40 protein-coding genes, 1 tRNA gene and 1 pseudogene are annotated in these 45672 nt (G+C 67.7%); 22 read left to right on the forward strand and 20 right to left on the reverse strand.

Annotated elements, in window-relative coordinates; genetic code table 11:
- Window positions 1-170: 170 nt before the first annotated feature.
- Both L6Q96_18635 and L6Q96_18640 read right to left on the reverse strand, forming a co-directional pair.
- Window positions 171-1373 carry an NnrS family protein gene (locus L6Q96_18635; protein ID MCK6556571.1) on the reverse strand — a complete coding sequence of 401 codons (1203 nt, stop codon included), beginning with the start codon at window positions 1371-1373 and terminating at the stop codon, window positions 171-173.
- Window positions 1374-1412: 39 nt separating this feature from the next.
- Window positions 1413-3446 carry a molybdopterin-dependent oxidoreductase gene (locus L6Q96_18640; GenBank protein MCK6556572.1) on the reverse strand — a complete coding sequence of 678 codons (2034 nt, stop codon included), beginning with the start codon at window positions 3444-3446 and terminating at the stop codon, window positions 1413-1415.
- A 198-nt stretch (window positions 3447-3644) separates the two neighbouring features.
- On the opposite strand from L6Q96_18640, the gene L6Q96_18645 reads away from it, so the two are divergent.
- From L6Q96_18645 to L6Q96_18655, 3 genes are read left to right on the forward strand one after another with little or no spacing between them, the layout of a single operon-like run.
- Window positions 3645-4640: a BMP family protein gene (locus L6Q96_18645; GenBank protein ID MCK6556573.1), complete on the forward strand. Its 996-nt coding sequence runs from the start codon at window positions 3645-3647 to the stop codon at window positions 4638-4640.
- 13 nt (window positions 4641-4653) lie between these two features.
- Window positions 4654-6210 (forward strand): ABC transporter ATP-binding protein, encoded by a 1557-nt coding sequence (locus L6Q96_18650; GenBank protein MCK6556574.1) that lies wholly within the window; start codon window positions 4654-4656, stop codon window positions 6208-6210.
- Window positions 6211-6226: 16 nt separating this feature from the next.
- Window positions 6227-7276 (forward strand): ABC transporter permease, encoded by a 1050-nt coding sequence (locus tag L6Q96_18655; GenBank protein ID MCK6556575.1) that lies wholly within the window; start codon window positions 6227-6229, stop codon window positions 7274-7276.
- A 109-nt stretch (window positions 7277-7385) separates the two neighbouring features.
- On the opposite strand, the gene L6Q96_18660 is transcribed toward L6Q96_18655, so the two are convergent.
- Window positions 7386-7457, reverse strand: a tRNA-Gly gene (locus L6Q96_18660).
- A 444-nt stretch (window positions 7458-7901) separates the two neighbouring features.
- On the opposite strand from L6Q96_18660, the gene L6Q96_18665 reads away from it, so the two are divergent.
- From L6Q96_18665 to L6Q96_18675, 3 genes are all read left to right on the forward strand, one after another.
- On the forward strand, window positions 7902-9374 hold the full coding sequence (locus tag L6Q96_18665) for an FAD-binding oxidoreductase (protein ID MCK6556576.1): 1473 nt from the start codon (window positions 7902-7904) through the stop codon (window positions 9372-9374).
- A gap of 152 nt (window positions 9375-9526) precedes the next feature.
- On the forward strand, window positions 9527-10750 hold the full coding sequence (locus tag L6Q96_18670; GenBank protein ID MCK6556577.1) for a saccharopine dehydrogenase NADP-binding domain-containing protein: 1224 nt from the start codon (window positions 9527-9529) through the stop codon (window positions 10748-10750).
- Window positions 10751-10806: 56 nt separating this feature from the next.
- On the forward strand, window positions 10807-12366 hold the full coding sequence (locus L6Q96_18675) for an FGGY-family carbohydrate kinase (GenBank protein ID MCK6556578.1): 1560 nt from the start codon (window positions 10807-10809) through the stop codon (window positions 12364-12366).
- Between the two features lie 28 nt (window positions 12367-12394).
- Here L6Q96_18675 and L6Q96_18680 read toward each other — a convergent pair whose 3' ends face one another.
- Complete coding sequence (locus L6Q96_18680) at window positions 12395-13621, reverse strand: acyl-CoA dehydrogenase family protein (protein MCK6556579.1); 1227 nt, start codon at window positions 13619-13621, stop codon at window positions 12395-12397.
- A 325-nt stretch (window positions 13622-13946) separates the two neighbouring features.
- On the opposite strand from L6Q96_18680, the gene L6Q96_18685 reads away from it, so the two are divergent.
- The 4 genes from L6Q96_18685 (at window position 13947) to L6Q96_18700 (ending at window position 19060) form a co-directional block, all read left to right on the forward strand.
- The gene (locus tag L6Q96_18685) at window positions 13947-14204 is read left to right on the forward strand and encodes a hypothetical protein (GenBank protein MCK6556580.1); all 258 of its coding nucleotides are present in this window, start codon (window positions 13947-13949) and stop codon (window positions 14202-14204) included.
- A 224-nt stretch (window positions 14205-14428) separates the two neighbouring features.
- The gene (gene adhE, locus L6Q96_18690; protein ID MCK6556581.1) at window positions 14429-17071 is read left to right on the forward strand and encodes a bifunctional acetaldehyde-CoA/alcohol dehydrogenase; all 2643 of its coding nucleotides are present in this window, start codon (window positions 14429-14431) and stop codon (window positions 17069-17071) included.
- A gap of 23 nt (window positions 17072-17094) precedes the next feature.
- On the forward strand, window positions 17095-17409 hold the full coding sequence (locus L6Q96_18695; protein MCK6556582.1) for an STAS domain-containing protein: 315 nt from the start codon (window positions 17095-17097) through the stop codon (window positions 17407-17409).
- 118 nt (window positions 17410-17527) lie between these two features.
- Complete coding sequence (locus L6Q96_18700) at window positions 17528-19060, forward strand: wax ester/triacylglycerol synthase family O-acyltransferase (protein MCK6556583.1); 1533 nt, start codon at window positions 17528-17530, stop codon at window positions 19058-19060.
- 103 nt (window positions 19061-19163) lie between these two features.
- Here L6Q96_18700 and L6Q96_18705 read toward each other — a convergent pair whose 3' ends face one another.
- Window positions 19164-20768, reverse strand: coding sequence for an FAD-dependent thymidylate synthase (locus tag L6Q96_18705; GenBank protein ID MCK6556584.1), 1605 nt, complete (start codon window positions 20766-20768; stop codon window positions 19164-19166).
- A 109-nt stretch (window positions 20769-20877) separates the two neighbouring features.
- On the opposite strand from L6Q96_18705, the gene L6Q96_18710 reads away from it, so the two are divergent.
- The gene (locus L6Q96_18710; GenBank protein MCK6556585.1) at window positions 20878-21807 is read left to right on the forward strand and encodes a DMT family transporter; all 930 of its coding nucleotides are present in this window, start codon (window positions 20878-20880) and stop codon (window positions 21805-21807) included.
- A 46-nt stretch (window positions 21808-21853) separates the two neighbouring features.
- Here the strand turns inward: L6Q96_18710 and larE are convergent, their stop codons facing one another.
- Complete coding sequence (gene larE / locus L6Q96_18715; GenBank protein MCK6556586.1) at window positions 21854-22663, reverse strand: ATP-dependent sacrificial sulfur transferase LarE; 810 nt, start codon at window positions 22661-22663, stop codon at window positions 21854-21856.
- Complete coding sequence (cysK, locus tag L6Q96_18720; GenBank protein ID MCK6556587.1) at window positions 22664-23599, reverse strand: cysteine synthase A; 936 nt, start codon at window positions 23597-23599, stop codon at window positions 22664-22666.
- 68 nt (window positions 23600-23667) lie between these two features.
- Here cysK and L6Q96_18725 point away from each other — a divergent pair, with 68 nt between their 5' ends.
- On the forward strand, window positions 23668-24591 hold the full coding sequence (locus L6Q96_18725) for a hypothetical protein (protein MCK6556588.1): 924 nt from the start codon (window positions 23668-23670) through the stop codon (window positions 24589-24591).
- 39 nt (window positions 24592-24630) lie between these two features.
- Here L6Q96_18725 and L6Q96_18730 read toward each other — a convergent pair whose 3' ends face one another.
- From L6Q96_18730 to L6Q96_18745, 4 genes are all read right to left on the reverse strand, one after another.
- Entirely contained in the window at window positions 24631-25467 is an 837-nt protein-coding gene (locus L6Q96_18730; protein ID MCK6556589.1) for an SDR family oxidoreductase, read from the reverse strand.
- Between the two features lie 850 nt (window positions 25468-26317).
- Window positions 26318-26758 (reverse strand): hypothetical protein, encoded by a 441-nt coding sequence (locus L6Q96_18735; GenBank protein ID MCK6556590.1) that lies wholly within the window; start codon window positions 26756-26758, stop codon window positions 26318-26320.
- Between the two features lie 645 nt (window positions 26759-27403).
- Window positions 27404-28540: a DNA (cytosine-5-)-methyltransferase gene (gene dcm / locus L6Q96_18740; GenBank protein MCK6556591.1), complete on the reverse strand. Its 1137-nt coding sequence runs from the start codon at window positions 28538-28540 to the stop codon at window positions 27404-27406.
- 191 nt (window positions 28541-28731) lie between these two features.
- Window positions 28732-29943, reverse strand: coding sequence for a restriction endonuclease (locus L6Q96_18745; protein ID MCK6556592.1), 1212 nt, complete (start codon window positions 29941-29943; stop codon window positions 28732-28734).
- A 248-nt stretch (window positions 29944-30191) separates the two neighbouring features.
- Between L6Q96_18745 and L6Q96_18750 the strand changes: the two genes are divergently transcribed.
- The 3 genes from L6Q96_18750 (at window position 30192) to L6Q96_18760 (ending at window position 32207) form a co-directional block, all read left to right on the forward strand.
- On the forward strand, window positions 30192-30794 hold the full coding sequence (locus L6Q96_18750) for a DNA glycosylase (GenBank protein ID MCK6556593.1): 603 nt from the start codon (window positions 30192-30194) through the stop codon (window positions 30792-30794).
- Between the two features lie 284 nt (window positions 30795-31078).
- Window positions 31079-31345, forward strand: coding sequence for a hypothetical protein (locus L6Q96_18755; GenBank protein ID MCK6556594.1), 267 nt, complete (start codon window positions 31079-31081; stop codon window positions 31343-31345).
- Window positions 31346-31502: 157 nt separating this feature from the next.
- The gene (locus tag L6Q96_18760; protein ID MCK6556595.1) at window positions 31503-32207 is read left to right on the forward strand and encodes a hypothetical protein; all 705 of its coding nucleotides are present in this window, start codon (window positions 31503-31505) and stop codon (window positions 32205-32207) included.
- A 502-nt stretch (window positions 32208-32709) separates the two neighbouring features.
- On the opposite strand, the gene L6Q96_18765 is transcribed toward L6Q96_18760, so the two are convergent.
- Window positions 32710-32937, reverse strand: coding sequence for a hypothetical protein (locus tag L6Q96_18765; protein ID MCK6556596.1), 228 nt, complete (start codon window positions 32935-32937; stop codon window positions 32710-32712).
- A gap of 240 nt (window positions 32938-33177) precedes the next feature.
- Here L6Q96_18765 and L6Q96_18770 point away from each other — a divergent pair, with 240 nt between their 5' ends.
- Complete coding sequence (locus tag L6Q96_18770) at window positions 33178-33399, forward strand: hypothetical protein (GenBank protein MCK6556597.1); 222 nt, start codon at window positions 33178-33180, stop codon at window positions 33397-33399.
- A 728-nt stretch (window positions 33400-34127) separates the two neighbouring features.
- Here L6Q96_18770 and L6Q96_18775 read toward each other — a convergent pair.
- Complete coding sequence (locus L6Q96_18775; GenBank protein MCK6556598.1) at window positions 34128-34295, reverse strand: hypothetical protein; 168 nt, start codon at window positions 34293-34295, stop codon at window positions 34128-34130.
- Here L6Q96_18775 and L6Q96_18780 point away from each other — a divergent pair.
- Window positions 34279-35010, forward strand: a pseudogene (locus tag L6Q96_18780) (DDE-type integrase/transposase/recombinase). The gene L6Q96_18775 and the pseudogene L6Q96_18780 overlap by 17 nt on opposite strands.
- A 330-nt stretch (window positions 35011-35340) precedes the next feature.
- On the opposite strand, the gene scmC reads toward L6Q96_18780, so the two are convergent.
- From scmC to L6Q96_18805, 5 genes are all read right to left on the reverse strand, one after another.
- Window positions 35341-37053: a SynChlorMet cassette protein ScmC gene (scmC, locus tag L6Q96_18785; GenBank protein MCK6556599.1), complete on the reverse strand. Its 1713-nt coding sequence runs from the start codon at window positions 37051-37053 to the stop codon at window positions 35341-35343.
- Complete coding sequence (locus tag L6Q96_18790; protein ID MCK6556600.1) at window positions 36954-38156, reverse strand: radical SAM protein; 1203 nt, start codon at window positions 38154-38156, stop codon at window positions 36954-36956. The genes scmC and L6Q96_18790 overlap by 100 nt, the downstream gene beginning before the upstream one ends.
- A 448-nt stretch (window positions 38157-38604) precedes the next feature.
- The gene (locus L6Q96_18795; protein ID MCK6556601.1) at window positions 38605-39663 is read right to left on the reverse strand and encodes a radical SAM protein; all 1059 of its coding nucleotides are present in this window, start codon (window positions 39661-39663) and stop codon (window positions 38605-38607) included.
- A gap of 100 nt (window positions 39664-39763) precedes the next feature.
- Window positions 39764-39946, reverse strand: a complete 183-nt coding sequence (locus L6Q96_18800; GenBank protein MCK6556602.1) for a PqqD family protein — start codon at window positions 39944-39946, stop codon at window positions 39764-39766.
- Between the two features lie 116 nt (window positions 39947-40062).
- On the reverse strand, window positions 40063-40434 hold the full coding sequence (locus L6Q96_18805) for a PqqD family peptide modification chaperone (GenBank protein MCK6556603.1): 372 nt from the start codon (window positions 40432-40434) through the stop codon (window positions 40063-40065).
- Window positions 40435-40683: 249 nt separating this feature from the next.
- Between L6Q96_18805 and L6Q96_18810 the strand changes: the two genes are divergently transcribed.
- The 3 genes from L6Q96_18810 (at window position 40684) to L6Q96_18820 (ending at window position 43116) form a co-directional block, all read left to right on the forward strand.
- Window positions 40684-41952 carry a nucleotidyltransferase family protein gene (locus L6Q96_18810; protein MCK6556604.1) on the forward strand — a complete coding sequence of 423 codons (1269 nt, stop codon included), beginning with the start codon at window positions 40684-40686 and terminating at the stop codon, window positions 41950-41952.
- 485 nt (window positions 41953-42437) lie between these two features.
- Window positions 42438-42725: a ribbon-helix-helix domain-containing protein gene (locus L6Q96_18815; protein ID MCK6556605.1), complete on the forward strand. Its 288-nt coding sequence runs from the start codon at window positions 42438-42440 to the stop codon at window positions 42723-42725.
- Window positions 42694-43116: a PIN domain-containing protein gene (locus tag L6Q96_18820; GenBank protein ID MCK6556606.1), complete on the forward strand. Its 423-nt coding sequence runs from the start codon at window positions 42694-42696 to the stop codon at window positions 43114-43116. The genes L6Q96_18815 and L6Q96_18820 overlap by 32 nt, the downstream gene beginning before the upstream one ends.
- A 120-nt stretch (window positions 43117-43236) precedes the next feature.
- On the opposite strand, the gene L6Q96_18825 is transcribed toward L6Q96_18820, so the two are convergent.
- Both L6Q96_18825 and L6Q96_18830 read right to left on the reverse strand, forming a co-directional pair.
- A complete protein-coding gene (locus L6Q96_18825) occupies window positions 43237-43668 on the reverse strand; it encodes a PIN domain-containing protein (protein MCK6556607.1) in 432 nt (143 codons plus the stop codon).
- Window positions 43656-43931 (reverse strand): type II toxin-antitoxin system Phd/YefM family antitoxin, encoded by a 276-nt coding sequence (locus L6Q96_18830; protein MCK6556608.1) that lies wholly within the window; start codon window positions 43929-43931, stop codon window positions 43656-43658. The genes L6Q96_18825 and L6Q96_18830 overlap by 13 nt, the downstream gene beginning before the upstream one ends.
- Window positions 43932-44846: 915 nt before the next feature.
- Here L6Q96_18830 and L6Q96_18835 point away from each other — a divergent pair.
- On the forward strand, window positions 44847-45080 hold the full coding sequence (locus L6Q96_18835) for a type II toxin-antitoxin system prevent-host-death family antitoxin (protein ID MCK6556609.1): 234 nt from the start codon (window positions 44847-44849) through the stop codon (window positions 45078-45080).
- Window positions 45077-45454, forward strand: coding sequence for a type II toxin-antitoxin system VapC family toxin (locus L6Q96_18840; protein MCK6556610.1), 378 nt, complete (start codon window positions 45077-45079; stop codon window positions 45452-45454). The genes L6Q96_18835 and L6Q96_18840 overlap by 4 nt, the downstream gene beginning before the upstream one ends.
- Window positions 45455-45672: the final 218 nt, after the last annotated feature.

Below are 45672 nucleotides of genomic sequence, written 5' to 3' on the forward strand. Positions count from 1 at the left end.
TTCGCCCCGAGTAGGACCCGTTTGTTCAGGGGCCGTATCGCGGGGTCACATCAGACGTGCCTCGATACGCGCCTGAAAAAACGGCACTACTCGGCACGAACGGTGGCGCACCGCTCCTCGATCATCTGGAAAGTTCTTCGCGCCGTGCGCGCAAACTCGGAAATCGTAAATCAGCCGGGGCGGCCGTCCGGGCGCGGCGTCACCAGGAGCGGCACGTACGTCACCAGGTAGATCGCGAACGCCCCGGCGAACAACAGCCCCGACAGGATCATCGACGGCAAGTACGCACCCAAACCCAACAGCGGTCCGAACACCCGTACCACCGCCGCCAGAATCATCAGCCCGAAACCGACCGCGACGATCGGCTCCACCACCAGCAACCGGCCCGTGTGCCCGATCGTAACCCTGGTCATCATCCCCAGCGTCAGTGCCCCGATCGCACCGGCGGTCAGCGCGTGTAGAGCCAAAGTGCCGCCGACCGCAGGCACACCGAGCGCCAACGCGCGCAAACCGAGACCGACCGCCACCCAGAAGTGCCCCGCATGCAGAATCCAGAGCAGCGGATGACGAAGCGTGTGCCGCGTGCCCCAGCGCCACATGCGACCGACGACCGCAACCGCAGTCAACCCCGCCAGCGGGGCAACCATGCCCTCCGGTCCTCCCACCGTATCCAGAACGAGTACGCCGACCATGCCGCCGACCGCAGCCCGATCGAACAACGCGATGTTGGCGATGCCCTCGGCCCGCGTCGCGTTGCGCGTGAACATCGGTACGATGCGCCCGGTCATCACGATGATCATCACCATGTACAGGTCGGCCGCCACCCAGCCGCCCTGTCGAATCCATCCCGGTGCGATGTCCAATGCACCCAGGTGCATGGCGAGATTCGCGACGAATAACGCCGTAAGCATGGCGACGAACTGGTAATTGCGACGGTTCTCCGTAGCCAGGATCGGCCGGCCGCAGGCGAACGCAAGGGCGGGGAGGAACGCGAGGTCGCAAAGCGCCGGCACGGGCACGGGCAGGCGGTCCGCCATCAGCATCGCCGCCCGCCCGATCAGCCACAGGAGGGCCAATCCGCCCAGCGGCCACCCCACGACGGTCTCCCGTTGTGTCCAGTTGGCAATGGCGGTCAGCAGGAACCCGGCGACCACCGCCAGCGTGAAGCCGAACAGCATTTCGTGCGCGTGCCAGAACGGGCCGCCTAGGTAACTGCCGGGCGAGAGGTGCCCTTCGAGCACCCCCAGCCACACCGGCATCGCCACGGCCGCCCATCCCGCCGCCAGAATGAAGAACGGACGGAAACCCTTTCCGAGGACCACCGGCCACACGTGCCGCCCAACCGGCGGCGCATCCGCAAGCGGGAGAGACATGCCCGGCTACCTATCGTCGCCTCGGCGAAACGCACACCTTCATGCCACCTTCTCTACATCGACTCGCACATCGTTGAAACATGCCCCGCCACCGATGTCGGACAGATGATCCGGCATCACCGCCGTCGATGTCGCGCCGTTGCGTGTGCTCGACTGCCAGGCTCCCTTCGGCATCGCCACCACACCGGGACGAACGGCATCGCCGACCCGGGCGGGCAGCTCGATTTCGCCCAACTCGTTGTAGACCCGGACCATGTCGCCGTCGGCGATGCCGCGGGCGCTCGCGTCGGTCCGATGCATGGTCAACTCGACGGCCGGCCGGGTCACCTCGGCAAGGATCGAGTTGATCGACTTGCTCGTCGCCGGACTGATCATGGTCAACGCCCCGGAGGCCGGCGGCGGCTGGAAACCGATCGGCCCCAACTCGGGCGGGCAGATCTCGATCTTGCCGCTCGCCGTTCTCGGGAAGTCGGTTCCAAACTGCACCAGCGTGGTAGTGTCGGCGAAGTGTACGTGGGCGACGCGCTCGGCGCGCATGCGCTCGCTATCGACGCCGCCGAGGCGCACGGCCGCACCGCTCAACGCCGCGTCGAGCAACGCCGCCGGGTTGGCGGCGCGTGCCACATCGTCGAACCCGAAGGCAGCGGCGAGCATGCCGAACAGTTCGTAATTGCTCTTCGCCTCACCCCGCGGAGCGATCGCCGGCTCGGCATACTGGATCGCATAGTGGCCGTAAGACTTGTGCAGTTCGGCCTGCTCGAGGAACGTCGTCGCCGGCAACAGTATGTCGGCAAAGCGCGCCGTATCGGTGAGGACCTGTTCGTGTACGACCGTAAATAGATCCTCCCTGGCAAGGCCTCGCAGGATACGGTTCTGGTCGGGGGTCACGGCGACCGGGTTGGCGTTGTAAACGAACAGCGCCCGGATGGGCGGCGTCATGGGCTCCGTCAGCGCCCGGCCGAGCTGGGTCATATTGACCTGCCGTGCCGGCCGCAGCCGCAGGTCGGGTCGCTGGATGGCTTCCTTGTTGATCGACGCCACGCGCCCGAGGCTCATGGTCATGCCGCCGCCCCGCACGCCGAATTTGCCGGCTACCGCGGGCAGGGCGAGGATGGCGCGCACCGAATTGCCGCCGTTGCGGTTGCGCTCGATTCCCCACCCGCAACGGATCACGGCCGGCGACGCCTGCGCGTAGGCATCGATCACCCGGCGGATGTCGCCCGCCGGCACGTCGCAGACCGCGGCGGCGCGCTCGATCGGCCACTCGCCGGCGGCCGCCGCCAGCGTGTCGAACCCCGCGACGTGGGCCGTGACAAAGGTCGTATCGACACGGCCGGTCCGCATCAGCTCGTGAATCATTGCAAGGGCAAGCACCACATCCGTACCGGGCCGCGGTTGCAGGTGGACGTTGGCCCGGCGCGCCAGCGGTGTGCGGCGCGGATCGATCACCGCGAGAAACGCGCCGGCGCGCTGCGCGTGCTGAATGGGCGGTACCAGATGAATGCTGGTGACGGAGGGGTTCACGCCCCAGAGCACAATCGCACGCGCCAACCGGTAGTCCTCGGGGGGCACCCCGCCCATGCCGTCGAACATCGCCGAGTACACCGCACCGGTCGGCGCCGCGCAGAGCGTCTTGAGGAGCTCGGTAGCACCCAGTCGATTGAAGAACTGCGCGTCGACCGCGCCTTCGCCGAAGACGCCGGCCGAACCGCCGTAATGGTACGGCAGGATGGCCTCCGGGCCGTCGCCGGCAATGATCTCCCGGAAGCGCGCCACGATCGTCGCCACGGCCTCCTCCCAGGAGATACGCTCGAAGCGGCCCTCGCCTTTCGCGCCAACGCGGCGTTGCGGGTAGAGGACCCGCAGCGGCGAGTACACGCGCTCCGGGTAGCGGCGCACCTTGGCGCAGATGAATCCGTCGGTAAGCGGATTGAGGCGCGAACCGTCGACGCGCACTACCCGCCCGCCGGCCACGGTCACTGTCAGGCTGCACGTGTCGGGGCAATCGAGGGGGCAAACCGACGGGTAGGTGCCGTCCCGCCCCGGTGGCTCTACTGCGTTTGTCTGCACCATGGGCTCCTTATTACACACGCCGGGCGAACTTGCCGAACCTGTCGCTTCGACGATTGTTGAGGTGACCCGGAGTTCCTTGCCGTCGCCGGTGTCGGTCGAGCTCGCCTCGACCCCGTCCGCAGGCGCGGAGTATGGCTGCGACCGCGCCGGTTGCGACCTCGCCTTGCGACGGTACCGCCTGCCCCGTATAAGCCGAACATGCCTCGCCGCTCCGGCCTGTTCGCCGTACTGCTGGCGTTCGCCTTCGCCTGCCGGTCCGAACCCGCTGCCTCCGGCAACGACGCTGCGGCCGCGGCGCCCTTCAAGGTGGCGTTGCTCAGTCCGGGACCGGTGAGCGACGCGGGCTGGAACGCCCTTGCCTACGAAGGTCTCCTGCGCATCCGCGATCAACTCGGCGCCGAGGTGGCACAGGTGCAAACCCGCACCCCAGCGGAGTTCGAAGAGGGCTTTCGCGACTTTGCGCGGCGCGGCTTTCAGCTCATCTTCGGACACGGGTTCGAGTTCCAGGATGCGGCGGCGGCCGTGGCGGCGGATTTCCCGAAGACGGTGTTCATTACCACCTCCGGCAACACGGTGCGGCCGAACGTCGCGCCGCTGCGGTTCATGCTGGAAGAAGCCACCTACCTCGAAGGCATGCTGGCGGCTGGAATGTCGAGGAGCGGCAAAGCGGGTGCGATTGGCGGCATCGAAATGCCCCCGGTGAAGAGCACGATCATGGCGTTCGAGGCCGGGGCGAGGGCGGTGAAGCCGGACTTCGCCGTGGCGGTTTCGTACGTCGGGAACTGGGAAGACGTCGGCGCCGCCAAGGAAGCGGCGTTGGCGCTCGTACGACAGGGAGCCGACTTCCTGTTTCATAACGCCGATGCGGCGGGGCTGGGAGTATTCCAGGCCGCGCAGAGGGGGCAGGTGCTGGCTTTTGGCGCCAATCGCAATCAGAACGATGTCGCCCCGGACGTGATTCTCGCCAGTGCTGCGATCGACATCCCACAGGCGTTTCTGCGCATCGCCCGGGAAGTCAAGGACGGTGGTTTCGAGGCAAAGATCGAACGAATGGGCATGAAAGAGGGTGTCGTGTCGCTCATCCTCAATCCACAGCTCGAGGGCCGCATCCCGGCGGCCTTGAAGGAGCGCGTGGCGCAGACGCAGGCAGGCATTGTGGCCGGTACGGTCAGCGTCCCGAGCGTCGAATTCTGAAGCGGCCGCGAAGATGACCGAGCCCGACGCGCCACCGCTGGCGGTGCGCGAGGTGTGGAAACGCTTCGGCGCCGTCGATGCGCTGGCCGGGGTAAACCTCGCCTTCGCGGCGGGGGAGGTCCATGCCGTCCTCGGAGAAAACGGCGCCGGCAAGTCGACGTTGATGCGCGTGCTCGCCGGGGCGCTGGCGCCGGACCGGGGGGCTGTCATCCTGAATGGGCGTCCGGTCGCCTTCCGCTCGCCACGCGACGCACGCCAGGCGGGCATAGGCATGGTCTACCAGCACTTCACGCTCGTAGGAGCATTGACGGTCATCGAGAACCTGGCGCTCAGCCTGCCCGGCCAGACCGGGTGGCGGTTCGATCGTCGCGCGGCGGCGGAAGAGGCGCAGACCCTGGCGGCGCGCATTGGCCTCGATCTCGGTGCGCCCGAGCGGCGCGTCGACGAGCTGCCCGTCGGTGCGCGGCAACGCCTCGAGATCATCAAGGCGCTGGCGGGGAATCCGCTCGTGACCATCCTCGATGAACCGACGGCGGTACTGACGCCGCAGGAGGTCCGGCAGTTGTTCGAGATGCTGCGGCGGCTGCGGGCCGAAGGACGGGTGGTCATTTTCATCACCCACAAACTGCGCGAGGTTAAGGAAATCGCCGATCGGGTCAGCGTGATGCGACGCGGGCGCGTCGTCGCCACCGCGGCGGCGGCGGACCTCGACGAGCGGGAAATGGCGGAGCTAATGGTCGGTGCGCTCCTGCCGGCGAGCGCGCCGCGCGCGGAAGTGCCCGCCGGTGCGGCGATCGCGCTGCGGGTCGCCGGGGTGACGACCGAGGCTGCCAACGGCGGCGTGGGCTTGCGCGATGTCTGCATGGAGGTTCGCGCCGGCGAGATCCTCGGCATCGCCGGGGTGGACGGCAACGGACAGCGCGAGCTGTTCGAGGTGCTCACTGCCGCGCGCGGCCCGACGGCCGGCGAGGTGCGTGTCGACGGCCGGCTATTGGCCGGTGACGGGCCGGCGGCCGCGGTGCAGGCGGGAATCGGCGCCATCCCCCCCGATCGCCATCGCGAGGGTCTGGTGCTGGCGATGTCGGTGGCCGAGAACTACCTGCTGAATGCGGCCTTGTTGAGTCGCTTCTCGCAGCGCGGCTTCCTGCGGCGACAGGAGGCACGCGGGTTCGCCGCGGACCTGGTCGCGCGCTTCGCCGTGAGCTGTGCCGGTCTGGAGGCCCCGGTGCGATCGTTGTCGGGTGGGAACCAGCAACGAATCGTCGTCGGACGCGAGCTGGCGCGGGGGCCCGCGGTGCTGGTGACCGTAAACCCGACGCGTGGGCTCGACGTGGTTGCCACCGCGGCGGTGGCCGACGCGCTCACGGCCGCAGCGCGGCAGGGATGCGCGGTGGTGCTGATCTCGACCGACATCGACGAAGTCCTCGAGCTGAGCCACCGTGTCCACGTGCTCGCCGGGGGTCGCTTGAGCGCCGCCCTGGAACCCCCGATCGATGCGGAGAGACTGGGCATGTTGATGGGGGGCGCGGGGGATCGCGGGATTGAGGGACCCGGGGGCGCGAGGGCTTAAGGGGATCGGGAGCGGAATGGGTGCGAGGGCTGAACGGGCGGGCGATGGGGTGGGGCGGCGGGCCCGGGCGCTGTTGGCCACGCTGCTGCCATCGCTGATGGCCGTGGCGGTTGCGCTCCTGGCGAGCGGCGTGGTGGTCTTGCTCGCCGGCGGCGATCCGGTGGCGGCGTTCGCGGCGTTGATCGGCGGAGCGTTCGGCAGCCTCGACAGCCTGTCGGAAGTCCTGGTGAAGGCGTGTCCTCTGCTGCTTACGGGTCTCGCCGTTACCGTCGCCTTTCAGGCCGGGGTCTGGAACATCGGGGCCGAGGGGCAGTTGCTGATCGGTGCGCTGGCGATGGCGGCGCTCGGGGCGCGACTGGGCGGGGTGCCGGCCGCGGCGGGGCTGCCGATGGCGTTACTCGGGGCCGGGGCGGCCGGGGCGCTGTGGGCGGGGCTGGCCGGACTGCTCCGCCTGCGGCGCAACGTCAACGAGGTGATCAGCACCATCATGTTGAATTTCATCGCGCTCTTTCTGGTCAGTTACCTGGTCCAGGGTCCACTGATGGAGGCCGGCGGCCGATATCCGCAAACCGACGCGGTTGTCGACTCGCTGTGGATGCCGCGGTTTGTGCCGCCGTATCGGGTTCATCTCGGGCTGGCGATTGCGGGGCTGCTGGCCGGCGGGGTTTCGGTGCTGCTGTATCGGACGCGGGCGGGATACGAGATGCGCGCCGCGGGGTTAAACGCCGCCGCGGCGCGTTTGGCGGGCATACCTGTCGAAAGGCGCATCTTGCTGGCGCTGTTGCTGAGCGGTGCCCTGGCGGCGCTCGCAGGGGCGATCGAGGTCAGTGCTGTGACGCGCCGTCTGTACGAGCGGTTCTCGCCGGGCTGGGGATTTACGGGCATTGCGGTGGGTTTGCTCGGCCGGCTTTCCCCGGCGGGGGTGGTGGTGGCGGCGTTATTCTTCGGCGCGTTGGATGCCGGTTCGGGGGCCATGCAGCGGGTCGCCGGCGTATCGTCGGTGCTCGTGTCGGTGATTCAGGGCGCCGTGATCTTCTTCCTGGTGGCGTTCGAACGAAAGCGGTGAGTGAGGTGCCCGGAAGGGGCTACGCGGTGGAGGTGGCCGGCGCCAATGCCAGCGGTCCCGCAAGGACCGGTACCCGTCGGACATCGGCCCTTGCGGGGTGGCAGAAGAAAGCGGGCGACCGGGGTCGAACCGGCGACGTCCAGCTTGGGAAGCTGGCATTCTACCGCTGAATTACGCCCGCATACGCGCGCATGGAGCGGCGTCCCCGACCATTAGAGGAAAGCCGCCCTGCCTGTCAACGTTACCCCCGCCCCGGCCAAGGACGACATCTTTTTTCCCCGGGGTACCCACTTTTTGTAATGAAGGGGCTGGATTGTTGCCGGAACAATGGTAAATAGATGTCAGCAACAGCACTGATCGACGACATTATCAGTTCGCGGCGTACCCCCCCTTCGCCGCGATACAGCCGCCACGCCCCGTTGTCACATCAACGGGGCGTGGCCGGCACCCCCTTCAACAAACCTGACCGGCGCAGCATAAGTCCCGAGCCCGAAGTGCGTGGTCCGTGGACTCATCGACGTATCGTCTGCGTGGACTCGCCTATTGCGTTCTGGTCGGGGCGGCGTGGTATCTGGAAGAGCTCGCTGGCTAAAGGGGGCGCGCAATCGCCGCCCCGGGAGGATGTATGAGCGTTCGCATTGCCGATCATCCGGTTACCACTGTGCCCGAGGGGGTGGTTTCGGCGCTTGCTGATGTCGTCGGCGCGACGCACGTGGTGACCGACGAAGGTGCCCTCGCCGACGCCGGCCGCGACTTCTGGCCCATTACCCTGGTCTGGGTTCACCACGGCGTCCAACCGTCCCGTCCCGCACTGGTCGTGCGGCCTCGAAACGCCGGTGAAGTCGCCCGTGTCCTCGCCATTGCCAGCGACGCGCGCATCCCCGTCACGCCGTTCGCCGGTCGCTCCGGAGTATGCGGCGGGTCGCTGCCCATCGCCGGAGGTATCAGCCTCGACCTGCAGGGGCTCGATCGCATCCACGACGTCAACGCGCACGACCTCGTCGTCCACGTCGACGCCGGCGTCTACGGTCCTGTCCTCGAGAAAGCCCTCGAAGCGCACGGCCTCACCGCCGGCCACTTCCCGCAGTCGTTCGAGATCAGCACCGTCGGCGGCTGGATCGCCTGCCGTGGCGCCGGTCAGTACTCCAATCGCTACGGCAAGATCGAAGACATGGTCCGCGGGCTTGAAGTTGCCCTGCCGGACGGCTCGCTGCTGCGTACCAATCCGCAACCCGCGGCAGCCACCGGTCCCGACCTGCAACGGTTGTTCATCGGTGCCGAAGGCACCCTCGGCGTCATCACCTCCGCCTGGCTCCAGCTCTGGCCTCGCCCCGCCCACTCGGCCCGCGCCGCCTACACGTTCTCGTCCTTCGATGACGTGATCGAAGTCCAACGCCTCGTTTTGCGCCGCGAAGCCGCCCCGGCCGTGCTGCGCGGCTACGATGCCCGCGACGCCGAGCTGCACTTCGCGAAGATCGGTGTGGAGGCCGGGCGCAGCGTGCTCTTCGCGCTCAGCGAAGGGGAACGCGATCTGGTCGAGCGGGAGATCGCCATTCTGGACGAGACGGTGCACACCGTCGGCGATCGCGCCCGGTCCGAAGAGTCGGCGCTTGTCGACTACTGGCTCGATAAACGCAACGACGTCTCCGGTCTCGAAGTCGCCATCCGGCGCGGCCTCGTGGTCGACACCATCGAAGTCGCCGCGCCGTGGTCGAAGCTGACCGGCGTTTACCGCGCCGTCTCCGCCGCGGTCGCCGGCGTGGGCGGCACCCTCGCGGTCGCCGCCCACGCCTCGCACGCCTACCTGTCCGGCGCCTGTCTCTACTTCACCTTCGCCGGTCTGCCCGACGACAACGTCGACGCCAAGGACAACTTCTACAGCGCCTGCTGGGAGGCAGCGATGAAGGCAGTCGTTGCCGCCGGCGGCACCATAAGCCATCACCACGGCATCGGTTTGAACCGTGCGCGGTTCATGGCGAGCGAAGTGGGCGAAACGGGCATGGCCGTGCTCGCCGCCCTCAAGTCAGCACTCGATCCGCACGGGATTCTCAACCCGGGCAAGCTCGGGCTCGGTGCCTCCGGATGGCCACGCCGGTAAGCCTCGGAGAACTCGTGGAGTTGCGACTTCCGACACGTGCGCTCGATGCGACGATCGCCGGCCCGCATGTTGTTTGCTGTCACCGAAATTGATGGGCCGGTGTGCCCGCTCATCCTCACCGGCAAGATGCCGATTCGAGAAAGGACCCGGACATGACACGTATAGTGGTACTCGGAGGGTGCGGCGGTATCGGCCGCTTCGCCGTGCGGGCGCTGGCGAGCGGACCGTACTTCGACGAGATCGTCATCGCCGACGTGCGTGCCGAGGCGGCAAAGGCGTTTGCCGCCGAGCTGGCGGGCCGTCGCGCCGTTGGCGTGGGGGTCGATGCGGCGCAACCGGCCAGCGTGCACGCGGTCATCAAAGACGCCAGTGTCGTGCTCAACTGTATCGGGCCATTCTATCGTTTCGGCCCACCCTTGCTGCGGGCAGCCATCGACGCGCACGTTAAATACGTCGACGTCTGCGACGACCTCGATCCAACCGTGAAGATGCTCGACATGGACGGTGCGGCGCGCGATGCGGGCGTGCCGGCACTCGTCGGGATGGGCAACTCCCCGGGCCTTGCCAACCTGCTGGTCCGCTTCTGCGCCGATACGCTGCTCGATACGGTCGAGGGCGCCGACATCATGCACATCCACGGCGGCGAACCCGAAGAGGGCGCCGCCGTGATCAAGCACCGCATACACGCGATGCTCAACGACGTACCGCTGTTCATCGACGGCAGGCTCATTACCGTCCGCCAGCTCGAACCCAGCGGACAGGCCTACGTGCGTGAAGTCGACTTCCCGGACGTCGGCCGTTATCCGGTGTACCCGTACCCGCATCCCGAAACGATCACGCTGCCCCGGTACCTGCCGACCCTGCGCCGTGCCACCAACCTCGGCGTCGTCTTTCCGCTGTCGTACTTCCACCTGACGCAGGACATGGTCCGGGTCGGCACGTGCACGACCGAGCCGCTGCTCGTCCAGGGCCAGCCCGTGGTGCCCATCGAGTTCGCGGTTGCGCACATCATTGCGGAGCGGCCGCGGTTGCTACGGGAGGCGCAGATCGTCGGTCCGGCCGGCTGCCTGCAAGTGCAGGTCGACGGCAAGAAGGACGGCGCGGCGCACACCTACGTGTTCTCGATGTCGTCGCGCTCGGCCGGGGCCGGCGAAGGCACCGGCATTCCGGCCGCCGTGGCGGCGGTGCTGCTGCACCGCGGCGAGATCGATCGCCGGGGCGTGTTCCCGCCGGAAGCCGCCGTACCCCCGCTGGCCGCAATGAGTCTTGCCAGCGAGATGCTGCGTACGCTCGGCGTGGCTTCGGGCGGCGATTCGATCAAACTGGTGCACGTCGGACCCGACGGGACACGGAAGGAATCGGCGTTGCCGATCTAACCGGGGCCTGCCGGGCGGATATCCACCGCGGCGGCGGGAAGCGGAGAGGTCGTTCCGTGAAACCATCCTGGTTCCTCGGCTTCGACGTCGGCACCAGCGGCGCCAAGGGCGTCCTCGTCGATGCCGGCGGGCGGCTGCTGGCGTCGGCTACGTCGGCGTACGCACTGTCGCATCCGTCGCCGCACTGGGCGGAACAGAACCCCGGCGATTGGTGGCAGGCGGTCGTCGCCTGCACGCGCCGGATGCTGCACGACAGCGGCGTCGCGCCCGCCGACGTGGCGGCAGTGTGCTTCGCGGGACAGATGCTCGGGCTGGTTCCCGTCGATGCCGCGGGGCAGCCGACCCGTCCGGCGATCAGTTGGCTCGATAATCGCGCCGGCCGCGAGGCGAGACGCCTGGTGCGCCGCCTCGGCGGCCCGCGCGTGCTGCGCACGTTGGCCGGCGCCGTGCTCACCGGCAAGGACATCGTTCCGAAGATCGCCTGGTTGCGGGTTCACGAACCCGACGTGTACGCGCGTACGCGCGCGTTCTGCGATGTTACGGGGTACCTTGTCGCCCGCGCCACCGGCAAGCTGTGCATCGATCACACGGGCGCCTCGGCGACCGGGATGCTCGACCGCCGCCGGCGAAGCTGGTCGCCACTGCTGGCGCGCATCGCCGGTTTCCCACTCGACAAGATGCCGCCCCTGCTTCCGAGCGCGGCGGTTGCCGGCGGTCTCGCCGCGACCGCCGCGGGCGATCTCGGTCTGCCCGCCGGGGTACCGGTCGCCGCCGGTCTCGCCGACATCCCGAGCGCGGCCGTCGGCGCCGGCACGCTCGCCGCCGGTACGGCGCACGTCTACCTCGGTACGTCGAGCTGGTTGTGCGTCAGCCTCGCTCGTCCGCGCGATAGCGGACGCCACGGGATCGTCTCCGTGCCGTCGGCGGTACCCGGCATGTTCATCATGATCGGCGAGTCGGAGACCGCCGGCGCCTGTGTCGACTGGTTGGCCGACTGCCTTGGTCTGCCGGCGGGGCTACCCGGCACGTACAGGCAGATCGACGCGCTCGCCGCCGGGGCGCCCGCCGGCGCGCGCGGCCTGCTGTTCGCACCGTGGCTGTTCGGCGAGCGTTCCCCGGTGGGTGACACCGAGGTTCGCGGCGCCTTCGTCAATCTCGACTTGCAGCACCGGCGCCCGCATCTGGCGCGCGCCGTGTACGAGGGGGTGGCGCTGAATCTGCGCTGGTTACTGGACGCGGCGGCGCGAGCCGGCGTGCCGTGCGCGCAGTTACGCGCCATCGGCGGCGGCACCCGCAGCGAGGTGTGGCTGCAGATCGTCGCCGACGTCACCGGGCGGCCGGTTACGCGCGTGGCGCACGCCGACTGCGCCGGCGCCATCGGATGCGCGCTGGTCGGCGCCGTTGCCGTCGGCGCGCTCCCGAGCATTGCGGCCATTGCGGCGGTAGTGGCGACGGAGCGGACGTTCGAGCCCGAGCGGACCCATGCCCCGGTCTACGATCGGTTGGTTCGAACTTTACGCGAAGTGTACCCGGCGCTGTCGCGCGCCGGGCGAGTCATCGGCGGAGGGCAAGCCGAAGGCGGCCTTCCCGATGGCCCGCCACCGAAGGGCGGGTGACGCCCGCGAAGAGCGGAGCGGTGGCAGCTCACAACGGCAGATCGCCGATGGCTTTCCTGACGCTGCCGTCGCGCTTGTAGGCGTCGATGGTGCGCTGCGCGATGCGCCACTGGTGAACCTCGTCGGCACCGTCGGCGAAGCGCGCCCAGCGCGCATGTTGCGCCATGGTCGCCAGCGGCGTGTCGGTGGAATAACCGAGAGCACCGTGTACCTGAATGGCGCGGTCGACGACCCGGTTCAGCATATTGGCGACGAAGTGCTTGGCCATCGACACCTCGCTGCGGAAGTCCTCGCCGCGGTCGATCTTGTAGGCGGCGTGCAGCACCATCAGCTTGCCCTGGTACAGCTCCATGGCCGAGTCGGCGATCATCCACTGGATGCCCTGCTTGTCGGCCAGCAACGAACCGTGCGCAAAGCGGTTCAGGGCGCGGTCGACCATCATGTCGAGTGCGACCTCGGCCTGACCGATCCAACGCATGCAGTGCGCCAACCGAGCCGGGCCGAGCCGGGCCTGTCCCAGCAAGTGGCCCTGACCCCGCCCACCGAGCATGTTGGCGCGCGGCACCCGCAGCTTCTCGATGCGAATCTCCGCGTGGTTGTGCGTGCCGCTCATGGTGGAGATGTTGCGCACGACGTTCCATCCCCTGGCCGGTAGGTCGACGATAAACGCCGTGTTGGCTGCCTGCGGAATCTCCGGCCGGTCCTCGGTCCGGGCGACGAGAATGGCGAATCCGGCGCCGCTGGCGCCGGAAATGAACCACTTGTGCCCATCGATAACCCAGTCGTCCCCGTCTTCGACGGCGCGGGTCTGAATGAGGGTCGGGTCCGACCCTGCCACTTCGGGCTCGGTCATCGCGAAGCACGAACGCGCGACGCCGTCGCAAAGCGGCCGCAGGTACTTCTCGCGCTGCGCCGGGGTGGCCCAGTGGAGGAGGGTGTGCATGTTGCCCTCGTCGGGAGCCTGGGCGTTGAGGGCGTAGGGCCCGAAGGCCGACTTGGCGGCTTCGGCCGAGACGGCGGCCATGGCGACGTGGCCAAGGCCCATGCCCCCGTACTCCGCCGGCATGTGCGGTAGCCAGAGACCCCAGTCCCTGGCGGCGACCCGCATCTCGATGATCGACTGAATTAGGAAACGACGATCGCCGGGCCGCTCGGCGACGCGGACTTCGGCTGGCCGGACGACCTCGGCGATGAAACGCCGGACCTTGAGACGCAGTGCGTCGATTTCCGGAGGGAAACTGAAGTCGATGGCCATCGGGCGGTCCTTTCGGTGGCGGGTGTCGGGAGAGAGTAGACGAGTCGACTGTGCGCCGTCGAGAGTCGAGACCGCAAGGGGGCCCACGGCAAAGTCGTTCACCGAGGGGCAAACGGTTCTTCAGGCATTACGGAACCTGGAATCCGTTCGGGCCGAGTAGCCGCCTTCTTCTGGCGGCGTATCGAGGCTCCGTCAGCGCTTTGCCAAAGCGCTGAGACCGCAAGGGGGCCGGGTTCAGTCGGTACGCGGGCTGTGGTACCGATGATTCGATGGCCGACTGCCGGTGCGCGAACACGCACCGTTGACCAACGGGGAGCACGAGCGTATGGCCGAATTGCCCGATCCGGATGTCCCGAAGCCCGAACCCAAACCAATCGACGAAAAGCTGGCGATGGAACTCCGCCACCTGGCCGAGGATGCCATCCTGCGCGGCAAGCCCAACGGCGAGGAGCACTGCCGGAATTGCCTGTACTACCTCGATACCGACGCCGACCTGACCTACTGCTGGCACCCCAAGATCCGCATCCTTGTCGGCGAGAACTGGTGGTGCCAGTGGTGGGAGGCGATCCGCGACGATGCCTGACGAACGACGAGTAACGCCGCCGGCGGGCTGCTGTTGGTGTATGGTGCGGCATTGCCAGTTCTGCGAAGTGGCTGCGCAGTAGAGACGGATTGAGCTGTGCCCATGGGGCCGTTATCGAGGCACCCGAATTGCTCGTAGTTTTCCGGCAGCAACGAAATCGGAGATGTGCGCCGAGCGCCGGTGACTCGCCGGTGTTGCTGCCCTGTGTCTGAAGGAGATTCTCCATGCGTAACGCGTCAGCCCCGGTTCAATCGGCCCCCCAGATAGCGGCAATCGAGGGGAAGCGGCGCGATCTCACGCCCGAGCGGGCGGCCGTCCTTGACGGGCTCGTGGCCCAGGCGCAAATGGCCGCCGCCGCCTTCCATCAGTTCGACCAGCAGCAGGTCGATCGGATCGTTCGGACGATGGTGATCCGGGGTCTCGAAAAGGCACAGGAGCTGGCCCTGGCGGCGGTCACCGAAACCAAGCTCGGCGTGCTCGAAGACAAGACGATCAAGAACATGGTGGCGACGGAGTTCGTCTACCATTCGATCAAGGACGAGAAGACCGTCGGGATCATCGCCGACTACCCGGAGCGCAACCTCAAGGAGGTAGCCGAGCCGATCGGGGTCGTCCTGGGCGTGACGCCGATTACCAATCCGACGTCGACGGTGATCTTCAAGGCCCTGATGATGGCCAAGACGCGGAACACGGTGATCTTCTGTCCCCACCCGTTGGCCAACCGGTGCTCGAACGCGGCGGCCCGCATCATGTACGAGGCGGCGCTGGAGGCCGGCGCGCCGGAAGGGTTCGTCGGCTGGGTCGACGACATTGCGCTGCCGGACACGCAATACCTGATGCGGCATCCGGGGGTGCAGCTCATCGACGCCACCGGCGGCCCCGGCGTGGTTCGCGCCGCCTACAGCTCGGGCAAGCCGGCGCTGGGGGTCGGGGCCGGGAATGTGCCCTGTTATGTCCACCGCTCGGCCGATCTCAATATGGCAGTGGTCGACATCCTGACCTCGAAGACTTTCGACAACGGCACCATCTGCGCCTCCGAGCAGACGGTGCTCGTCGACCGGGTCGTCCACGATCGCGTCGTCCAGCTCTTTGCCGAGCTTGGCGCGCACGTTTGCACCGCCGACGAGGTGGCGCTGCTCGAGCAGAGCGTGGTCGACGCCGCCGGCGGGCACATGCGCCCGGAGGCTGTCGGCCAGAGCGCGGTGCGCATCGCGCAGACCATCGGCCTTGCGGTGAAGCCGGACACCAAGCTCCTGCTCGCGCCCCTGCAGGGCGTCGGCCGGCATCATCCGCTGTCGTGCGAGAAGCTGTTCCCCGTGCTGGGCATTCTCCCCGTCGACGGCGAAGACGAGGCCATCAACGCGGCGATGGACGTTCTCTATTTCGGCGGCGTCGGGCACACGGCGTCGATCTTCTGCGAGGAGCAAGGGGTGATCGACCGCTACGGCCAGGCGTTGAACGCCGGACGCATCATCGTCAACTCGCCATCGTCAGTCGGGGCGCTCGGCGGGGTCTACAACGATCTGCGCCCGACCTTTTCCTTCGGCTGCGGCAGCGGCGGCGGTAACAGCACGATCGAAAACGTCAGCGTGCGCAACTACCTCAACATCAAGCAGATGGCCAAGCGCACCCCGGCGCACCAGTGGCTGCGGGTGCCGAACCAGATCTTCTACAACCTGCACTCGCTGGAAAACCTGCGCGACCTCGACGCCGGCAACGTGCTCATCGTCACCAGCCAGGATCTCGACCAGCTCGGCCTCGTCGATCGGGTCCGTGCCTACCTGCCAGCCGGCGTACCCTGCCACGTCTTCAACGACGTCGAGATCGAGCCGACCTACCGGGTTGTCGTCCGCGGCGTCGAGGCGATCCGCCACCATCGTCCGGACCATCTGCTCGCCGTCGGCGGCGGCTCGGTGCTCGATGCGGCCAAGGCGATGCGCTTGTTCTACGAGCATCCCGACCTCGACTTCCACAGCCTCGAGACGACCTACCTCGACCCGCGCAAGCGGGTCATCCAGTACCCGAGGACGGCGTCGAGCGGCCTGAAACTCGTCGCCGTCCCGACCACGAGCGGAACGGGCTCGGAGGTGACGCCGTTTGCCGTGATCACCGACAAGGAAATCGGCCGCAAGGTGCCGTTGTACGATCACAGCCTGATCCCGGACATCGCGATTCTCGATCCCGATCTCGTTCGGGGCCTGCCGCCGAGCGTGACCGCCGACACCGGCATGGACGCGCTGACGCACGCGCTCGAGGCGGCGGTTTCGGTGTTTGCCTCGGAGTACACCGACGCTCTGGCTTTCCAGGCGGCCCGCATCGTCTTCGAGTACCTGCCGCAGGCGGTGCGCGACGGGACGAACATGGAGGCCCGCGCCCGGATGCACAACGCCGCCTGCATGGCCGGGCTCGCCTTTGCCAATGCCTTCGTCGGAGTGAACCACGCGCTGGCGCACAGTCTGGGTTCGATGTTCAAAGTGCCGCACGGGCGCGCCAACGCCGTCCTGCTGCCGTACGTTATCCGTTACAACGCCGCGGTGCCGTCGAAGTTCATGCCGTTCCCGAACGTCAAGGCCTACGTCGCCCACAAGAAGTACGCGCAGTTCACCGACACCATGAGTTGGGGCGGCGGCACGGTGGCGGAGAAGGTCGACATTCTGGTCGAGAAGATCTTCGATCTGATGGGCGCCTGTCGCGTGCCGACCTGCATTCGGGACCTGAGCATTGCGCCGGAGGAATTCGAGCGCGCTCTACCCGACATCATCCGTGCGGCCTACGACGACATCAGCATCCGCTCGAATCCGCGCATGCCGTTGATCCACGAACTCGACGCGTTGCTGCGGACGGCGTACGCGGGGCGGCAGGGGTGAGCCCGCACCGGCGGGGACGTGGGATGACACAGGGGAGCGATAAGGCGACGAGGCGGATAGAGTTCGACCCGGCGGCGCCGGAGGCATGGCTGCAGCGGCTGCACACGGCCTTGCGGGAGCCGGTCGTAGGCCCGCTGGTCGTCGATATGGCGCAGACGAGTTACACCGGGCCCGCGGCGCTCGGAGCTTTGCAGGCGGCCGCCGACGCCGCCGACGCCGCAGGCCGCGAGCTGTGGCTCGACCGCGTGCCGGCGCCGGTGTACAAGGTGTTACAGGTCGCCCGGCTCGCGGCGCGCTTCCGGCGCGTGCACCACGGAACCGACCGGCAGGGCGGATAGTGACCATGCAACACGGAGCACGGATTAGTTATCGTCCGCACGAACTGTCAGCGACGGTTTGTCCGGCCCGTTTCGTCCGGCAACCGACGGTCGACATTGCCTCCCCGGGGATCGACAAATGAGCAAGCACTACAACTACGACCGGTTTACCGCGCTCGATAACTCGTTCCTCGTCTACGAAGACACGGACCCCAACACGCCGATGCACGTGGCGTCGATCGCCCTGTTCGACGCCGGGCCGTTGCGGCGCCGCGACGGCGGGATCGACATCGACCGCATCGTGCAGCACATCGCCGCGCGGTTGCACAAGATCCCGCGTTACCGCCAGCGCCTCGCCTACATTCCGATCGAGTCGCGTCCGGTGTGGGTCGACGACGAGCGCTTCAACCTCGCGTACCACGTCCGGCACACGGCCCTCCCGAAACCGGGCGACATACGGCAGCTCAAACGCATGGCGGCCCGGGTCATGGAGCAGCGCCTCGATCGCGGCAAGCCGCTGTGGGAGACGTGGATTGTCGAAGGTATCGAGGGCGACCGCCTCGCCATGATCAGCAAGACCCACCACTGCATGATCGACGGCGTCTCGGGGTCCGATCTGCTCGCCGTGCTGCTCGATCCGACACCCGCGACCCCGAACGAGGAGCCGGTGAAGTGGGTGCCGCGCCCGCTGCCGAGCGGGGTCACCCTGCTGCGCAACGAAATCGTCGAGCGCGTCCAGATGCCCGCCCGGGTGCTGGGTCGCCTGCTGCGCGAGCCCCTGACGGTGGTCGGCGAGGTCAGCGACGGCATGGCGGCGCTCGGCGAAACGATCCGCAACAGCATGGCGGCGGCTTCCGACTCGCCCTTCAATCAGCCGTTGGGTCCGCACCGGCGTTTCGACTGGACGAGTGTGAGCTTTGCGGACATCAAGCGCATCCGCCAGCGTCTTGGCGGCGCCGTTAACGACGTCGTGCTCGCCACCGTGGCGGGAGCGGTGCGCGGGTTTCTGGAACAACGCACGATCGACGTGAGCGAGCTGGCCTTCAAGGTGTTCTGCCCCGTCAGTACGCGCGCCGACGACGAACGCGGCAAGCTCGGCAACCGCGTGGCCGGGTGGACAGTGCCGTTGCCGATCGCCGAACGCGATACCGAGAAACGCTACGCGACGATCGTTGCCACCACGAGCGCCTTGAAGAAGTCGGGCCAGGCGCGCGGGGCGGAGCTGGTGATGGAAGTTGTCGAATGGACCGGGGCGACGGTGCTGGCGCTCGGCGCGCGGCTCGCCTCGCAAACACACCCGGTAAACATGGTGTGTACGAACGTGCCGGGTCCGCCACAACCGCTCTACCTGCTCGGTGCCCGGATGCTGGAAGTCTATCCCATGGTGCCGTTGGGTATGAACATGATCCTCGGCATCGCGCTGTTCAGCAATGCCGGCAAGCTATTCTGGGGTTTTAACGCCGACTGGGATCTGATTCCCGACCTGCACGATTTCGTCGCCGCTATCGAGGCGTCATTCGCCGAGCTGCTCAACCCGGCCACGACGGAGGCGCAACCGCAGAAGACGGCGGCGGTGGAGCTGCCGCCGCCGGGCCGGCCGCAGAAGCGTGGGTCGCCGCGGCCGCCGCGCCGATCTCGGGAGCGCCGCGGCACCGCCAGGGCGACGGCGTAACTACTGACCCGATCCCTCGATCCGTATCTTCGTGCACCGGCAGGTAGCTCGGCCCGAACGAATCGGAGTCGGGTTCGCTATCCCGGGGGCACCGTCGTGCCGCTCACTCGCCACGGCGCTCGGCGAGGCGCCGCTCGGCCGCCATTCGTTCGAGCTCCACGGCGGAGTGATCGACGAACTGCATCGCCGCGGCGATGGCGCGATGCCCCGCCCGTTCGGCGATCAGGCGGTGCATCGCCTGACAGACCCGGCGGTAGGCGGCATGGCCCTGCGGCGCGGTGCGCAGCTCAATCACGTGCATGGCCTCGCGGGCGTTCATCTGCATGTAGAAGCGGACCCGATACGCCATGGGCACGGCGTACTGGGCGACTTCGGGCAGTCCCGCCGCCTGCAGTTCGTTGGCGACGGCGCCGCAGGTCTCCATTACCGCGTGCCAGTCGGCGGCACCGCCGGCCTCGACGACGGCTTCGGGAACGCCGTAGCCGTAACGCGGGGAGAGCATCTGCCATTCGACCGTGACCAGCCGGTGGCGCTGCAGGTCGCGAAAGGCCCCGTAGTCGGTCAGCACGTCGAACCGGTACCCGGTGCGTTCGAACGCCCTGCCGGGTTTATGGCGGCGGTTGCCGCGGGTCCCGATGTACGCCACGAGCGCCGCGGTGCGTTCCCCCGCGCTCATGCGGCGCACGTGCGCCAGCAGTTGATCGTCGGGCAGGTGCGAGACGGCGTAAAGAGCGGCGGCAACGACCTTGACTTCGCCCTCGGGGTCGAATTCGGTCAGCACCACCTCGGGTCGCTCCTCCGCGGCGACGTCGCCAAGGAGCCGCGCCGCGACCTCGGCAGTGGCGGCGCGCGTCGCTGCGAGATAGCGGCTCCAGGCGCCGCCCCGATCGTCGCGGTCGACACGGGTCAGAAACGCCGGCATGACGGTGCGCAGTTCGGCCAGCATTCGTTCCGCATACCAGTGCACTTCCTGCAGCGGATGCGCTCGCATGCGCAGCAACAGGGCCTCGTACGCCTGCCCCGAGCCGAAAATGCCGACGTTGGACTGCGTGGCTGCGGGCAGCAGGCCGCGCAGCGTGTCGAGCGCCTTGGCCCGCAGCGTACGGCGATACGCGGTTTCCGGGTCCGTGGCAGCGCGCGGGAAGCGGGCTTCGAAGTGACGTTCCATCGGCTCGATCCAGTGGGCGTAAGTTGCGAAGGCCCGGTCGAGGGCGGCGACGTAGGCGGGTCGCAGCGGCGAGGACTCGATCTCGGCGGGCACGAGGTACTTCCAGCGCTCGCCGACGCGGTCGGCGTAGGAGATGTAGCGCGTGGATTGCTCGAGGTAAGCGGCGAGGCGACCCCATTCGAGGATCTTCGTGAGCACGTTGGACGCCCCTTCGCAGGCGAGGTGGGCGCCGCCGAGCTGGGCGACGGAGTCGTCGCCGTATTCGTGAAACACGCGTTCGTACAGCGTCGAGGCGCGACCGACCCCGACGGCGGGCTCCGGCAGCACGCTGGGACCGGCAGGCTCGACGCGGTCGAGGAATTCTTCGAGGAACAGCCGTCGCAGCGACTTCGCCGATCGCGAGTAGCGTGCGAACAGGGCGCCCTTGACCACTTCGGGCAGGTTGGTCAGGGCGAAAACCGGTCCGTCGAGGTTGGTAAAATACGGCGCCAGCGCCTCGCGCTCCGCCGCCGTCAACTCGTCTCGCGCCATCGCCGTCATGAGTGTGCGCGCTGCTTGTGCCACATTCGGCGCAGAAGGGCGAGAGCGCGTTTCTCCGCCCGTGGAACCGCTCTCGTCCTAACCCGGTGCCAGTGGTATCGACAGGCGTATGACTTCGACCTCGGCCGTATCGACGCCGGCGGTGGACGTCGCCGCGGAGCGTCTGGCGTACGTCGGCCTGGCGGTGTCGTCGGCCTGCTGGGCGTCGGCGTTCGTCATCGGCAAGCTGCTGATGGCCGAGTTGCCACCGTTGCCCGTTGCGGCGTTGCGCTACGTGCTGGCGGCGCTGATGCTGCTGCCGTTTGCGGCGCGACAGCGCGGCGAATTGCGCCACGCCGGAGGGGCGTGGGGCGCTCTGGCCGTCATGATCGTGTGCGGCGGCATGGCGTACCAGTGGCTGTTCCTGGTGGCGCTGGTGCACACGACCGCCGCCAACACTTCGCTGCTGATCGCCCTGAACCCGGTTTTCACCGTGCTGGCGGCGCCGTTGATCGGCGAGCCACTATCGCGCGACCGCCTCGCCGGGGTGGTCCTCGCGCTTGCCGGTGCGGCGATCGTCATCACGCACGGCGATCTCGAGGTCGTGCGCAACCTGGCTTTCAATGTCGGCGACGTCGTCGCCCTTGGCGCCGCGTTGAGTTGGACGGCCTTCAACCTCGCGTCGCGGCGCGCCGTGACTCGCATGAGCCCGGCGCTGGTCAACTTCCTCGTCTACGCTCTGGGTGCCCTGGTGCTGGCCGTCGCCGCTCTTCCCGGCGGCTCGCTGCTGCGACTGGGCTCGGCAAGCCCGGGCGCCCTCGCCGGTATCGCCGCCATGGCGTTGCTGTCGTCGGTGCTTGCCGGTCAGCTCTTTCTCGTCGGTGTGCGCCGTGTCGGCGTCGGGCGCACCGTGGTGTTCATTTACCTGATTCCGGTGCTGACGGCCGCGCTGTCGACGACGCTGCTCCACGAACCGTTCGGGCCCGCCCAGGCCGCCGGCGGCGCCGCGGTGCTGGCGGGAGTGTACTGGACGACGCGAACGAAGCGCCGACCGGCGTAGTCGGTCCGGGTCATCTCCTCACCGGCTAACTCGACAACCTGACGCGCTAACCCGGCCTTCCCAGCACCTCGTTCAAACTCCCGCTCCGAAACCCCTGCAGGTCCACGGCGACGTAAAGAAAACCCAGCGCCTTCAGCTCGCGCAGCAGCTCGGCGCGTACCTCCGGTTGTACGAGCCGGGAAATCGCTTCGGCCGGCACTTCGATCCGGGCAACGGTGTCGTGAAAGCGCACGCGACACTCGGCGAACCCGAGACGCCGCAACACGCGCTCTCCGCCGGCGATGCGGGCGAGACCTTCGCGGGTGATCGCGGTTCCGTAAGGGAACCGCGACGACAGACAGGGGCTCGATGGTTTGTCCCATGTCCGCAAGCCGAACTCGCGGCTGGCGGCACGAATATCGGCCTTGGTGAATTCCGCCTCGACCAGCGGATGGCGCACTGCCTGCCGCGCCGCGGCCTGCAACCCGGGCCGGTAGTCGCCGAGATCGTCGAGGTTGGCGCCGTCGGCAACATGCTCGATGCCGCGGCGCTCCGCCTCGGCGGCGCAAATCTCGTACAGGTTGCTCTTACAGAAGAAGCAGCGATTCGTCGGGTTGGCGGCGTAGCCGGGGATTTCCAGCTCGTCGGCCTCGACGACGACGTGCACGACGCCGAGTTCCCCGGCCAGCGCGACCGCGGCGGTAAAGTCCTCGTCCACCGCCGTGGGCGAACGCGTGGTCAGCGCGACCACCCGCTCGCCGAGTTCGGCAACGGCGACGCGCAGCAGGAAGCTCGAGTCGACCCCGCCCGAGAAGGCGACCAGAACGCTGCCCAACTCGCGCAATCGGGCGCGCAGTTTGTCGAGTTTCGTCTGCACTCAGATGCCTTCGGCGCGCAAGAAGACGTCGGTCGTCAGGTAACGCTCGCCGGTATCGCACAGCACGGTCACGACAACATGCCCGGGGCCGAGGCTTCGAGCCACCCGAACGGCGGCGCACACGTTGGCCCCGGCCGACGGTCCGACCAGGATGCCCTCCTCGCGGGCCAAACGGCGCGCATACTCGGCGGCCTCGTCGTCGGTGACGCAGACGATCTCGTCGATGAGGCTGCGGTCCAGCACCGCGGGCACAAAGCCCGGGCCGATGCCCTGGATGTTGTGGTAGCCCGGCTGCCCCCCCGACAGAACGGGCGACGCCGCCGGTTCGACCGCGACAATCCGCACCCCCGGCCGCTCGCGCCGCAGCACCTGGCCGACGCCGGTGAGCGTTCCGCCGGTACCCACGCCCGCAACGAAGGCATCGATGCGATCGAAGGCGTCGAGGATCTCCTGCGCCGTGGTTCGCCGATGCACGTCCGGATTGGCCTGGTTGTTGAACTGCTGCGGCATGAAAGCTCCCGGCGTCTCCGCCGCGATCGCTTCGGCCCGCGCAATCGCCGCGTGCATGCCCCTCGAATCGGGCGTCAACTCCAACTCGGCGCCGTAAGCCGTCAGCAGGCTGCGCCGCTCCTCGCTCATCGTATCGGGCATGGTCAGTACCACGCGGTATCCCTTTACCGCCGCAACCAATGCGAGTCCGATGCCGGTGTTGCCGCTCGTCGGCTCGACGATCGTGCCGCGGGACGGCAAGCGTCCGTCACGCTCCGCCGCCGCGATCATGGCGAGACAAATGCGGTCCTTGACGCTGCCTCCGGGGTTCATCGACTCGAGCTTGCCCCACACCTCGGCACTTCCCGCGCCCGGGAGGCGATTGAGCCGCACCGCCGGAGTGTTGCCGATCAGATCGAGACAGGTTCTGGCGGTGCCTTCGCTCATCGGTCGTTGCGTCGTGCGGGGAATAAGGGAACGGTATCGGCGAGGTATCGGCAAGTCAATTCGAGGTCATGAAAGACGCTGAGCGTAAAGGCGCACTGGTTCTCTTCCCCGGCGCACTGGGCGACTTCATCTGTGCACTGCCGGCCGTACTCGCCTTGCACGCACGCCACGGAGATCCGCTGACGCTGGTTGCCCGGCCCTCCCTGCTCGATCTGGTCGATCTTCCCGGGGCTGCCGGCGTCGCCGTCGATCGTCGCGAGATCGCCGATCTGTTCGCCGCCGGCGCACCGCTGCGGCCGGGCACACGCACTCTGCTCGGCGGGAGGGCCGCGGCCTATTCGTGGTCGGGGTTCGGCGACTCGACGTTCGCGAGGCGCCTGGCTGAAATTGCCGGCGACAACGTCCACGTCTATCCGTTCCGCGACTTGCGTCCCGGTGAACACGCGGTCGAGTACTACGCCCGGTGCGCCGGCGTGGTCCCGCAGATCCCTCCCACCACGCTGTTTCGGTCGGACGGAGCGTTTATCGAGGCCGCTCCCTTAGCGCGCGGCCCGCTGCTGGTGGTGCAGCCGGGGAGCGGGAGTCGGGCGAAGAACTGGCAGGGCTTCGCGGCGTTGTTGTCGATCTGGCGGGCGCAGCACGGCGGAACGGCGGTGGTGCTGCGGGGCCCGGTGGAGGAGGATACCGCGGTCGGCGTCGATCTCGGTCAGCCCACGCTGGTCGGGCTGTCGTTGCCGCAGGCGACGGCGTTGCTGCGCCGCGCGGCGGTATACCTTGGCAACGACGCCGGTATCAGTCACCTGGCCGGCGTCCTCGGAACGGCAACGGTGGCGCTCTTCGGCGACAGCGACCCGCGGACATGGGCACCGCGGGGGCCGCGCGTCCGCGTGCTCCACGCGCCGGAAACCTGCCCGGTCTGCAGCCCGGGCGTGTTGTGTGTGCACCGCCTGCCGGTGGAGCGGGTGCTGCACGCCCTGGAGGTGTTCGTGTGAGCCCCGCGGGTGGCGACGCACGACGACCCGCGCGCTCGGTTACACCACCTCGGGATCCCAGAAGCGGGTCCAGTTCTCCATGTAGGCGGCGCCGTCGGCGATCAGGCTGGCGCCGTTGATGTACCGCGCGCCCGGCGAGCACAGGAACAGGGTAATCGCGGCGACCTCGTCGGCGTCGGCAAGTCGGTGCGCCGGAATGTCCTTTACGGCCAGGGATTCGTAGTCGCTGGCCTCGGCATAGGCGAACTCTTCTTCGCGCACCCCCGTGGTGGCCACGGTGCCGGGCGCCAGGGCGTTGACCGTCACGTTGTGGCGCGCCCAGTAATAGGCCAGGGAGCGGGTCATGCTGACGACGCCGGCGCGGGCCGCGCCGGAGTGGGCGAAGAACGGGGCGCCGCGCTCGAACGAGAAGATGTGCACGATATTCACCACCGCACCGAACCCGCGCTCGATCATGCGCGGGCCGACGCGGCTGCACATGTTCCACGTGCCGTTGAGATTCAGATCGACGACGGCGCGCCATCCGCGGTCGGTAATGTCCTGGGGCCGCGCCGGGAACTGGCCGCCGGCGTTGTTGATGAGGAAATCGATGGCGCCGAACCGCTTCAGCGTGGCGTCAACCAGTGCCTCGACCTGATCGATCTCGCGAATGTTCGTCGGCATCGACAGGCACGGGACGCCCATGGCGGCGAGGGCCGCGGCCGTCGGTTCCAGGTTCTCCGGCTTGCGGCTGGCGATGACGACATTCGCCCCCAGGCGTCCGAAGGCCAGGGCGATCTGCCGGCCGATGCCGCGCCCCCCGCCGGTAACCAGGGCGGTCTTGCCGCGGAAGAGATCGGGAGCGAACGTCGCGAGCGGGTCCGGAATCGTCTTCATGACGGCGGAGTGTAGGAAGCGAGTCGCGGAAAGGCAAAAGGGGGGCAGTCTGGAGCGCACCGATCTGCATCGGTGCGCGACGCGGGCGCGCCGGGCACGTCGCAACGGGTCGGACGCAACGGGTTGGAAACGGGTTGTGGAAACGGGTTGGACACCCACCATGTCGCACCCGCCACGTCGCGTGGAAACGGGTTGGACACCCACCATGTCGCACCCGCCACGTCGCGTGCCCAGCAGGTCGCGTCAGGGGGGGGAAACGGGTTGCAGGGTGGAAACGGGTTGGACACCCACCATGTCGCACCCGCCACGTCGCGTGCCCAGCAGGTCGCGTCAGGGGGGCGCCTGACCCGCGAACGGGCAACGTGGAGTTGTCACGGCGGGCCGTCGCGAGAAAAGGCCCCCCCGGGGTCCGCGTCCTCACACGGAGGACGGCGCCGAGTGGCCGGCAACCCCGGCGCCGATTGACCCCGCGCGTGTGTCGTCACGCCGAATACGTGGATCTCAGGGCCCCCACATGATGCGACGACGATTCGTGAAGGCGCTGAATCAGACCGCCGCCGCGCCCGGTTGCCGATTGCGAACGTGCGGGCACGGTTGCGGGGCGCGCACGTGGGTGTCTCGTCAGTTCCTGTCAGTTCCTGGGACGGTCGCCTACGGATGCGATTCCGCGGCTGAAACTATCTCCCTAAGCGCAGAATCCGCCCGCTGCGGAGCCCTGTTTCCTGGTTGTTCAGTCACTTGCAGAGGTGCCACCCCGGGGGACCCCAGGGGACCACAAAGGGTCCGCGGGGTGTTCGGGTCGTGGGTCGGTGGGTGCCCCGGGGGGTTGCCTGCGGTCGTCTCGGGCCTTTCAGAGGTCGAATGAAACCCGCCCTGCCACACGCGCCATGTCGCCGCCAAAACTTGTCAGGTCCCGGAAGAGATCTCCTCCATTGATATTCGTGGCCAGACGCCGGCGTCCGGTGCGATTCAGTTCGTCGTTCAGGCGATTCAGGGTGTTGGTTGGCATGTAGATGGCGACAAATCCCCAACGCTTCAGAAGGTTCAGCCGTTCCTCACTCCAGAACTCATCGGCGGCGCTGAAGAACCCGAAGCCGACCGATTCCAGGCGATTGCCCGACAGGACAAGGCGCTCGCGCGCTGCCTCGCTCTTGACTGAAATCAGGAGATTGTGGGGGGCCGACGGCACGAGGAAATCCCCGTAAAGCTTCAGCCGGCGGAACTTGCCTCGATTCAGGGACACGTGGGCGCTGGCGCCCCATTGGGGCCAACCGTGGTCGTCGAGGGCCATGTGGGGCACCCCATGGTTCTTCAGCACCTCACCGCAGAGGGCCTCCATCACTTCTCCGCCCCCTGCCCCCGCCTGGCGAGGAGGGTGTCTGAACGGTGTGTCGGGTCGTTTGGGGTGCTGGATTTCGAACGCCTGAACCACGTTGGATGAGACGATCCGCGTTCCGAGGGTCACTTCACAGAGATGAACCACCGCCTTTGCCGATACCCTGACGGGAAGCTGAGCGTACAGACAGGGGCAGAGTTCCAGGACGCAGCGGAACCGCCGAGACACGAAGATCTGTGCTGGAACCGTGTCGAGGGCATGCGAAACGTCCGTGGGGCTGCCAAGCGCTTGAGCGAAGCGGCGCAGATGCTCCGGTCCCAGGTGCAGGCGTGGGTTGGCAAGCGCCTGTTCCCATGTGTTCGCGCTGCTGCCTAAGGGACACTTCGGGTGAAGGCACTCCATCGTGGACCAGTGAGGCGGGAAACGGCGGGTGCGCCATGCCCGGGCTTTGAGGGCCGCCCATTTCGGCCTGTGAGGTACCCGTCCCGCTGGGGATTAAGGGAGGGCGGGTCGTCCGAATGCTCTGGCTTCGCGGCATCGTCCGTTGACGGGGTGCGCTTGCCGATCGGACGGACCCGCGACCGCTCGGGCGCCGCCGGATCAGCCAACGGCGATGCGCAGGGCGTGTTCATTGCCGCGGAACAAGGGAAGTTGGCCTCGTTTGTTCTTCCTGTTCGCGAGAGAGCGGCCACCGGACGAGGCGTTCCGCCGAACTATAGCCGCAGCGATCTGGCTCACGACCGGCACGACCACGGCATTGCCGAACTGCTTGTACGCCTGCGTATCTGAGACCGGGATCACGAAGCGTCGTTTCTCCGGTCGATCGAACCCCATCAGACGCGCGCATTCTCGTGGGGTCAGCCGGCGCGGACATCCCCGGCTCCGCCGAATGAGGATCTCGGAGCCGTCCTTGTAGTACCTGGCCGACAGTGTCCGAGCCACGTCGTTCGGGCCGACAAGGCCGAAGCCGAAGCCGTTTCCCTGGCGCTTGTGCTTCGCGGCGTAAGCCTGGAGGTAGTTCCACAGGTGCTCGGTCAGCGTGTACTTCGCCGCAACTCTCCCATGCGGGCCTTCGGTAAACGGCGATTCGGGATCCTCCGAACCGTCTTCGGGATGGAGGATGTCGGCCAGCCGCGGGCCGTGCATCGGATCCGGAAGGTCGAGATCGCTGAAGCGGAAGTCCGTCTCGTCCCGGAATCCGACGATGTAGGTGCGCTCACGATGCTGGGGGACGAATCCTCTCGCGTCCAGCACCTTCCAGTCGACCTGGTAGCCGAGCTCTTGCTCCAGTACGTCCAGTATGACCCGGAACGTTCGACCCCGGTCGTGGGTGACGAGATTCTTGACGTTCTCCAGCAAAAAGGCCCGCGGACGATGGCGCTCGATAATCCGAGCGACTTCAAAGAACAGGGTCCCCTGGGTGGCGTCGCGGAAGCCGTGCGGACGACCGAGGGCATTCTTCTTCGAAACGCCCGCGATCGAGAACGGCTGGCAGGGGAATCCGGCGACAAGAACGTCGTGGGCCGGAACGTCATCCGACCGCACTTCCCGGATGTCGCCGGCGATCGGGTGGGCACAGTCGAAATTCGCGCGGTACGTCTCCACCGCGAACCGGTTCCACTCGCTGGTGAAGACGCAGCGACCCCCCAGGGCCTCGAAGGCCATGCGCATTCCACCGATACCAGCGAACAGGTCAATGAATGTAAAGGTTCCGCCGCACCCGCCGCGTCCGCTCATCTCCTCACCGTCCCCCAACCCAAGCCTTGTCGAGTAAGGTACCCCGCCGATTACACCAGACCGTCCCGCCGTGCCAGCCCATCCTTCCTCCACCCGGCCGCAGACTCCGTCGGCCCGGAAGCCGGGGCGAATATAGGGCGAAAGTGGTTGCGGCACAAGGGGGCCGTGAGCCCTCTGGGCCAGGCCTTATCTCACTGGTGCTCATCCTGCCGAACTCGCACTTCCTTAATGAAGTCGCCGACGGTTAACAGCCAGCGTTGCTGGGCTTGCGTGTAGGTGTCGTGAATCGCCGCCGGCACGACGAGTTGAAGGAAGTTCCCCTGCATCTCCGCCGTCTGCGCTTCGCTGATCCCCGGCTCAAGTGTCAGAAGGTGCTTCGTATGCACGCGAGCAGCCTCGGACAGTACCTGACGCCAACGGTCCTTACAGGTGGACTTCAAGCCGAGTACGGTCAGCCGCTCGGGCGGGAAGTTGGGATCCCGGTATCGGGTAATGTCGGGGAAGACGAAGTCGGGTCTGGCCTGGTGTTCCGTGACTCGGCCGCGCGAGAAGGTCAGCCGATGCTGCTCGAGTACGTACTGGACGTGGTGTTCGAGTGCATACCCGACGCGCGACTTCCTTCGGTTGTGAACGGTGAGGGAGAACTCGACAAACTTGTCGACGTCAGTTCCGAACCCGTCCTTGAGCCGTGCGCCCACGATGCGGCGCTCCAGTGTCCGGAACAGCCGCTCTTCGAACTGCATCAGCCGCGTGAGGGTGGCGTCGGGCGCTTCGATCGCGGCCAGTTCGCCCGCTCTCGAACGGGCATAGGCAGAGAACTCAACGGTTCTCGGGAACGTGCCGCCGAATCGGGTCAGCATCTCCTCCAGCAGGTCCTCGTCGGTAGCGTCGCTCTCGATCCCAAGCTGATCCAGGACGTACTGGTGCGAGAACTTGAACTCGGTGTCCCTGTCGCCTTGGACCGCCTCCGCCCGGAACGTGCCTTCGATCAGCTCGGAAACTCCGAAGAACCACGAAATCTGCCGCTCGGCTGACGAGTTTCGCGCGCAGATCACGACCAGCACGTCGCCGCCGGGGCGTTTGGCGACGATGAGGAGATCGCCCTCCGCCGCGCGCTCTGACACGTCGGTCGTCGGAAAGTACAGGCGGTGCTCAGACCGCGAGGGGTGCCGCTTGCGAGCATCGTACCAGGTTATCGACCCAGCGGCGGTTGCCGAATGGTCATCCTCTTCGGCAAGGTAGACGAACCGAGCCGGCATCTGACGACGCTCGGTCCCGAAAATGGTCTTGAGCGTCGCGACTCCGTTGAACTCGTGTTGGTTGGAGCGCTTCGTGTCGACCTCGACCGCGCTGAGGCGCTTATACGCGAAGGCGACGAAGTAGCGGGACAGCCTTTCCGTCATCGGGCTCCTTGCGCCGTCCGGGGTGACAGCGCCTCTCCTCCGAGCTTGGCGTACCAGAGCCGGGCTCTGGGTGCTATCGACGCACTCTTGGGAGTGTCGGCAATTCAGGTATTCTCAGTTGGGTGACCCTGACTCGGAAAGAAATCGGCGTCTTTCGGCGCATCCTTCGCGTCTGGTCTGAAACCCGATTGCGGGTCTACCCGTGGCGGGGAGAACGCGACCGTTACCGTGTGCTTCTCGCAGAGTTGATGTTGCGCCGGACTCGAGCCGATCAGGTGGTTGGCGTGTACGAAGAGGCTCTGCGGCGGTACCCCACGATGGACGATCTTGCGGCCGCAGATCCTGACGAGGTGCGCGGTGTGCTCCGTCCACTGGGGTTGGCGTGGCGCGCGGACGATGTTGTTTCGCTCGCTCGCGAGGTTGCGGCCAGGTACGGCGGGCGCGTCCCCGGCGATGTCGAGGACCTTAAGAGCCTCACCGGCGTCGGCGACTACGTTGCGAACGCGGTCGCGTGCTTCGCGGGTCGGGAGCCCAGAGGCATCGTCGACACCAACGTCGTGCGCCTCATCGGACGAATCTTCGGATTACCGACCGACCCGGAGGCCCGGCGTCGCAAGCCGGTGCGAGAGGCCATCGACGCGTGCCTCGATCGCCGCCACCCACAGCAGTACAACTACGCCATCCTCGATTTCGCTGCGGCGGTGTGCACCCCGTCCCGGCCGCGGTGTGCTGCGTGCCCGTTCCGCACCAGTGGCCGGTGCGACTACGCGGCGCGGCACCAGCTCGCGCCCATGACCCCGAAGCCGAAGCCGCGGCGCATCGCCGGGCACGCCAGACGGCAGACAGGATAGTGGCGGCACGCCCTCCCGGGCGGGTCGGTGCCGGGTCGCACCATTGCAAGATGGGGAAACATCACGATTTCGGTGCTCGGGATCCTACCCTACGGAGGCTTATCGACGCGCTTTCTGGCGCAGGATGGCCGCTGCAAGGGGCGGCAACGTCGCCGCGCACTCCTTCTCCGCGGCGTTTTTCGGGGTGAAAACGAGCCCATAGCCGGAATACCGTCGGCAATCCGGGGCAAAATCCAACCGTTCCAGCAGCTTGCAGAGGTGCGACCCCGCCAGACCCCGACCTCGTGGCTTCGGAAGCGGCCGGGAGTCGCGAGTTGGACCTGTCGCTGGCGGTTGCCGCGGCGGTCTACGAGGTGACGCAGCAGCGTCCGACAGTCGACTTCGGCGTGGTCGCCCTGTGTCGGGTGCTCGGTTTGCCGCGGGGTGCGCCGCTGACGTTGCTCGGTGTGGGGCGAGTCGTCGGCTGGATCGGTCATGGCCTCGAGCAATATCAGGAGGGCCGCACTATCCGGCCGCGTGCTCGCTACGCCGGCGCTCCGCCGCGCCGTTGATCGGCCCCGCCCGGCGCGCACCCAGGCCCCGGCGCCCGGGGCATTTGGGGTTTACTTCGATGGCGACCGCGGGCATAGTCCCGGCGATCTTTTCTTGAGCCCCCGCAGCGTGGGTATCGTGGACGCGATCGGGGCCCGACCGTGGAGGAACCGCGTGATGGCCAATCGGCGCTTGTTCGTCTTCAACATCAGTCTCCTTTGCTTCACCGCTCTGGTGACCGCCGCACCCTCGGTGGCGCAGGACCCCACCGCGACACCTACCGCGCAGGCCATCGGCACGAGCACGCCGCCAACGCCAAGTCCGTCAATTGGAATACCGACCGCGACCCCGACGGCGCAGGCGATCAGCACGAGCACGCCACCGTCCCCCAGCCCGTCGATCGGAATGCCGACCGCGACCCCGACGGCGCAGGCGATCAGCACGAGCACCCCACCGTCCCCCAGCCCGTCGATCGGAATGCCGACCGCGACGGCAACGGCGGCCGTTCCACCGCCGGCGATCAGCGGCGGGGCGAACGCCGACTCCACGGCGGTAAGCGGGGAGGCCGCCCCGAATCAGACGCCCGGTAACAACTGCATCAGCATCGTGCTCTGCGATCCCGCCGGGTGCGGAGGGCCGCAGGATCAGGTGATCGGCACCGGCGATGTGAGCGCGCAGGGTTTCTTCACCGTTGTGGTGACGCCGCCCCTGGTTGCGGGAACGCGGATATACGTCCGCGACACCTGCACGCAGCAGAGCGGCGACCCGCTATTGATCAGTCTGGGGACCGTGGTACCGGCTGCATCGCCCGGCGTGGTCGCCGTCCTCGCGCTGGTGCTGGCGACTGTGGCCGTATGGGCCATCCGGCGCCGCCGGGCCTGAGCGCACTTGCTTCTGGTTCGCGTCCAGGAACGGCTCGCGCACCCGGACGCGGCCATCTCAGCGCGGACTGACGCCCGCGACCCAATGGGGAACCCGCCGAGTCCGTCACCCCGACGGAAGCCGGGGTCCAGCGTCAGATGAACAACGGTGCCGGGTCGCACCATTGCAAGATGGGGAAACATCAGGATTTCGGTGCTCGGGATCCTACCCTGCGGAGGCTTATCGACGCGCTTTCTGGCGCAGGATGGCCGCTGCAAGGGGCGGCAATGTCGCCGCGCACTCCTTCTCCGCGGCGTTTTTCGGGGTGAAAACGAGCCCATAGGCCGGAATACCGTCGGCAATCCGGGGCAAAATCCAACCGTTCCAGCAGCTTGCAGAGGTGCGACCCCGCCAAGTTGCCCAAGATCACTCGCCGACTGAAGCAGCGAATCCCTTCCGAGAACCAGGATTGGGCGGCGCTTGTCTGGCGAGGAAAACCGGTACCAGCGCACATCGCCCCGCTTCAGCTCTCGTCTGGCCATACCTCGTCGGCATCCAGCGGGCCCTGCGGTCCGTGCACTGCCCACTCGCCAAGCATACGATGCTGCTCCTCCGCCGACAGCTCGATCTCCACTTCTTCAGACCGAAGCGGCTCGAGCGTCACCCGAACTCGCTTACCTTCCAGAGGCGGGACCGGTTCGTCGAGAGTCACCGTGCTGCCACGAACGAAACCAGTAACGGCGGCATGCATGAACGCACTATGCGCCCCAGTGCAAAGTCGCGCAAGTTTACAGACAGCCCCCGCGTCATCCAGGTCTCCAGCTCCCGCCCGCAAGGCCGAACTCCATTGCCGCCAGGCGCGAAGTGGAACCCTGGTCTCACCAGCCTACATGGCTGATGTACTTCCGAAACCGTCCCCGGGAGCGGCCGGATTACCCGTTAGCGCGTCCATTTCGCCCCCATCGCCGGGGCCGCTGAAATCGACCACTTCGTGCCCGGGGCCCGCTACCCCGATAACGGCATCGATAACCTCGTCGCCACCGATCCTGCATGCAATAACCACAAACGCGACTTCCTCGCCGCCGGCGAACACGTCGCCCGCGGCGTCTACCTGCGCCTGCCAGACGACGTCGAACTGTGGGTGCGCCGCCGCGAGTTCGCGCCGGTCGCACAACAAATCGCCACCCTGTGGCAAGCACTCGCCTCGGCCTGACAATCCGTGCCGCCGAGCCGGCCTCTCCTCCGTACTCGTACTCGTTCACGTACTCGTACACGGGCACTTCCTCGTAAACTTCCAACCGCTCGTGGTCCAACTTCATCGTCGCGTGCCCCCGGTCCGTGTACGAGTACGTGTACCGCTTCGCTGAGTACGTGTACGGAACGGAAGCCTAACGCCGAAGCCCACCAGCCGGCGCCGGACCGCTCGGCCCCTTGGTGCCGGTCTGATGGAGCGTCTCGTTCGGCATTTCCATGGCAGCGACTTCCCCTCGGGGTCAGAATCGGCATCGATCCGTTGCCTGGTGTACCCGGCCGGCGGACTCGATGGCTGCTCGGTAGACCTCAAGTCGCTCGTGGCCGAAGCTCATGTCGTCCTCGATTCCGATTCCGACCCCGATCGGTTCAAGCCTAACGCTGCGTCTCAGGCGCCGCCGAGCCGGCCTCTCCTCCGTACTCGTACTCGTTCACGTACTCGTACACGGCTACTTCCTCGTAAACTTCCAACCGCTCGTGGTCCAACTTCATCGCTGCGTGCCCTCAGTCCGTGTACGAGTACGTGTACCGCTTCGCTGAGTACGTGTACGGAGCGGAAGCCTGGCGCTGCGACGCAGGCGCCGTGTCGCACCGGCGCCAGGTGTGTAGTCCTGACAGTGAGGAACGGGCTCCCTGGACGCGATTCCAGCGAGGGCATCTTGCGCATGAGCAAGCATGACGGGCGGAGGCTCAGGCTGCTTTCTTGATCCGCCACTCCAGTTCGAGCCCGAGCAACAGCACGATGCGATACAACTGCTCGAGGTTCTTGTTCAAGATCGACGGGTCGAGGAGTCGCTGGATTTGATTGTCGGATGTCCCAAGCTGGGTGGCCAGATAGCGCTGCTCGGCGCGAACCATGTATCGCGTCCTCGACCGCCATGCCGAGCTCCGGGAGCGCCGCCGCCAGCTCGTGCACCCGGCGGCGCTCAGGCCGGAGCTGCTGGCCACCGCCCCGAATCAGGTGTGGTCGTGGGACATCACCAGACTGCGCGGCCCGGCGAAGTGGACCTACTTCTACCTCTACGTGCTGATGGACATCTTCAGCCGCTATGTGGTCGGCTGGCTGATCGCCGAGCGCGAGTCCACCGGCCTGGCGCGCCGCCTGATCGCGCAGAGCTGCGCCACCCAGGGCATCGTGCCCGACCAGCTCACCGTCCACAGCGACCGCGGCGCCAGCATGACATCCAAAGGGGTAGCCCAGCTGCTGGCCGACCTCGGCGTCACCAGGACGCATAGCCGACCCTACACCAGCAACGACAATCCGTTCAGCGAGGCGCTGTTCAAGACTGCCAAGTATCGCCCGGAGTTTCCCGAACGCTTCGGCTCGTTGCCCGACGCCCTCGCCTTCGGGCGGGTCTTCTTTCCCTGGTACAACACCGCCCACCACCACAGCGGCATCGGCTTCCTGACTCCGGCGGTGGTGCATGACGGCCAGGCACCCGCGGTACGGACCGCCCGCGCGGCCACCCTCGCGCGCGCCTTTGCGCTCCACCCGCAGCGCTTCAAGGGCCGCCAGCCACAGCCGCCCCTCCTGCTCCCAGCGGTCTGGATCAACCCGCCCCGCCCCGGCTCGCCGGGCCTCACTGCGGAAAACGACTGCACAGGAGCCTCTCAGCGCCACGATCTCGAGGCGGGACAGGGTACGAGTACCCCCGAAAACAGCGCCGCGAGCGCCTCCACGCTCCCCGCGCCGCCGCCGGCGGTACAGTAAATTCACATGGAGAGTGTCTCACTTTCATTGACACGTTCCGACACCCGCGTGGGTCCCTCGGGGCTACCAATGAATCGACGCGCCTTTCGAAGGGGGTGGCCTTCGATACGGGCCCTGAAAAGACCGGCCCTACTCAGGCCGAACGGATCTATGTTCATTGGCCCAACAAACCGGCACCCGCCGGTCGGGTTCTCAGAACGAACTCGGGTCGTTGGTCGAGGGAACCTGATCTCGTGATCTCGCCCGGGGAACCGGCTGGAGGCCGAGGGCCCGCGGCAGCACCGATTCGTCCACGAACAGGCGGTAGGGCCGCCGGATGTGCCAGCGCTCCTCCCGGGCCTCGTACCGCCCGATCACGCGCCGGCCGATCACCAGCTTGAGCAGGACCTGGTGCCGAGCTCGGAAGGCGAGCACCCGCGGCCTCCACGAAGGCGGCAGCAGGCGTCGCAGTGCCCCGGTGCGGGCCAGGGCGTGGTACGCGCCGTGCAACAGCCGTCGGCTCAGGCGGTCGGCCGCGCGGCGGGCCCGGGCTCCGTGCCGGGCCGTCACACCGCCCAAGCCCCCGGCGATGCGCCGCCGCCTCCTGCCCCGCTGGGCCGCCACCACGCGGCCGGCGATCGCCGAGCGCGGCAAGATGCCGGGGTCGGCTGAGGCGTTGGCGTCGCCGCGGGTACGGGCGCCGGCGGGCGTGAGGCCGACCACGCGGTGGACGACCCAGCGCTCGCTCGTGGGTGAGAGGAAATGGATCACGTCGCCGACCCGCACCGGCCGCTCGCCGTAGGGCCGCACCTCCAGCAGGTCCGGCTCGCGCAGGGTGGGGTTCATGCTGGGACCGGTGTAGGCCACGAGCAGGCAGGAGGGATCGTGATCGAAGGAAGGGCCCCCCGGCGGGCCGACCTCCGCGCCCCGCCTCCCGCTCTCACTGCTCCCTCCGGCTCCGGGCACTCCCCTCCGGTCCCCGTCCCCGGACAGCGCTCGTTCCATCTGCTCCCAGAACGCGCCGTCCAGGCTGAGGTGGAGCATGCGGGTCGGGACGGCCGGCGCCAGGTCGTGCACGGCATCCATGTGCTCACGGTGGACGGCCCTCACGGCGGACTCCTCCATCCCGCGCGTCAGCGGGCCGCTCGCCTGCTGCGCCGATCCCATCAGCAGGGCCGCGGCCTGGGCGCGGTTGAGGGGGGTCACCCGTTCCTCGGGCGACTGCGTGAGGAAGAAGATCGCGCCCAGCGCTACGGCGTGCTGCACCTCCCAGGAGCCGCCGGGGCCGCCGGCCAGGAAGCGACTCCAGGTCGGCCAGGGGTGCGCCCAGTAGCGTCCCCCGTCGTCGCGCACCACCAGCACGGCATCGTCGCTCAGCGAGCGCCAGGGCGGCGGCAGGCGGTTGCTGGCGGTGGTCTTGCCGACCGTGCCCGGCCCGGCCAGGACGACCCCGCAGGGGCCCTCGGGCACCTGGCCGCCTGGCCGGCCCTGCGGGTAGGCGGCCAGGGCGCCGTGCAGCAGCACGCCGCCGCGCTGGTGGGCGTCGCGGGCGATCAGCAGCGCCAGGCGGTTCATCTGGATCATCAGCATGTCGCCCCCGACCTCCGCCGGCAGGGGACAGACGAGCGGCCCGTCCCCCCTGGGATCTGGCAGCGGCGCGCGGTTGTCCTCACTGGTAACCGCCACCAGTTCGCGCCCGGAGCCGCCCGCCGCGAGCCCCATTGCGGCGCCCAGGGCGGCGACCACGACCCCCGCCCGCTCGTCCCCCGGCCGGATCAGCCAGCGCCGCCCGTCGGCCAGCGCCAGGGTCAGGCCGGGCGGATCGGTCACTCGCACGAGGCGCCCCGCCCGCTCACGGGGGGCTTGCGCCGGGTGGCCGGGAAGGCGCCGCGCCGCTCCGCCTCCATGCACAGGGCGTCGGGCCACACCAGCCGGCGTCCGTCCACGAAGTTCTGCGCCACGCAGCCGGTGCGGCAGCGCTCGGCCAGGGCGCAGCCGCCGCAGATGCCGGGGAAGCCCTCCGCATCGGCCAGGACCCGGCGCAGCTCCAGGATGGTGGGGTGGGTCAGCCAGATCTCGCGGATGCTGCCTTTCCCCAGCCGCCCGTAGACCAGCTCGGGTACCGTGCGCCCGATGCCGCAGAGCACGATCTCGCCCCCGCCCAGGATGCCCAGGATGCCGCGCACGCCGCAGTCGCCGGTGCGCCCGTTGCGGCGCATCAGCTCGTGGATCGGGGTCAGGGCCAGCGCGGTGTTGAGCACCAGGGAGATGGGCAGCCCCTCGGCCTCAAGGCGCGGCCCGAGCTCGTCGTAGACGTAGCGCGCAAGGGCCATTCGCTCCTCGAAGTCCAGGCCCTCCCCGCTCCTGTGCATAACGGCGCCCCGCCCGGTGTTGGTGACCGGGTTGAACTTCACCGAGCGGGCGCCGTGCGCGGCGGCCAGGCGGACCACCTCCTCCACCTGGTCGCGGTTGCCGCGGTGCACCGACATGATCACCTGGGCGTTGGCGTAGCCGGCCCCGACGATGAAGTCCAAGCCCCGCAGGACGGCGTCGAAGGCCCCGGGGACGCGGCGGAAGGCGTCGTGCGTGGCGGCGTCGGCGCCGTCGATGCTGACCGAGATGAAGCCCACGCTGGTCTCGTTCTTCAGATAGCGCGCCAGCTCGGCGGTGAGCAGCGTGCCGTTGGTCTCCATGTTGAGACTCAGCCCCTCGGCCGTGAGCATGTCCACGATCTCGACGAAACGGGGGTGAAGCGTCGGCTCGCCCCCGGTGAGCTTGGCGCTGTGCAGGCCCAGCGGGCGGGCCTCCCGCACGGCCGCCCGCAGCGCGGCGGGGTCGATTACGTCGCCGGGGTCCGCCCGTCCGTCAACGAAGCGCGGCACGATCCAGCAGTGGCGGCAGGAAAGGTTGCAGCTGGTGGACAGGTACAGGTAAAAGGTCCGCAGGGCCGGCACGCCCTCGGGCAGGCCGGGGGCCGGACGCTCCGTCCCGTCCGGGGAGCCTTGCTCGGTGAAGTCACAGAGGGACACGTATCGCCCTCCGACGCCCCTGTCGGGCCGGTCGGTTGGTCACTAAAAGGAACTCCCAGCAATAGAACAATCGGGGGAGTTCCCCGGAGCGCAGTCCCAGCTGGCCGAATCGCCGACCCCGCATTGTCCTGACGTGGGGGACGTGCCGGTAGAGCATTGCCCATCACCGTTGCTCCCAGGCGCACAGTAGCCGGTCCCGGCGTGCAGGGCGCTCATGCGCAGCGCGCGGGGCGGCTCGTAGCGCGGTCGGGTGTCCCGGGTCCCGGTGCCCTTCCTGGCCGGCGGCTGTTTGTGCATGCTCTCCTCCTTCTCCTCAGCGCGGGCTGGCGCCCGCAACCCATTGCGGATTTCGGAATGCGGATTGCGGAACTCATGAATCCCTCGTCCGCAATCCGAAATCCGCATTCCGAAATTCTTCGCACCATGCGACGAACTCGCGAATAGTGGCTCAGGCATCCTTTGCCCATGCCCGGTAGCAGGTCAGCGGGTCGATCGCGTTCAGCCGTCCGTACCTCGCCATCGCCACGGCGGGGCAGCCGCCCGTGCAGAAGCCGGTGTAGGGGCAGCCGGCGCACGATCCCAGGGCGCTCAAGGGGATCTGGCGGCGCCGGCGCACCGCGTCGATCGAGGGGTGGCGCTGCCAGGCGTCCTGGATCGGGTTCACGCCCACCACGCCCATCGTGAGGGTGGGCAGCAGGCTGCAGGGCACCATGGTGCCGTCGTGCAGGATGGCCATCTTGGCGAACACACCGCCGCAGGAGCAAAGCGTGCCGCGCCCGGGGATCCCCGTCTCGCCTCGGGCCACGCGCCCTTCGATCTCGGCGAAGTGCCGGGCCCGGGACAGGGGGCCGGCCTGGGCGCCGATGCGGCCCCCGTAGCGCTCGTTCAACCGCGTCAGCGCCTCCATGGCCCGGCGGCGTTCCTCCTCGGTCAGCACCACGTCCTGCCCGTAGCAGCGGGCCGAGCCCATCTGCTCGGCCTCGTTGGTACTGAAGCCCTCGAGGCCCACGTCCTCGATCAGCAGGTGGGCCAGGTCCTCCAGGTCGTCCACGTTGTGGCGGTTGATGGTCACCCGCACGGCGACGGGCAGCCCGGCGGCTTTCAGCAGGCGCAGCCCCCGCAGTGCGCTGTGGAAGCTGTGGGGTGGGCGGCTCTTGTCGTGCACCTCGGCGCGCGAGCCGTCGATCGAGACCTGGATCGAGTCCAGCCGCAGGCGGCGCTTGCCCTCCTCGAAGGCGGCGATGGTCCTTTCGGTGAGGAGCGTACCGTTGGTCAGGATGCCGTAGCGCATGCGGTTGGCGATCAAGCCGTCTATCAGGTCGAACAGGTCGGGGCGAGTGAAGGCCTCCCCGCCGCTCAGGGTTACCCGCTGCACGGCCAGCCGGCCCAGGGCCTCGAAGCACGTCAGCCAGCGCTCGGTGGGAAGGTCGGACAGGGCAGCCATCTCGTCGGCGTAGAAGCAGTAGCGGCAGCGCAGGTTGCAGCGCCCGGTGATCGAGATCTCCACCGTCCTTGGCGCGGGGCGAACCCCCGGCGGGGGCACGGTCGGGTCCAATAAGGACTCCGGCGCCCCGGGGGACTCGGTAGTCGTGGGCACGCGCCCGGCCTCAGTCATCTGCGCCGATCTCCTGCACGTATCCGGGCACCAGAGCCCGGATGAACCCCGCCGCGTCCTCCGCGGCCTGCTCGGTCGAGACCCCGCGGAAGCTCTCGGTCAGGTAGGCGGCAATCTCCTCCACCGTGCGCGGCGCGGCCAAGAACCCCCACACCGCCCGACCGGTGAGGTTCACGACCACCGAGTCGGCGGTGTCGGGGTTGAAGAGGACGGCCCCCTCATCCCCCTCGTCGCCGCAGGAAACGACGGGGTTTGCCTGATAGCGCCGAGGTGGGTCCAGCCGGTTCCTCCTTACCTTCGATCCGCCCCGGTCCGGGGTGCCCCGGAAGCGAACCCCGGCAGCTCCCGACCGATGAACCCGTCCTCGGCCAGCGTGTCCAGCAGTGCCATGACCTCTCCGGGCATCGTGTCGGGCACATCCTCGAAGTGGCGACCCACGCAGGCGACGATGTCCTCCACGCTGCGCCTGCCGTCCACCAGCTTCCACACCAGGATGCCGGTGGAGTTGAGGGCTAGAGCCGCAGCCGTGTCCAGGTTGACCAGGACGGCCCAGTCGTCGAGGCCCTCCCGCAAGACGACGGCGGGATCGGGAAGGGGCCTGTCCATCTGCCCTATCGCGCGCTCCTCGATACCTGAGGACCAAGCGTTCTCGGTGTCGTCCATGGCGGCTCGATGGCAGGCGTGGTACCAGAGGGCACCGATGCAGGTCAAGGCAACCGGAGCGCCGCTTGCCCGGGGCGGGCGGGGCTGGAACAGAATGGCCGACAGCGCCACCGGACGACAAGCCCGCACCTCCCACGCGCATGCTCGGAGTTCGAATTCAGGGGTCTGGTTAAGGTACCTGAGGCAGGGGCTCTTGCGGACGCCGCCGGCCGACCCCGGCGGCAACGGTCGCGCCGGTCGCGCTGCGGTATGAGCATGCCCGTGGATCACCCGACCCGGACCGAGCTGCTGCTCTGCTCGATGCTGAGCGATGGCTCGGCGTGGGACGCCGACCTGGCGAGCCTGCCGGACTCCGCATGGGACGAGCTGGTGCAGCAGGCCTCCAGGCACGGTGTGGGGCCTCTCCTGTACCGGCGACTGAAGGGCAGCGGACCGGACGGCGGCGTGGATGGGGTCCCCGAACGCGTCGTGGACCGGTTGCGGGACGAGTACCTGGGGTGCGCGACGAGGAACACGCTGATCTACCACAGGCTGACGGAGGTGTTCGACGCCCTGCGGGACGCGGGCATCCCGGTCATCCCTCTCAAGGGAGCGCACATCGCGGAGCTAGTCTACGGCAACGTGGCCCTCAGGTCGCTGGGCGACGTGGACCTGCTGGTCCGTAAGTCCGACCTGGCGGGGGCGGCCGAGGCGCTGGAGGGAGTCGGCTACCGCCCGTCCCAGCCCTTCTGGATCGAAGCGACATGCGCCACCCGCCATCAGCTGCCCCCCTTCATCAAGGCCGGCGGGCCCATGATCGAGGTGCACTGGACCATCGAGCGCCCGGGCGGCCCCTTCCGGATCGACCTCGACGGACTGTGGCAGAGGGCGCAGCCGGCCGACATCAATGGCAGCCCGGTGTTGGTCCTGTCCCCCGAGGACCTGATGCTCCACCTGTGCCTGCACGCCTGCTTCCACCACCGTCTAACGATCGGAGCCAGGGCTCTGTGCGACGTCGCGGCCGTGATCCGGCGCGATCAGGGTGGGCTGGACTGGGAGCAGTTAGTCGCCCGCGCCCGGGAGTGGGGGGCGACCAAGCCCGTGTACCTCACGCTGTGGCTTGCGCGGGCGTGGGTGGGGGCGGCCGTGCCCCCCGACGTGCTCGCCGACCTGGCCCCCGCCGACCTCAACCCGGGGCTCGTGGCCCTGGCCACGGAGCAGCTTTTCGGCGCGCGCACGGGTGGCTCTCTGCCGGTGAGTTCGAACTTCATGCGGATCTGGAACGTCCGCGGGCTCCGGGGCAAGGTGGCCGGCTTCCTCAGGTTCACGTTCCCGTCCCGCGAGACCATGGCGACCATGTACCCGGCCCCCCCTTCCTCCGGGCGGATCTACCTCTACTACCCTGTGCGGCTGAAGGACGTTCTCGTCCGCTACGGCCGCAGCGCCTGGCGGCTGCTGCGCCGGGACGAGGTCATGCTGGTTTCGGCCCGGCGGGAGAACAATGGCAACGCCCTGGTGGACTGGTTAGCCCGGCCCTGATCCCGAAGGGCCACCACGGTCTGCCTGCCGCCGGCGCTCCGGCGCGCGGCCCGGTAGCGACCCGGTCGACGGGGGATCGATCCGCAACTGGCGAGGTCAGAAGAATGGAAAACGGAGACAGGAAACCGGAGACGCGAAGCCGGTCAGCAGATCGGATCGGCGTTCCTCGGTTGAGAGGTGGGTTGGCCCCGGGGCGACGAGTTCGTGAAGAAATCTCCCGGCAAAGCGCCGGTCCCGTTCACCCCGAGTAGCGGCCCTTCTCTCGGGCCGCGTATCGAGGGGGCTTTTGCCAGGCGGGTCAGCCGCTTGGCGTCCCTCGATACGCGCCCTGAATGAAGAAAGCGGAACGGGAAACGAAGAAAGAACCGAGACCGTCGCGTCGGTGGCTGTCCCGCATTCTTCCTTCTGCGGCGGCGCGTGTCCGTCGCGTGCTGGGTTCATGAGGCATTGACCGTGCTATTCATGAATGGTAGCGAGGTGCAATCATGAAACCGGTGCAGGTGTACGTCGACGACGAAGAACTGGCGCGGCTCGACGCCTGGTCGCGGGAACGCGGCATGACGAAGTCACAAGCACTGCGGGCCGCCATCCGCGCCCTCACCCGCCCGCCCGACGATGATCCCTTGTTGTCCCTGAGCGGGATGGTCCATGACCGCTTGCCGCCCGATTGCAGCGAGCGGTTCGACCGCTATCTGCAGGAGACGTTCGTTGCCGAGGCTCCAGCATCGTACCAGAAGCGCCGTGCGCGGCCGCGAACGCGTCCTCGTCGATAGCGGGGCGTGGATCGCGCTGGTCCGGGCGGCCGACGCGCATCACGCGGAGGCGGACCGCTGTCTGCGGAAGGCGATGCGCGGGCGTGTAGCATTGCTCACCACGAACCTCGTCGTTGCCGAAGTGCATCGGTTTCTGTTGTTCCACATGGGCATTCAACCGGCCTCGACGTTTCTGGATCGGCTCGACGCCAGTCCGTTATTGGTCATCGAATATGTGACGGACGCCCATCACCGCGCCGCCCGGCGGTGGTTGTCCAAGTTGTCCGATCAGGTCATCACCTACACCGACGCCGTGAGCTTCGCGGTGATGGACGCCACCGGCTGTACAGCCGTGCTCAGCTTCGATCACGATTTCGCCACCGCCGGCTTCCGGCTGTGGCAACCGGCTTGACCAAACCCGATGTCGGGAAACTCACGCGGGTTGTCGTGGTACGACCCGCGCGAAACGTCACCGATGGAACATCCTGGAACGAAGCGCCTGTTTCGCCCCTTCTCCCTTTCCCGGGGGGTGTCAGGCTTTCCCAGCACCTCCTCGCAACGGTATTGCGACCATTTGCAAGCCGGGAATATCCGCGAAGTCCTTGGGATTGGAGGTCAGCAGCCGGAAATCACGCTGGATTGCCTGTGCTGCCAGCCAGAGGTCGTTGATCCTGAAGTCGGCCGCACGCCCGGCCTTCTTCAGGTGCGCCGTGAGGGCGCCAAAGACCTCGGCGGTTTCTACCGTGATCCGCAACTGTGGCTTGCGTCGGAGGCGGCGTATCGATGCGGCTGCCTTGTTCTTCAAGGGCCCGGCTCGCAGCATCTCCAGACCGAACTGCATCTCGGCGACGTTCACCGGGGAGAGGTACACCGGTTCTTGGCGGGTCACAGCGTGAATGTCCGCCGCGCCAAGCGTTCCACGCTCCACGGCGATCCAAATGCTCGTATCGATCAACCAGCCCACGGGTTTGTCAGCTCCGACAGCCGGCCACGTCGGCGCTTGCGCGCCGCGGAGACCTGCGCGGTCAATGCTGCGGCTGTCTGCTCATCGAGCGTGCGGTAGAGATCTCCAAACACTTCGAGGGCCGTTTGGTGCGGCGGCTCCGGCACCAGCCGGGCGACGCGGCGGCGATTGCGGACAAGGAGGATCTCTTCCTGCCGGTGTTCCACACGATCGATCACGGTGCTGAAGTTACGGGCGACCTCGGTAACCGAGAGCGTTTTCATCGCCGTACGGTATCTGATTGAATCTGATTCGGCAACATGGCGCGCATGACGCGCATCGGCCGCTTCTTCGAGGAGCGCGACAGAGGGCGACACGCAGAGGGATCCGAGACCCTTGTTCTCCTGGAGGCATAGCGCCGCACTTCTGGCCGATAGCGAGGCACATCTGGTGCGGCGCATGAGCGGAGGCTTACGGCGGGTCGGCAGTCGGTGTCAACGCCCGGAGCCATGGTTTCGGACAAGGCTCGGCCGCACTGAGCCGCGGTGGCGCCCGGCCGTGGGGTCCAGGCCTGGGAGCGTACTCATCGTGCGCTCGCTTTCGTGCTTCGCCTTCGGAACCAGGTCGGAGCCGTCGACCCGGTAGCCGTGCAGGTTCAATGTCTCCCCGATCTCCCGCTGGCTGGGGAAGTAGTCGTCCCGGTCATGTAGCCCGAGGGCAGTGAGATCTGTCGTCGAACCGGCGCTGCTCGTCGTATCTCGGCTGATCAGACGACATGTATCGCGACTTCATCAGCGGCACCTGCGGCGACGGCACGTCGGTGCGGTCGATGAACGCGATCCGCTGGTGGTGCGGGTCGCACCATTGCAAGATGCCGAAAGATCGGGATTTCACTCCTCGGGACCCTACCCTGCGGAGGTCTATCGACGCGTTTTCTGGAGCAGGATGGCCGCTGTACGAGCCCGTAACGTCGCACACCCTGTGTGTCAGGGGACGACGTGTGTCAGGGGACGCTGGCACTCATGGCACGGTACGCGAGGGGGGATTCAGGGACGCGGGGACCACTGGCACAAATCAGCAGCGAAATGTACTGAAGGTACCATCGGTCCGTGCCCCCCCACGATATCCGTCCCCCTTTCCCGCCGCCTGGCAACCTGATCTCGTTTGACGAAGTGGACTAAGCGGGCTAAGCAGTGCCCATGAAGTCGGTCAACGTTCATGAGGCGAAAAGCACGTTATCGTTGCTGCTGGCAGAGGTGGAGCGGCGCGGCACGCGGGTGGTGATTTGTCGCAACGGGAAGCCGGTCGCCGATCTCGTACCGCATCGGCGGGTCGATCGGCGGCAGCCGGATGCCAGGCTCGGGAAGATCAAGATCAAGTACGACCCGATCGAGGAGCTTGCCGAGGAAGACTGGCCGCGGCGCTTGCGATGATCCTGGACACCTGTGCGATCCTGTTTCTCGCCAGCGGCGACCGCCGCTTGAGCGAGACGGCGCGCCAGCAAATCGCCGCGGCGAAGACGGTCTGGTTTTGTTCGATCAGCACGTTCGAGATCGCACTGAAGTGGCGCGACCAGAAGCTCGACCTCCCAACGAAGCCCGAAACGTGGGTGCGCAGAGTCGCCGCGCGCTACGCGCTGACCGAAGTGCCCGTGGATTCCAGCCTCTGCAGTGCGGCAGCACTGCTGCCGACTTTTCATCGCGACCCCTGTGATCGTTTCATCATCGCTGCCGCCCTGCAGCTGCACACGCCGGTGGTGACGATCGATCCGAAGTTCGACGCGTACGGCGTCGAGGTTGTCGCCTGACGGTGTGCCGTGTCTCGGAAGTCCTCTTACGGAGAGCGTCGACAAGTGCCGGGCTCCTCGAAACAACGTGATGCCGGGTCGGACCATTGCAAGATGAGAACGGCGGTCAGGAACCGACTGAATCTGTCAACCGCGCAAGGGCGAGCCTGCCACCGAACCGCTCGGTGCACGGCCCGCCCTCCCGTTCTCGGATCTACCGGCCGCTGCTGCGACCTCTA

It is taken from the genome of Candidatus Binatia bacterium, from assembly GCA_023150935.1.
Taxonomy (GTDB): Bacteria; Desulfobacterota; Binatia; order HRBIN30; family HRBIN30; genus JAKLJW01.

What these genes read in the sequence shown, in the direction of transcription:
- cysK (MCK6556587.1), bottom strand. Translation starts at nt 23,599, where the DNA reads ATGAGCGAAGGCACCGCCAGAACCTGTCTCGATCTGATCGGCAACACT.
- L6Q96_18650 (MCK6556574.1), top strand. Translation starts at nt 4,654, where the DNA reads ATGACCGAGCCCGACGCGCCACCGCTGGCGGTGCGCGAGGTGTGGAAA.
- L6Q96_18680 (MCK6556579.1), bottom strand. Translation starts at nt 13,621, where the DNA reads ATGGCCATCGACTTCAGTTTCCCTCCGGAAATCGACGCACTGCGTCTC.
- L6Q96_18665 (MCK6556576.1), top strand. Translation starts at nt 7,902, where the DNA reads ATGAGCGTTCGCATTGCCGATCATCCGGTTACCACTGTGCCCGAGGGG.
- L6Q96_18735 (MCK6556590.1), bottom strand. Translation starts at nt 26,758, where the DNA reads ATGGCCCTCGACGACCACGGTTGGCCCCAATGGGGCGCCAGCGCCCAC.
- L6Q96_18830 (MCK6556608.1), bottom strand. Translation starts at nt 43,931, where the DNA reads ATGAAAACGCTCTCGGTTACCGAGGTCGCCCGTAACTTCAGCACCGTG.
- L6Q96_18730 (MCK6556589.1), bottom strand. Translation starts at nt 25,467, where the DNA reads ATGAAGACGATTCCGGACCCGCTCGCGACGTTCGCTCCCGATCTCTTC.
- L6Q96_18685 (MCK6556580.1), top strand. Translation starts at nt 13,947, where the DNA reads ATGGCCGAATTGCCCGATCCGGATGTCCCGAAGCCCGAACCCAAACCA.
- L6Q96_18640 (MCK6556572.1), bottom strand. Translation starts at nt 3,446, where the DNA reads ATGGTGCAGACAAACGCAGTAGAGCCACCGGGGCGGGACGGCACCTAC.
- adhE (MCK6556581.1), top strand. Translation starts at nt 14,429, where the DNA reads ATGCGTAACGCGTCAGCCCCGGTTCAATCGGCCCCCCAGATAGCGGCA.
- L6Q96_18695 (MCK6556582.1), top strand. Translation starts at nt 17,095, where the DNA reads ATGACACAGGGGAGCGATAAGGCGACGAGGCGGATAGAGTTCGACCCG.
- L6Q96_18645 (MCK6556573.1), top strand. Translation starts at nt 3,645, where the DNA reads ATGCCTCGCCGCTCCGGCCTGTTCGCCGTACTGCTGGCGTTCGCCTTC.
- L6Q96_18815 (MCK6556605.1), top strand. Translation starts at nt 42,438, where the DNA reads ATGAAACCGGTGCAGGTGTACGTCGACGACGAAGAACTGGCGCGGCTC.
- L6Q96_18745 (MCK6556592.1), bottom strand. Translation starts at nt 29,943, where the DNA reads ATGACGGAAAGGCTGTCCCGCTACTTCGTCGCCTTCGCGTATAAGCGC.
- L6Q96_18655 (MCK6556575.1), top strand. Translation starts at nt 6,227, where the DNA reads ATGGGTGCGAGGGCTGAACGGGCGGGCGATGGGGTGGGGCGGCGGGCC.
- dcm (MCK6556591.1), bottom strand. Translation starts at nt 28,540, where the DNA reads ATGAGCGGACGCGGCGGGTGCGGCGGAACCTTTACATTCATTGACCTG.
- L6Q96_18725 (MCK6556588.1), top strand. Translation starts at nt 23,668, where the DNA reads ATGAAAGACGCTGAGCGTAAAGGCGCACTGGTTCTCTTCCCCGGCGCA.
- L6Q96_18670 (MCK6556577.1), top strand. Translation starts at nt 9,527, where the DNA reads ATGACACGTATAGTGGTACTCGGAGGGTGCGGCGGTATCGGCCGCTTC.
- L6Q96_18810 (MCK6556604.1), top strand. Translation starts at nt 40,684, where the DNA reads ATGAGCATGCCCGTGGATCACCCGACCCGGACCGAGCTGCTGCTCTGC.
- L6Q96_18835 (MCK6556609.1), top strand. Translation starts at nt 44,847, where the DNA reads ATGAAGTCGGTCAACGTTCATGAGGCGAAAAGCACGTTATCGTTGCTG.
- L6Q96_18700 (MCK6556583.1), top strand. Translation starts at nt 17,528, where the DNA reads ATGAGCAAGCACTACAACTACGACCGGTTTACCGCGCTCGATAACTCG.
- L6Q96_18840 (MCK6556610.1), top strand. Translation starts at nt 45,077, where the DNA reads ATGATCCTGGACACCTGTGCGATCCTGTTTCTCGCCAGCGGCGACCGC.
- L6Q96_18750 (MCK6556593.1), top strand. Translation starts at nt 30,192, where the DNA reads ATGTTGCGCCGGACTCGAGCCGATCAGGTGGTTGGCGTGTACGAAGAG.
- L6Q96_18805 (MCK6556603.1), bottom strand. Translation starts at nt 40,434, where the DNA reads ATGGACGACACCGAGAACGCTTGGTCCTCAGGTATCGAGGAGCGCGCG.
- L6Q96_18765 (MCK6556596.1), bottom strand. Translation starts at nt 32,937, where the DNA reads ATGCATGCCGCCGTTACTGGTTTCGTTCGTGGCAGCACGGTGACTCTC.
- L6Q96_18760 (MCK6556595.1), top strand. Translation starts at nt 31,503, where the DNA reads ATGGCCAATCGGCGCTTGTTCGTCTTCAACATCAGTCTCCTTTGCTTC.
- L6Q96_18710 (MCK6556585.1), top strand. Translation starts at nt 20,878, where the DNA reads ATGACTTCGACCTCGGCCGTATCGACGCCGGCGGTGGACGTCGCCGCG.
- L6Q96_18775 (MCK6556598.1), bottom strand. Translation starts at nt 34,295, where the DNA reads ATGGTTCGCGCCGAGCAGCGCTATCTGGCCACCCAGCTTGGGACATCC.
- L6Q96_18635 (MCK6556571.1), bottom strand. Translation starts at nt 1,373, where the DNA reads ATGTCTCTCCCGCTTGCGGATGCGCCGCCGGTTGGGCGGCACGTGTGG.
- L6Q96_18705 (MCK6556584.1), bottom strand. Translation starts at nt 20,768, where the DNA reads ATGACGGCGATGGCGCGAGACGAGTTGACGGCGGCGGAGCGCGAGGCG.